The 57,671-nt window shown below is 33.9% G+C and carries 54 protein-coding genes, 1 pseudogene and 1 riboswitch (2 of these 56 only partly in view); of the genes and pseudogenes, 39 read left to right on the top strand and 16 right to left on the bottom strand.

Annotated features, from left to right (window positions below; genetic code table 11):
• Positions 1–1,399, bottom strand: partial view of a DNA mismatch repair protein MutS gene (gene mutS / locus DKK70_RS11165; RefSeq protein WP_110434063.1) — the 5' portion only. Its footprint begins 1,181 nt before the window's first position; only the first 1,399 of its 2,580 coding nucleotides appear in the window; it begins with the start codon at positions 1,397–1,399; the stop codon falls past the left edge of the window.
• A gap of 1,102 nt (positions 1,400–2,501) precedes the next feature.
• Here mutS and DKK70_RS11160 point away from each other — a divergent pair.
• The gene (locus tag DKK70_RS11160) at positions 2,502–3,632 is read left to right on the top strand and encodes a DUF3800 domain-containing protein (RefSeq protein WP_181415991.1); all 1,131 of its coding nucleotides are present in this window, start codon (positions 2,502–2,504) and stop codon (positions 3,630–3,632) included.
• A gap of 51 nt (positions 3,633–3,683) precedes the next feature.
• On the opposite strand, the gene DKK70_RS11155 is transcribed toward DKK70_RS11160, so the two are convergent.
• Positions 3,684–4,406, bottom strand: a complete 723-nt coding sequence (locus DKK70_RS11155; RefSeq protein ID WP_110434061.1) for an outer membrane protein — start codon at positions 4,404–4,406, stop codon at positions 3,684–3,686.
• Between the two features lie 173 nt (positions 4,407–4,579).
• Here DKK70_RS11155 and DKK70_RS11150 point away from each other — a divergent pair, with 173 nt between their 5' ends.
• Complete coding sequence (locus tag DKK70_RS11150) at positions 4,580–4,966, top strand: helix-turn-helix domain-containing protein (protein ID WP_110434060.1); 387 nt, start codon at positions 4,580–4,582, stop codon at positions 4,964–4,966.
• Between the two features lie 15 nt (positions 4,967–4,981).
• Here DKK70_RS11150 and DKK70_RS11145 read toward each other — a convergent pair whose 3' ends face one another.
• On the bottom strand, positions 4,982–5,356 hold the full coding sequence (locus DKK70_RS11145) for a hypothetical protein (RefSeq protein ID WP_110434059.1): 375 nt from the start codon (positions 5,354–5,356) through the stop codon (positions 4,982–4,984).
• Positions 5,357–5,590: 234 nt separating this feature from the next.
• Between DKK70_RS11145 and DKK70_RS16830 the strand changes: the two genes are divergently transcribed.
• The 9 genes and pseudogenes from DKK70_RS16830 (at position 5,591) to gapA (ending at position 15,014) form a co-directional block, all read left to right on the top strand.
• Positions 5,591–5,893 (top strand): hypothetical protein, encoded by a 303-nt coding sequence (locus DKK70_RS16830; RefSeq protein WP_110434058.1) that lies wholly within the window; start codon positions 5,591–5,593, stop codon positions 5,891–5,893.
• A 424-nt stretch (positions 5,894–6,317) separates the two neighbouring features.
• A pseudogene (locus tag DKK70_RS17650) lies at positions 6,318–6,568 on the top strand (JAB domain-containing protein).
• A gap of 541 nt (positions 6,569–7,109) precedes the next feature.
• Positions 7,110–7,310, top strand: coding sequence for a helix-turn-helix transcriptional regulator (locus DKK70_RS17645; RefSeq protein ID WP_110434054.1), 201 nt, complete (start codon positions 7,110–7,112; stop codon positions 7,308–7,310).
• A gap of 293 nt (positions 7,311–7,603) precedes the next feature.
• Positions 7,604–9,070, top strand: coding sequence for a hypothetical protein (locus tag DKK70_RS11115; protein WP_146210872.1), 1,467 nt, complete (start codon positions 7,604–7,606; stop codon positions 9,068–9,070).
• A gap of 172 nt (positions 9,071–9,242) precedes the next feature.
• Positions 9,243–10,289, top strand: a complete 1,047-nt coding sequence (locus DKK70_RS11110) for an ABC-three component system protein (RefSeq protein ID WP_110434052.1) — start codon at positions 9,243–9,245, stop codon at positions 10,287–10,289.
• Positions 10,277–10,774 (top strand): ABC-three component system middle component 2, encoded by a 498-nt coding sequence (locus tag DKK70_RS11105; RefSeq protein ID WP_110434051.1) that lies wholly within the window; start codon positions 10,277–10,279, stop codon positions 10,772–10,774. The genes DKK70_RS11110 and DKK70_RS11105 overlap by 13 nt, the downstream gene beginning before the upstream one ends.
• Positions 10,771–12,555: a hypothetical protein gene (locus DKK70_RS11100; protein WP_110434050.1), complete on the top strand. Its 1,785-nt coding sequence runs from the start codon at positions 10,771–10,773 to the stop codon at positions 12,553–12,555. The genes DKK70_RS11105 and DKK70_RS11100 overlap by 4 nt, the downstream gene beginning before the upstream one ends.
• Before the next feature lie 153 nt (positions 12,556–12,708).
• Entirely contained in the window at positions 12,709–13,281 is a 573-nt protein-coding gene (locus DKK70_RS11095) for a DUF6037 family protein (protein ID WP_110434049.1), read from the top strand.
• A 734-nt stretch (positions 13,282–14,015) separates the two neighbouring features.
• Positions 14,016–15,014 carry a glyceraldehyde-3-phosphate dehydrogenase gene (gene gapA / locus DKK70_RS11090; protein ID WP_110434048.1) on the top strand — a complete coding sequence of 333 codons (999 nt, stop codon included), beginning with the start codon at positions 14,016–14,018 and terminating at the stop codon, positions 15,012–15,014.
• A gap of 134 nt (positions 15,015–15,148) precedes the next feature.
• Here the strand turns inward: gapA and cspE are convergent, their stop codons facing one another.
• From cspE to yjgA, 3 genes are all read right to left on the bottom strand, one after another.
• Positions 15,149–15,358 (bottom strand): transcription antiterminator/RNA stability regulator CspE, encoded by a 210-nt coding sequence (gene cspE / locus DKK70_RS11085; RefSeq protein ID WP_025315032.1) that lies wholly within the window; start codon positions 15,356–15,358, stop codon positions 15,149–15,151.
• Between the two features lie 389 nt (positions 15,359–15,747).
• Entirely contained in the window at positions 15,748–16,278 is a 531-nt protein-coding gene (gene ppa / locus DKK70_RS11080) for an inorganic diphosphatase (protein WP_110434047.1), read from the bottom strand.
• 69 nt (positions 16,279–16,347) lie between these two features.
• On the bottom strand, positions 16,348–16,884 hold the full coding sequence (gene yjgA, locus DKK70_RS11075) for a ribosome biogenesis factor YjgA (protein ID WP_110434046.1): 537 nt from the start codon (positions 16,882–16,884) through the stop codon (positions 16,348–16,350).
• Between the two features lie 77 nt (positions 16,885–16,961).
• On the opposite strand from yjgA, the gene pmbA reads away from it, so the two are divergent.
• From pmbA to recG, 6 genes are all read left to right on the top strand, one after another.
• Positions 16,962–18,314 (top strand): metalloprotease PmbA, encoded by a 1,353-nt coding sequence (gene pmbA / locus DKK70_RS11070; RefSeq protein WP_110434045.1) that lies wholly within the window; start codon positions 16,962–16,964, stop codon positions 18,312–18,314.
• A gap of 6 nt (positions 18,315–18,320) precedes the next feature.
• On the top strand, positions 18,321–20,057 hold the full coding sequence (locus DKK70_RS11065) for a SulP family inorganic anion transporter (RefSeq protein WP_219999766.1): 1,737 nt from the start codon (positions 18,321–18,323) through the stop codon (positions 20,055–20,057).
• A gap of 37 nt (positions 20,058–20,094) precedes the next feature.
• The gene (locus DKK70_RS11060) at positions 20,095–21,315 is read left to right on the top strand and encodes a CinA family nicotinamide mononucleotide deamidase-related protein (protein ID WP_110434044.1); all 1,221 of its coding nucleotides are present in this window, start codon (positions 20,095–20,097) and stop codon (positions 21,313–21,315) included.
• Between the two features lie 146 nt (positions 21,316–21,461).
• Positions 21,462–21,752 carry a DNA-directed RNA polymerase subunit omega gene (gene rpoZ / locus DKK70_RS11055; protein WP_110423832.1) on the top strand — a complete coding sequence of 97 codons (291 nt, stop codon included), beginning with the start codon at positions 21,462–21,464 and terminating at the stop codon, positions 21,750–21,752.
• A 19-nt stretch (positions 21,753–21,771) separates the two neighbouring features.
• Positions 21,772–23,880 (top strand): bifunctional GTP diphosphokinase/guanosine-3',5'-bis pyrophosphate 3'-pyrophosphohydrolase, encoded by a 2,109-nt coding sequence (gene spoT, locus DKK70_RS11050; protein ID WP_110434043.1) that lies wholly within the window; start codon positions 21,772–21,774, stop codon positions 23,878–23,880.
• A gap of 5 nt (positions 23,881–23,885) precedes the next feature.
• Entirely contained in the window at positions 23,886–25,979 is a 2,094-nt protein-coding gene (gene recG, locus DKK70_RS11045; RefSeq protein ID WP_110434042.1) for an ATP-dependent DNA helicase RecG, read from the top strand.
• A 108-nt stretch (positions 25,980–26,087) separates the two neighbouring features.
• On the opposite strand, the gene ulaG is transcribed toward recG, so the two are convergent.
• Positions 26,088–27,155 (bottom strand): L-ascorbate 6-phosphate lactonase, encoded by a 1,068-nt coding sequence (ulaG, locus tag DKK70_RS11040; RefSeq protein WP_034901431.1) that lies wholly within the window; start codon positions 27,153–27,155, stop codon positions 26,088–26,090.
• 26 nt (positions 27,156–27,181) lie between these two features.
• Positions 27,182–27,943 (bottom strand): HTH-type transcriptional regulator UlaR, encoded by a 762-nt coding sequence (gene ulaR, locus DKK70_RS11035; RefSeq protein WP_110434041.1) that lies wholly within the window; start codon positions 27,941–27,943, stop codon positions 27,182–27,184.
• 436 nt (positions 27,944–28,379) lie between these two features.
• On the opposite strand from ulaR, the gene DKK70_RS11030 reads away from it, so the two are divergent.
• The 12 genes from DKK70_RS11030 (at position 28,380) to uvrD (ending at position 41,016) form a co-directional block, all read left to right on the top strand.
• Positions 28,380–30,143, top strand: a complete 1,764-nt coding sequence (locus tag DKK70_RS11030) for a PTS ascorbate-specific subunit IIBC (protein WP_110434040.1) — start codon at positions 28,380–28,382, stop codon at positions 30,141–30,143.
• A gap of 25 nt (positions 30,144–30,168) precedes the next feature.
• Entirely contained in the window at positions 30,169–30,642 is a 474-nt protein-coding gene (locus DKK70_RS11025) for a PTS sugar transporter subunit IIA (RefSeq protein ID WP_110434039.1), read from the top strand.
• Positions 30,643–30,645: 3 nt separating this feature from the next.
• Entirely contained in the window at positions 30,646–31,344 is a 699-nt protein-coding gene (locus tag DKK70_RS11020; protein ID WP_110434038.1) for an L-ribulose-5-phosphate 4-epimerase, read from the top strand.
• A gap of 14 nt (positions 31,345–31,358) precedes the next feature.
• Entirely contained in the window at positions 31,359–32,003 is a 645-nt protein-coding gene (locus DKK70_RS11015) for a 3-keto-L-gulonate-6-phosphate decarboxylase UlaD (protein ID WP_110423825.1), read from the top strand.
• A 69-nt stretch (positions 32,004–32,072) separates the two neighbouring features.
• Complete coding sequence (locus DKK70_RS11010; protein WP_110434037.1) at positions 32,073–32,960, top strand: L-ribulose-5-phosphate 3-epimerase; 888 nt, start codon at positions 32,073–32,075, stop codon at positions 32,958–32,960.
• 858 nt (positions 32,961–33,818) lie between these two features.
• Positions 33,819–33,959, top strand: a complete 141-nt coding sequence (gene lptM / locus DKK70_RS11005) for an LPS translocon maturation chaperone LptM (protein WP_110434036.1) — start codon at positions 33,819–33,821, stop codon at positions 33,957–33,959.
• A gap of 12 nt (positions 33,960–33,971) precedes the next feature.
• On the top strand, positions 33,972–35,225 hold the full coding sequence (gene lysA, locus DKK70_RS11000; protein ID WP_110434035.1) for a diaminopimelate decarboxylase: 1,254 nt from the start codon (positions 33,972–33,974) through the stop codon (positions 35,223–35,225).
• A gap of 114 nt (positions 35,226–35,339) precedes the next feature.
• Entirely contained in the window at positions 35,340–36,164 is an 825-nt protein-coding gene (dapF, locus tag DKK70_RS10995; protein ID WP_110434034.1) for a diaminopimelate epimerase, read from the top strand.
• A gap of 61 nt (positions 36,165–36,225) precedes the next feature.
• Positions 36,226–36,960, top strand: coding sequence for a DUF484 family protein (locus DKK70_RS10990; RefSeq protein WP_110434033.1), 735 nt, complete (start codon positions 36,226–36,228; stop codon positions 36,958–36,960).
• Positions 36,961–36,969: 9 nt separating this feature from the next.
• Complete coding sequence (gene xerC, locus DKK70_RS10985; protein ID WP_110434032.1) at positions 36,970–37,893, top strand: tyrosine recombinase XerC; 924 nt, start codon at positions 36,970–36,972, stop codon at positions 37,891–37,893.
• A complete protein-coding gene (gene yigB / locus DKK70_RS10980; protein WP_110434031.1) occupies positions 37,893–38,606 on the top strand; it encodes a 5-amino-6-(5-phospho-D-ribitylamino)uracil phosphatase YigB in 714 nt (237 codons plus the stop codon). The genes xerC and yigB overlap by 1 nt, the downstream gene beginning before the upstream one ends.
• A gap of 181 nt (positions 38,607–38,787) precedes the next feature.
• A complete protein-coding gene (gene uvrD, locus DKK70_RS10975; RefSeq protein ID WP_110434030.1) occupies positions 38,788–41,016 on the top strand; it encodes a DNA helicase II in 2,229 nt (742 codons plus the stop codon).
• Positions 41,017–41,074: 58 nt separating this feature from the next.
• On the opposite strand, the gene cyaY is transcribed toward uvrD, so the two are convergent.
• The 6 genes from cyaY to DKK70_RS10945 form a co-directional block, all read right to left on the bottom strand.
• Entirely contained in the window at positions 41,075–41,386 is a 312-nt protein-coding gene (cyaY, locus tag DKK70_RS10970) for an iron donor protein CyaY (protein WP_110434029.1), read from the bottom strand.
• 103 nt (positions 41,387–41,489) lie between these two features.
• Positions 41,490–42,014 (bottom strand): surface-adhesin E family protein, encoded by a 525-nt coding sequence (locus DKK70_RS10965; protein WP_110434028.1) that lies wholly within the window; start codon positions 42,012–42,014, stop codon positions 41,490–41,492.
• 25 nt (positions 42,015–42,039) lie between these two features.
• On the bottom strand, positions 42,040–42,804 hold the full coding sequence (locus tag DKK70_RS10960) for a hypothetical protein (protein WP_110434027.1): 765 nt from the start codon (positions 42,802–42,804) through the stop codon (positions 42,040–42,042).
• Between the two features lie 67 nt (positions 42,805–42,871).
• Positions 42,872–43,507: a thiamine diphosphokinase gene (locus DKK70_RS10955; RefSeq protein WP_110434026.1), complete on the bottom strand. Its 636-nt coding sequence runs from the start codon at positions 43,505–43,507 to the stop codon at positions 42,872–42,874.
• A 21-nt stretch (positions 43,508–43,528) separates the two neighbouring features.
• Positions 43,529–43,990, bottom strand: a complete 462-nt coding sequence (rimI, locus tag DKK70_RS10950; RefSeq protein ID WP_110434025.1) for a ribosomal protein S18-alanine N-acetyltransferase — start codon at positions 43,988–43,990, stop codon at positions 43,529–43,531.
• Positions 43,959–44,366 (bottom strand): DNA polymerase III subunit psi, encoded by a 408-nt coding sequence (locus DKK70_RS10945; protein WP_110434024.1) that lies wholly within the window; start codon positions 44,364–44,366, stop codon positions 43,959–43,961. Before DKK70_RS10945 ends, rimI begins: the two co-directional genes overlap by 32 nt.
• 86 nt (positions 44,367–44,452) lie before the next feature.
• On the opposite strand from DKK70_RS10945, the gene rsmC reads away from it, so the two are divergent.
• Entirely contained in the window at positions 44,453–45,493 is a 1,041-nt protein-coding gene (gene rsmC / locus DKK70_RS10940; RefSeq protein ID WP_110434023.1) for a 16S rRNA (guanine(1207)-N(2))-methyltransferase RsmC, read from the top strand.
• Between the two features lie 41 nt (positions 45,494–45,534).
• Here rsmC and hemN read toward each other — a convergent pair whose 3' ends face one another.
• Together hemN and yihI are read right to left on the bottom strand one after the other, a co-directional pair.
• Complete coding sequence (hemN, locus tag DKK70_RS10935; protein ID WP_110434122.1) at positions 45,535–46,905, bottom strand: oxygen-independent coproporphyrinogen III oxidase; 1,371 nt, start codon at positions 46,903–46,905, stop codon at positions 45,535–45,537.
• Between the two features lie 240 nt (positions 46,906–47,145).
• Positions 47,146–47,640 carry a Der GTPase-activating protein YihI gene (gene yihI / locus DKK70_RS10930; RefSeq protein ID WP_110434022.1) on the bottom strand — a complete coding sequence of 165 codons (495 nt, stop codon included), beginning with the start codon at positions 47,638–47,640 and terminating at the stop codon, positions 47,146–47,148.
• A 167-nt stretch (positions 47,641–47,807) separates the two neighbouring features.
• On the opposite strand from yihI, the gene coaA reads away from it, so the two are divergent.
• From coaA to DKK70_RS10885, 9 genes are all read left to right on the top strand, one after another.
• Positions 47,808–48,743, top strand: a complete 936-nt coding sequence (coaA, locus tag DKK70_RS10925) for a type I pantothenate kinase (RefSeq protein WP_034884000.1) — start codon at positions 47,808–47,810, stop codon at positions 48,741–48,743.
• Positions 48,744–48,759: 16 nt separating this feature from the next.
• Positions 48,760–49,215 carry a DUF1090 domain-containing protein gene (locus DKK70_RS10920; protein WP_110434021.1) on the top strand — a complete coding sequence of 152 codons (456 nt, stop codon included), beginning with the start codon at positions 48,760–48,762 and terminating at the stop codon, positions 49,213–49,215.
• A 247-nt stretch (positions 49,216–49,462) separates the two neighbouring features.
• Complete coding sequence (locus DKK70_RS10915; protein WP_110434020.1) at positions 49,463–50,548, top strand: AAA family ATPase; 1,086 nt, start codon at positions 49,463–49,465, stop codon at positions 50,546–50,548.
• A gap of 1 nt (position 50,549) precedes the next feature.
• Entirely contained in the window at positions 50,550–50,972 is a 423-nt protein-coding gene (locus tag DKK70_RS10910; RefSeq protein WP_110434019.1) for a bpX5 domain-containing protein, read from the top strand.
• Entirely contained in the window at positions 50,962–52,764 is a 1,803-nt protein-coding gene (locus tag DKK70_RS10905; protein ID WP_110434018.1) for a hypothetical protein, read from the top strand. Before DKK70_RS10910 ends, DKK70_RS10905 begins: the two co-directional genes overlap by 11 nt.
• Entirely contained in the window at positions 52,754–55,678 is a 2,925-nt protein-coding gene (locus DKK70_RS10900) for a bpX6 domain-containing protein (RefSeq protein WP_110434017.1), read from the top strand. Before DKK70_RS10905 ends, DKK70_RS10900 begins: the two co-directional genes overlap by 11 nt.
• A 149-nt stretch (positions 55,679–55,827) precedes the next feature.
• A riboswitch (PreQ1 riboswitch) is annotated at positions 55,828–55,872 on the top strand.
• Between the two features lie 2 nt (positions 55,873–55,874).
• Positions 55,875–56,348, top strand: coding sequence for a preQ(1) synthase (gene queF, locus DKK70_RS10895; protein WP_110423807.1), 474 nt, complete (start codon positions 55,875–55,877; stop codon positions 56,346–56,348).
• Between the two features lie 50 nt (positions 56,349–56,398).
• Entirely contained in the window at positions 56,399–57,055 is a 657-nt protein-coding gene (gene queC / locus DKK70_RS10890) for a 7-cyano-7-deazaguanine synthase QueC (RefSeq protein ID WP_110434016.1), read from the top strand.
• Between the two features lie 44 nt (positions 57,056–57,099).
• Positions 57,100–57,671, top strand: the 5' portion of a protein-coding gene (locus DKK70_RS10885) for a 7-cyano-7-deazaguanine/7-aminomethyl-7-deazaguanine transporter (RefSeq protein ID WP_110434015.1). Its footprint extends 100 nt past the window's final position; 572 of the gene's 672 nt are visible here — the first part of the coding sequence; its start codon is at positions 57,100–57,102; its stop codon lies beyond the right edge, outside the window.

The raw sequence follows: 57,671 nt of genomic DNA, 5'->3' as shown, positions 1-57,671 counted from the left end.
AGCCTACTTTTAGAGTATCAATTCCTAAGGTTTCACGTTCGCGAATTTCAAGTTGTTCTAAGTAGTTGGTTGCACCATCAGCTAGGTTACGCAATTCATCTAATTCAGGGTGATAATTAGTGGCAATAACACCTCCATCTCGAATAATAACCGGTGGCGCTTCGACAATCGCCCGATTTAAGAGATCGGCAATTTGATCGAATTGATTTATTTTGGCGCGTAATGCAATGAGTGATGGTGCGTTAAATTGCGCTAACTGTTGTTGGAGTTGTGGTAATAGGTTATAGGCATCACGTAACCGAGCAAAATCGCGTGGCCGAGCACTTCGTAGTGCTAATCTTGCTAAAATTCGTTCAAGATCACCAATTTGCTTTAATAGCGGTTGTAGGTCGGTAACATCATTTTGTAACTCTTTAATGGCTTGTTGTCGATTTTCTAAAATGGCCAAATTACGAATTGGCGAGTGTAACCAACGTTTAAGCATTCGACTGCCCATGGCCGTTTGGGTGTTATCTAAAATGTCGGCAACGGTATGTTCAGTTCCACCAGATAGGTTTTCGGTGATCTCTAAGTTTCTGCGAGTGGAGGCATCTAATACCACAAAATCAACTGAAGATTCTTTAACTATTGAGCGAATATGTGGCATGGCTGTGCGTTGGGTATCTTTGACATATTGCAATAAACAGCCAGCTGCACATAAGGCATAGTGGCAATCTTCCACCCCATATCCCACTAAATCATTGGTACCAAATTGTAAATTAAGTTGCTGTTTGGCGGTTTCCAGATCAAAGTCCCAAATTGGGCGTCGTCTTAATCCGTGGCGATTTTCGATTAAACACATTGATGGAAAGTCTTCAGGGTAGAGTAACTCAACTGGGCTAGTTCGCTGTAATTCAGCTTGCATTGCTTCCGGATTATCACATTCAAATACAAAAAAGCGACCTGAACTCATGTCTAAAGTGGCATAGCCAAAGTGCTGTTTTTGTTGCCATATGCAGGCAAGTAAGTTGTCTTTACGATCTTCTAATAATAATTCATCACTTACTGTGCCGGGAGTGATAATACGGACAATCTTACGCTCCACAGGCCCTTTGCTGGTTGCTGGATCGCCTATTTGTTCACAGATTGCCACTGATTCGCCTAACGAGATAAGTTTGGCTAAATAACTTTCAACTGCATGATAAGGTACCCCAGCCATCGGAATTGGCTGACCATTTGATGAACCACGTTTAGTAAGCGAAATATCTAAGAGTTGTGAAGCACGTTTGGCATCTTCATAAAACATCTCATAAAAATCACCCATACGATAAAACAATAAAATATCGGGGTTTTCAGCTTTTAACTTGAGATACTGTCGCATCATTGGTGTGTGGTTAACTAAGTTTTCATTATCATTCATGGCGATATTTCTTTTTATTGTTGATATTTCAATTGGTTAATTAATTTTGATTGTCTCACTAAGAATCATGAGATCTCATAAAAATGCAGAGATGCGCAATTATTATTGTAACCAAAAATATAATCGAACTGTTTACATTAATAATTGTATTATTATAACCGATTATTGTTTTCTAACAGAGGGCTATTTTTATGGCAGATGACGAAAAAAGGATTATTTCATCAGGCTACACTAAAGATCAGCCCCCACGGATAACTTATTAAGTTATATGAAAGAAAATAGAGGATTAAGAGTATAACACTCAAAAACAGGTAAAAAACGTTTTTTATCGATATAGACGAACAGACGGTAAATAAGTCGGAATGATAATAGGTTATTTTCCTCAAATACAATTAGCCGAAGCTAGATTGATGCTTTAAGAATTAAAACAAAAACGAGAATGAGGTTTCTGCCCTAGAAGTGAGCAAGAAGAGTAAAAAAGTAGTATGTACAATTAGAACAAGAGCAACAGAAAGTAACCAATTTTACATTTAAAAAAATGATTAATCTCTAACTAACGCAGACATTGAAGATCGTTGTACAAGTGATGGAAACTAATTTTAGGTGTATGTAAATCTAAGGGACAAGGTGTAATTAGGAGAATGTTACATGCAGATGTTGAAAAAGAATAGAAAGATGTTGTTACAACAGATATCACTAGACAAGATATTATTGATTTGATTATGTCAACTGTTGTATTGGATGCAAACGTTTAAGTGGTTAATGTATTAAGAGAGTTAAATACTGCTTATGAATATGTCATTGGCTTAGGTAAAATTGACAGTAGTTTTATCAATCCGTTGTGTTTGCAAAAATAGCCTTAATATGGAAACAGTTAAATTAATTTTAAAAGGAGGGGGAAGCGAGTATTATATGAATCAGAATTGAATGAACTCATGATTTGCATAGTTATGATAATGAATGCCGAGAATAGTTACAGAAGTGGGGTGATTATTTAAGTAGCTCAAGTTTTTTCTTTTGTATTTAAAATTTAATCTATTCAATATTGTTGTCCTTCTAAATTTAAATAACTTATTTTCTCATAATGTTACTGAGGAGTTGTATGAAAAATAAATTTTATATTGATGAAAGTGGTAATACTGGTGATTTAGTTGTATCAGAAAAAAATAGTAACTTCAGTAATCAAGAATACTTTACGTTAGCTTGTGTTAGTTTGCAGGATTCACGCATTAAACACCTTGAGGAATTCGTAGAAAATTTAAAATTAAAATACAAAATACAGGCAAAAGAATTAAAATTTTCAAAGATTAAAAGCTTATTTGGAAAAAATATTGATTTTGTTTTTGAACTGTTGAACGAAATCCAAAAGAAGAGCTATTTTATTATAGAAATTGTTGATAAAAAATATATTATATGTGCTAATATTGTAAACTGTCTTATATTTCCACCATATTTTCAAAAAGATTTAGAACAAGAAGAAATGGACTTTGTTCATAAGTACCTACCTCAATGGCTTTATGACAACATAACACTTCAATTTTTAATTAAGTTTACTAATATTGCTCGAAATCCAAGCGAAATCGGTTTAAAAGAGCTATTTGATGAGTTACTTATTTTAGCAAAAAATGTGAGAGATCCGCTCTCAGAATTTATTGTTGAAAGTATAACTGACACTATGGATATTTTTGAGAAATTTAAAAAATGTGAAAATTTAGATAGAGAAGCATATACATATTTTCTTCCGCTTCCTGATATTAGTAAAAAAGGGCAATTAATTGGCATACTTCCATATATAAGTAGTTTTTGTAATATTCATGCTAGATTAAATCATTTATTTCATCGGAATTTATCAGAGGTTGAATTTATTCATGATAATCAATCTTATTTTGATGATATAATAAAGTACTACCATGATAGTGCAGTAAATAATACTATGGATAAAAGAAAGTTTGGTTTTTCTGATTTTGTTTTTACAAATATATCTAGTTTAAAGTTTCAAGATGATAAAGCCCGAATTGGATTACAGATTGCAGATATTGTAGCTGGATTCATAAATAAAGCTATTCCTGTTCTTCTTGAACGTAAAGATGCTGCTTTAGATGAGAAAGAATATAACACTATGATTAGAATAATAACCCTTCTATATTCTAAACACAGTATTAACTTTGTTTTACCTCCGAAACATAATGAGTATTTGTTTAATTACTTTAATTTTATTTTATTCAATAATTAAAAAAGTTGTTTCTTTAAATAAATATGAAGGGCTACTCTAGCCCTTTATTAATTAAAAACTATAACGAACCCCAACCATTAAATCAGTTGTACTCAGTTTTAATTCTGATTTTGCACTGTTATCGCCGGTTGATACATTAATCTTGCCACCGTAAGTATAACGAGCTAGGATATCTGTCGACCAATTGTCAGTTATCTTATAGTTACCGCCGAAACCTGCAGCATAAGCAAAACGTGTTTTACTTTTTGAATTGGTATCAGCATCTTCATTATCACCACCGGAAACAAGTCCTGTACGTTCATATTTTAAAAATGCCGCACCTACACCTAATGATACGTATGGCGTAAAGTTAGTACCCGTATCAAAATCATAATAGGTATTAACCATGAGGGTGTTCATTCGTGTTTTGATATGTAAGTAATATTCCCCATTTATCGAGTCTCCATCATCATCTGTACCACTAAATTGGCGTGCATTAGTATCTTTATTTAAATTGCCACGCATCGTAAACATTAATTCAGTACGAATAGGTAAGTCAAAATGTGGTTTAAAATTATAACCGATACCAACACCTCCATTAACAACTACTTTGTTTTGAGAGTCAAAGCTAAAGTTGCTAGGATCAACATCATCATCAAGAAATTTGTGACTAATGCTTCCTGCGCGTAACCAGCTTCCACCTAATTGACCATTGACATAGACACCAGATGTTTCAGCATAAGTAATACCTGTTGAACCGAATAAAATAACAGCTGCAATTAACGTTTTTTTCATTTTTTCCTCATATCATATTTTGTTATAAACCTCATTAATTATAGTATAAATTAATTGACATATCAATAAAAGATATATTTGGGGTTATTTATATCTATAATTGATATTTAAACATCAAGATAATAACAGGAAAATAAGTAGTTATTAGTCACTTAATTTAGAGCTATTCAAAAATGGCAAAAACGCCAGTTTCAGATATTGATAAAAAAGTAGGTAAACGAATACAGCAGTGTAGAAAAGAGAGAGGTTTAACTGTTGTTCAATTATCTGAAAAAATAGAATTAGCCGCTCAAACCATTTCACGTTATGAAAGGGGAGAGAATAAAATCAATTTGGAACATTTGACTTTGATTGCAATAGAACTACAAACACCTATTAGTTGGTTTTTAATTGATGAAGAGCAAAGTTATACTGTTAAAATATCCAAGAAAGTAGTCGAGAAAAAAGAAACCTACATTTATTCAAATCCTGAAGATCTTGAAAGACGGTTATTACAACGTTGGCAAAATTTAACAATAGAGCAGAAACGAGCGTTAATAATTTTAATTGATACTATGTAATAAAAATAAATTTTATTATATTTTTTTTAAACCTTTTGGTGCTTTTTCCGACGTTTTTAAATGATAAGAAGAGATATATAAATAAGTTATTGGAACTCCTTTATTTGAAAAAATTTCGTATATATCAATACATGAATTAATATTATTTGTATATGAACTTCCTACTCTTTTCCATCTTATTTTTGAGCCATCAGCTAAACGTAGGCTAGATAGGTAATAATCATTTTCTAAAATACTATTAACAGGAATAGGGTTTGTAACAGACAAATCAAACTCACCAAAACCTTGTGGAATCTCATTTGTTTCACATGCTTGAGGATTTTTATTAATTAATAATTTAAATATTTGTGATAAATTTTTATCTTTTATATGTTTAACTTTTTTTTTCATAACTTTTTAGTCCTATTTAAATTTTAATTGGTTTATCAATAATTACTTAACCAATTCAGAATATTTTTATTGGTTAAATTTAATTTACAAAAAATTTTTATTGATATTGGAGTAACTAACTTTAAATAAGTGTGTTTAAAGTTATGATATTATTAAATATTTTTTCTGGTTTGTGTTTTTTGTGGTATAATAAAATAAAGTGAAAGTCAGTATTTCATTGGTAATAGACAACAAATGATATTGTCCAAACAGGGTAGTCTTGATAACTTTTGTGGCATTTATAGTATAGTGAATGAAGTCTCTTACCTATATATTAAGAAACTCGAAACTAAAAATTTATTTCTTAGGTTAATTAACCAATATCATCAAAAATACAATATTACTGATTTGATCAATTATGGTATGACTAATGTTGAAATGGATAATCTAATAATTGATGTGCTTCAACAAGGCTACTATTATCAACATTATCCTATAAGAATAACTATGCCATACCGAAATACATCAAACCTAACAACACCACAATTATTTTCTTAAATTAATCGATTTCGTAATAAATATCCAGATAAAAGAACATGTGTCATTATCGGTACTCAATACCAACCATTGGTCTGTAATACGTACCATATATAATAAGTTTATTTATTTTTCAGATAGCAGTAATTTTAATAAGATTTATCGATATAAATTCTCATTACTTAATCCACGTAAAACCTATCAAATTAGTTTAGATGATATTTATTTTTTTGAGCATACAACATGATGATACCAAGTATCAGTGAACATGATTTAATTATTATTCAAGAAGCTAAAGCTATTATTGCTAAACTTGTGCAAACAGGCAAAAAATATGTTCTCCTAAAGATGTTAAAGATTATTTTGGGTTTTTGGTTTATATAAATATGAAATGTTTTGTGTTTTGTATTTAAATCAGCAAAATCAGGTTATCAAATTTGAATAAATGTTTAGAGGTATCTTAAATGAAACGAGTGTTTATCCTAGAGAAATAGCTAAACAAACACTCATTTATAATGCTGTATCAGTTATCTTGGTACATAATCATCCAAGTGGGGAGTGTAAACCTAGTCAACAAGATATTTTACTAACAAACAAATTGAACAAATATTGGCACTTATTGATGTTAATATTTTAGATCATTTTATCGTAAGTAATCATAATTATCTTTCATTGAAAGAACATGGATATTATTAATACTACATATCATTTATCACTAATAGAATTCAGTTTTTCGATATTTTCATTTATAAAATTACTGTCTAGTGATCTTTTTAAAATATTTTCATCCCACTTTTTATTTGATTTAGTATTTAGATTTAGCTTTAGCTTATTTTCAGAATAATATATGGGGTTACTTAAATTAACAGATTTGTCATTTTGTTTAATTTCTAACTCATTCAATTTTTCTATAATTTGTGAATTAGATAGGTTTGGTATATCTTTATAAAATTGGGCAACTAGACACCGACGATAAAATCCTCTTGTAATTTTTTTCTGAGGAATTTGTCTTTGATAATTTTTTATAATATGGATAAAAATTTCACTGTAAGTTTTTATTACTTTTTTTTGACCAGGACTAATATTTCCTTACAAAAGAAACCTACTCATTTTATTAAGAAGCTTATATTGTTCATTATTTAATTCTAAAGTTACTTTAATAATCCCATCCTCTTTCTTTTTTTCGGATTTCTCTCTGTATATACATATCTCTTTTCATTTTAATATTCCTTTTTTTATGACAGTCATTTTTAAATTAAAAAAGGTATGTGAAATTACTACATTATCAAAAGCAACAATTTATAGGGAGATTAAACAAGGAAAATTTCCTGCACCAATTCAATTAACTGATAGAAGTGTTGGCTGGTTAATGTCTGAGATCGAAGAATGGATAAATAACAAAGCAAAAAACAGGAAAGGATATCATTTACTTAATTAATTCAACATTGATTAATATTAAGGCATCATTTGTTACTCAATTCATTTGAACTTATTTTCAATGAATTTTTATAACACAATAATAACCATACTATATTTATTTTCTAAAGCCAAAGGAAATCACTGTTTGTATGGTTTTCCCCCTTAATAAAGCCCTCAATTTGCTGTTTTGAAAGAATTTAACAATTATCTTTCTGCCATATTAAAGGCATATATCATCATCAATATATTAATAATGAGTTATATACGATGGTGGAAAAAAAGAGAGATAAATATATATACGGATACATATATATGAAAGTAAATAATCACAAAGCTTATATTGTTAAGCGTTCTATTTTAGTTACATTGGATACCTACAATAAATTTAATGAAGATGTCTATAAAATCCCTTTTATGGGTAATGATAAAAGAAAGTCACCAGCATATTATAGAGATATAAAAAGTTTTTTAATACATTTAATCTGTAATTGTTACCTTTACTCAAAAAATTCAAATAATAAACGTTATACTCGATATTCACCATTTCCTAGCAAATTAGGAAAGGAGAAATTGCCTCAGGTATTTAAGCAAAAAAAATACCTTGGTTATGATAGGGCATTGGAGTTATTAGAGAAAAGTGGAATTATTAGAATTAAAAGTTATAACCACGGAAATCATCTGTGTCGTCAGTTTGCATTATCAAAAATGCATTTGAAGAAATGGTTTGGTATATCTAAAAAGTCATATATGAATCGTGAGGAACGATTCATACATCTTAATGCATCTAAAATAGGCATTAACCGTCATATTTGGACACAAAAAAAATTGATAAATGAGATAACAAGAGGGAGAAAAAAAACAAAACATTCAATTCGCCATGTTTCACGTAATACGATGAATTATATGTCATCAGTATATAATGATATGGGGTTGTTGTTAGTTAATGTAGATAAACTTTTTTCTTTTAAACCTAGAAGTAATATCGAACAATTACATAAAACAATGCTTATTCAGCATTTAATTGATAGAGGTAGCGAGGTTATAAATGACAGCCCTCTTGTTGTTGGTTATAGCCCCGAATATAAAGTTGCCAATATAGGCACTCGCTCATTTGAAAAAGGTGGCGGATTTCAGTTTTTAAAATCAAAACTGAAATGGCATGTTTTTGAGGGCTACAATTATGACATTAAAAGTAGTCAATTAGTAATTTTAAAAAATGAGTTTAAAGAGAACAACATTAAATGTAAACGACTAAAAAAAATAACCAAGAAAAATGTTATGAATCTATTTAACGTTAGTGATAAAGTCGCAAAAATGTTGATATATTCTTTAATATTCTCAATGGGCCATGTCCGTATAACTAGAAAAAGTGAAGTTTTCAAAGGGCTATCAAAGTATTATTCTTATAAAAATACAGTAAGGTTGCTCAAAAAATGGAAAAAATACGTGAGACCTATTAAGGAATCACTTAATAAATTAGTTGATATTTATATTTCTAATGCTAAAAAAAGAGTTGATCGGGGTATTTCTATTTGCAATGCGGTTGGACATACCTATTTGATTAAAAATACTAAGGTAATGATAAAAGTGAGAGGTAAAATACTAGCACATATGATTCAAGGTATTGAAAGTCGTGCTATTTATGAAACTATTTTGAATAACCCAAATATCTGTGGTTCTATAGAACATGATGGGGTTGTATCAAGTGATCCTATTAACTGGGTTCATCCTTATTTGAAGCTTAAATTAAAGCATAGTAATAATTTTAAAATTAATTAATAGTCTATTATTTAACTGAGCAGGTAATATATACTATAAATTACCTGCAACTATTTATGTAATGTTTTTGTATTAAACAATTTATTTTTTCGATAATATGAGTAAAATAAATAAAAATTGGTTATTGTTATGATTTATCTATATATTTAAAATAATACTTTAGGAATAAATTATGGAAAGTAATAAAAAATATATACAAAAAGTAAATTCTGTAATTTATCCTCCAGCATCTTTGGTTATATTATTTGATGATAAACAGTGGGAATCATTTATTGAAGATTGTTGCCGTGTAGATATGGGGATAGGGAAAAAGTACAGTTTTGTACAGATGCTTGGCGGAGCAGGTGATGCTGGAAGAGATATTGAAGCACGTTATCAAGAAGAATTGAAAGCAAATGAGTGGGATTTATATCAAGGTAAACATTTAACGCAACCGGTTGGTGAGTCGACTTTATATCCTGAATTAGCAAAAGTAATACATCATATATCCATTGGAACTTATCCTGAGCCTAAAAATTATTATCTTTGTGCCCCTAGAAATACAACACCAAAATTGCATGATTTATTAGCAAAACCGGAAGAATTAAAAAAGAGATTTATTAATGCTTGGGAGAATGGTAAAAGTGGTATAAAAAAAAGTCATTTTCCTTTTAGTGATAAAACTAAATCAATAGCTAATTCTTTTGATTACAGAAAAATAAAAGAATTTCCTGTCAAAGATTTAATTGCCCTTCATTCTAAAGATTCAATAGCTCATGAAAAATTATTTGGTATTTCAGCTGTAAGAAGTGACAATCCAGATATTCCAGATATACCGACTACATTAGAGCAAGTATATATTAATGAATTAATGAAAGTATATTCAGAACATGGCAATCAGGTATTTGATATAAAAAACATAATGCACTATGAAAATTATAAGAATCATTTAATAGGTTGCAGAACAGAGTTTTATAGCGCTGAAGGGTTAAAACGTTTTAGCCGTGACATTTATCCTTCAGAATTTGAAAAGTTATTATGTTCTGTTCATCAAGGTATAATGAGGACATTAGCAAATCCAACCTATAATAATAGTTTTCAACGATTAGAAAATACCCTTGAAAAAGCTGCAACCCTTCAAATAACTGATAATCCTTTATCAAAACGCTTGCTGCCAGCAGATCTCCCTGGAACATGTCATCACCTTGTAAATGAAGAGAAGATTAAATGGACAAAATAGGTATAGATAAAAACACAATTGATATTTTCAATACTCCATTTGAATTAGGTATGAGAATGGTTTATTTGTTAAGCAGTATGTATCCCAGTGGAGCCGATTTACAAAAATTAGTTTTACTTGATTATGCTGTAGTTTACTCAGGTGATTTTGATGGTCCTGATAGTTTACATACTCCTGTGCCTTTTAGGGGAAATGAGCTTTATAGTCGAAGAGAACTTATTAATATAGGATTGCATTTAATGATCACTAGAAAATTAGTTATGGCTGAGTTTAATGAGTTCGGGATTATTTATTTTGCTGGTGATGAAAGTCGCTCTTTTATTGATTCTATAGGTATATCTTATGCAGAAAAATTGATTGATAGATGCTTATGGGCTACAAATAAATTTGGTCATATGAACTCTATTGAATTAACTTCATTTTTTAATGAAAACAATTTTCGTTGGGGTGCTGAGATTGAATTTAAAAGGACTGTATTAATATGACTATAAAATTAGAAAAATTAGTATCAGCAAGTAAAATTAAAAGTGATGTAACAATTATTTTCGATATAAATAGGACATTAATTCTAGGGCCTAGCGATACAGGTAAGTCTTATATTAGGGATTGTTTATGGTATTTATTAGGTGGTAATGATATCCCAAGAAATATTCCCGAGAGCAAATCATATGACACTTTATTTTTACAAATTAATTATAATAATAAAATCTATACAATAAAAAGATCGTTGAAAAACAAATCATTAACTGAATTATATCAAGCTAATATTAGTAATATAGATGAAAAAAATAGAATAAATCAAGATATTGGCTCTTTCTTGGTAGAGTGCTCTGGGGCTAAAGATAAAATCATTCTTCGTTCAAAGTCTGAAAATGGCCCAATTAACGGAAGTGATCTTAGACATTGGTTTTTACTATCTCAACCAGGAATGATTAGTAAAGATCCCACTTATGGTACCCCTACAGAGAGAACCCAGAGAAAAGCTTCATTTTATACATTTCTAACTGGACTTGATGATTCTGATATGGTTTTAGATCAAAGTGAGAAAGAGAAAACAAAAATCAGAACTTCTTTAGATTTGATTAACAAAAGACTTATCACATTAAAAGAAAACTTACCAGATGATTTCAATCAAGAAGAAGTTAATAATTCGTTAATAAAATTAGATAGAACTTTAGATGAACTTAGTCATGCTCGGAATGCAAAAACACAAGAGTTGAAAAATATTAGGATCGATTTAAGTAAGGTAATTACATTACTGAATGAAAATCAGTCTAAATTAATTTATGCCGAAGCAATGCTATCTAGATTGAAATTACTTAATCAAAAATACGAAAATGATTTAGATAGGTTAAATACGATTGATAGTAGTCTTGCCATTTTTAATAATTTAGAACCTCAAGCATGTGTTCTATGCGGTTCCATTTCGAATAAATATAATGAACAATTATCTGAACTTGATATTATTAAACAGAGAAATGCAATTGCGGTTGAATCAAAAAAAATTAAGTTGCTCAAACAAGGTTTACTTGATTCAATAAAAATTGAAGAGGAAATTGTTGAGTATCATACTAGGCAAGTAAAAGAGCTAGATGAAAGATTGATTTTTATAAGAAAACAAGAAGAAGATGTTTTATCATCTAAAGACGATGAAATTAGTTTTGATATTAAAGAATTAGCTCTAAAAAGAACAGAATACTCATTGTTATTGAATACGAATCGCGAAATTCAAAAATTAGTTAAAGAGCATGATAATTTTAAAAGTTTAATAAAAGCTAAATCACCTCCGATTAATCGTGAGTTAGGAGTAGAATTTGAGAATATAAATATACTTATTCGATCTATATTGCATTCTTGGGGATTTAGCTATATTGAAAGTATTCAATTGGATATTATGGAATGTGATATTCAAATTGATGGTCGAGATAGGTTAAGTTATGGAGCGGGCCTACGTTCAATTTTTTTAGCCGCATTAGCTATTGGATTTCTTTCCTATTCTATAGACAATTCTCATCCTAATTTAGGGTTTTTAATTATTGATTCACCATTAAAAGCATATGGAGAGGCTAAAAATAGTAGTGATGTAACAGTTCCTGTTAAGACAGTTAAAAATTCTTTCTATGAATGGTTATCTAATTGGAAAGGAAATGGACAATTGATAGTTTTAGAAAATGAACCAGTGAATGAAAACATCTATGCTCAATTAAAACCTATTCAATTTACTGGTACTTTAGGTTTAGGTAGATATGGATTTTACCCTAAATAACTGATTTGATAAGATCAAATGAAAATTGATTATGACACTAATGTTTTTTTCATTATTGTTGGATTGCATTAGTGAATTGATATTCAAATTCAAGAGCAGTTTATTATCAGGTATTAATATTCAAAAGTATTTATGAAATAGGAAAAATCTATAATGGAAATGTCTTCATTACGTCAACTTCATCAAAGTATGTTGCAGATTTCAGTTGATATGCAACAATTTCAAATAACAACTGGATTAACTAGTTTTGATTGCCTATTTTCCACAAGAGAATCTCCATTTATTTTATCCTTGACCTCAAGAGGTGATAACCCTCACTTTTTTAAGTTTGAAGTGATGAAAGGATATCAAATAAAACCATATTTTGATGGTTTTTATTATGAATTAGTGGAAGTATTGAATAATGATTTTAACACTGGAAAACTAGAACCTAAAAAATTCTTAGACCAATTAAACACTTCTTTGCCTAAAATAGCGTCAATTCGATATAGCCCTACAACAAGTGAAATTGTACGATTAAGACATGATATTATAGAAGAAAGAGAAAAACCTTATTTTGATACATGGATCTATTGGCATAGTGAAAAAAGACCAAATGGGGCGTCAAAAGAAAATCTAAAGAAAACTTTATTACTGCTTGGTAAAGATGCTCATCAACATAGTATAAACATGAAAGCTTCATCAAAATGGAGTTCAATTGATTTGGGACACAATTGGAGGAAATGATGACTTCCAAATAATGATCCACTTGTTATGTCAGAATGGCGTGACCTAGGTCGATAAGCCTGCTTTATTAGATATCTTATAGGGGTTGTTATAGATATAGTTAATTGAACTAATCAAAGAAGCGAATAAAATAATGTATTTTTCTATCTATTGGACTTGCAATACTTAATTTTTATTAGTATTACCAAAAGTATGGTTTATTTCTATTTCCTTTTAAAAACCAAAATAAATCAAATGTATTTTACTAACGCATCATTGGTGTGTGGTCAGTCAAATCTTGGTTATCTGTCATAGCGTTGTTTCTTTAGTTTAAAAAATGGTATTTAGACTTTAATCGTAAAATTTCATATTTAAGGTGGTTATCTGTATTTATAACCGTTTACAACTATCTTAAATATGAATGGTTATAGTTTGCATAGAATAATAATATATATTCATTTTTGGATCGATACGTTCTTAGCTACTTTATTGACAAGGTATTGAGCTAATAGCTCATTATTATACCCAATTATTTTTACTTAATGCAGAAGTTATTTTTTTGTTGCAGCATTAAATTAATTTTATAATTTAATACCTTGATTATAATTATTATTTTCTCTGGTTTATTTGTTTACCTAAAACTATTTCATTAATTCGTGCCTAATTACGTGTAATGATCTTGAATAAACCCCCAAAATTTGGTAGTTTACTGCAAGTTATTTTTATCATATACAACAAAAAAGAAGGTAATTGTTATGACAATCAAAGTAGGTATTAATGGTTTTGGCCGTATTGGTCGTATTGTTTTCCGTGCTGCACAAAAACGTTCTGACATTGAAATCGTTGCGATCAATGATCTATTAGACGTTGATTATATGGCTTATATGCTTAAATATGATTCAACTCACGGTCGTTTTGACGGTACTGTTGAAGTTAAAGACGGTAAATTAGTCGTTAACGGTAAAACAATCCGCGTTACTGCTGAAAGAGATCCTGCAAACTTAAAATGGAATGAAGTAGGTGTTGATGTTGTAGCTGAAGCAACTGGTTTATTCTTAACTGATGAAACTGCGCGTAAACATATCCAAGCTGGCGCTAAAAAAGTTGTATTAACTGGCCCATCTAAAGATAGCACTCCTATGTTCGTTATGGGTGTTAATGATAAAGACTATGCAGGTCAAGATATCGTTTCTAATGCATCTTGTACTACTAACTGTTTAGCACCTTTAGCTAAAGTAGTTAATGATAACTTCGGAATTGTTGAAGCGTTAATGACTACTGTTCACGCAACAACTGCAACTCAAAAAACAGTTGATGGTCCTTCTCACAAAGATTGGCGTGGTGGTCGTGGTGCTGCTCAAAACATCATCCCTTCATCAACTGGTGCGGCTAAAGCGGTAGGTAAAGTTATTCCTGAATTAAATGGTAAATTAACAGGTATGGCTTTCCGTGTTCCAACTCCAGACGTTTCTGTTGTTGACTTAACTGCTCGTTTAGCAAAACCAGCTAAATACGAAGATATCTGTAAAGCAATCAAAGCTGCTGCAGAAGGCCCAATGAAAGGCGTTCTTGGTTATACTGAAGATGACGTTGTGTCTACAGATTTCTTAGGCGAAGTTTGTACTTCTGTATTTGATGCTAAAGCGGGTATCCAATTAAGCGATAACTTTGTTAAATTAGTATCTTGGTACGATAACGAAGTTGGTTATTCAAATAAAGTATTAGACTTAATCGCAGTTGTTTCTAAAAAATAAGAATCAATTGTAATTAAAAAAAGCGACCTTGGTGTCGCTTTTTTAATTTCTGCTTGAAATTATTGTTTGTACGCATAAAAAAACGCCTATTTCGAGAAATAGGCGTTTTGCTTATATTATTTAATTAAATTTAATTAGATAACAACAACTTCAGCCGCTGCTGGTCCACGAGGGCTATCCTGGATAGCAAATTCGACTTGTTGTCCTTCAGCTAAGGTTTTAAATCCGTCACCTGAGATAGCAGAGAAGTGAACAAATACGTCTTTGCTTCCGTCGGCAGGGGTAATAAAACCAAAACCTTTACTTTCGTTGAACCATTTTACTTGGCCTGTTTTTTTATTCATTTACTAGACATCCTAACAATAATTAATAATTTGCCTTATCGGCTGTTTAGGCATCACTAAACATTATTACTTCAACTCAAAAACAAATTTAACTAGTTAAACGCTAAATTAAAAAGTTAATCGTTTCCATAAAAATGCTTATGTTGTTTGCCCATTACTATTACCTCATAATTTAAAATCGAAAGCAAGAGTTTCATTACAATTTTTTCATCTTATGATAAAGTTTTTTCTATGATTTTTTGGTAATTGATCGTTTTTTGATCTATAGCAAATTGCTTATATTATAACTACTTGAGGATATTTCGAAAGTCAAAAAAAGTGGAAAAACACGAGCCATAAAATTTTTTTTCTATGACTCGATGAAACGATTACTTTTTTGTTAAGAAATGTTATTTTTGTTTTGCACGTTCAAAAGATTCGATAATTTCTTTGCGTGCGGCTTCGGCATTATCCCAACCTTCAACTTTTACCCATTTGCCTTTTTCAAGTGCTTTATACTGTTCAAAGAAGTGTTTGATTTGAGATTTTAATAACTCAGGTAAGTCATTAACGTCCTTGATGTGATCATATTCTTTTGACAGTTTAGTATGTGGAACTGCTACTAATTTTGCATCAGAGCCGGCTTCGTCGGTCATTTTTAATACGCCAACTGGACGACAACGAATAACTGAACCTGGTTGTAATGGGTACGGAGTTGGAACTAATACGTCAACAGGATCACCATCGAGTGATAATGTGTGATTAATATAACCATAGTTACATGGGTAAAACATCGCTGTTGCCATAAAACGATCGACAAAGACAGCACCAGTATCTTTATCTACTTCATATTTGATTGGATCAGCATTCGCTGGAATTTCGATTACAACATAGATGTCGTCTGGTAATTCTTTACCTGCTGGTACGTTTAATAGTCCCATTTTTGTATCCTCTATCTTTTATTTGTTAATAGTGTTTAATAATAAATATAATGCAAACATTATAAAAACTTACTCAGTTTCGCTCAAATCTTTTAAATATTGAAAGATTTGTCTAGCAGTTTTTGGTGGTTTGTTTGCCGTGAGTTCTTTTTTTGCTAAACGCGCTAATGTACGCAATTGCTGTCTATCTGCGGAAGGAAATAGCTCCATAATTGATTCTGCATCACCAGTTTCGATAAGTTCATCGCGTAATTTTTCTAATCGATGAAATAGCGCGACCTGCTGATTATGGCGGTTTTTAAGTTTATCTAAAGCTAATGTAATCGGTTCGATATCACGACTTCGAAGTAACTTGCCAATGTATTGGATCTGTCTTCGATAACCCTCTTTTTTTATTTTTTGCGCTAATTCAATCGCATAAAGTAAATCTTCATCAAGGGGAATTTTGGCAATTTCATTTTTGCTTAAGTTGACAAGTTCGACACCTAACTTTTTAAGTGCTTCAGCATCTCGTTTGATTTCACTTTTACTAACGTAAATAATCTCTTCATCTTCAAGGTCTATATTGAAGTCAGGTTCTAAATTTGGCTCTTGATTGCTATTCATGCTATTTCTTTTGTTAACTAAAATTGAATTCTGGCATATTATAACGTATCACTAGCAGAATTGTAGAAAATAATAGAATGAGTGTAGAACAAATTAAAAAAGACGCGATGAGCCAAAAGCAGCATTTGTCAGCGATTGTCGCTGATGCGATTAAACAGGCGCAAGCTCGAGTTGATGCTGTTGAGGTGTCGATCAATCAATCGACTGGTATTAGTGTCAGTACCCGAGAAGGTGACACAGAAAATGTTGAGTTTAATAGTGATGGTGCATTAGGCATTACAGTGTATCAAAATCAGCGTAAAGGTAGTGCATCAACCAGTGATTTGTCGCCACAGGCGATTAGTCAAACGGTGGATATGGCAATTAACATTATGCAGTATACCTCAGCGGATCCTTATTCTGGCTTGGGCGACCCTGATTTGATGGCTTTTGATGCACCAGATTTAGATCTGTTTTATCCAAGTGATTTGAATGTTGATAATGCTATTGAGCAAGCAAAACAGGCAGAACATAATGCACTTACTCACTCTTCTTTGATAAGCTGTGATGGTGGTTATTATAGCAGCCGTTATGGTGTTTATGTTTATGGTAATAGTTTAGGAATGTTACAAGGTTATTGTGCGAGTTCGCATTCACTTTCTTGTTCTGTTATTGCTCAGCAAGATGGACAAATGGAGCGTAATTATGAATATACGTCATCTCGCGATGTCAGCCAACTAAAGTCATCTGCTTGGGTTGGTAAGCATGCTGCTGAAAAGGCGGTAGCCCATTTAGGAGCGAGGCAAATTCCGACAATGCAAGTTCCGGTTCTTTTTTGTGCTGATGTTGCTGTGGGGTTGATGCGGCACTTAGTTGGTGCAATCAGTGGTGGTGCTATCTATCGAAAATCCTCTTTTTTATTAGACAGTGTCGGTAAAGCGATTTTTCCCGCTTGGCTGACAATTTTAGAAGATCCTCACATTTTAACAGGGATAGGGTCGTCACCATTTGATAGTGAAGGCACCCAAACATTTAAGCGCAATATTATTGATCAAGGTGTTTTACAAACTTATTTGTTAAGTAATTATTCAGCAAGAAAATTGGGGTTGAAATCAACTGGACATGCAGGTGGCATTCATAATTGGTTAGTTTCACCAAGTCAATCTGATGCTGATTTTGCTGCAATGCTCAAAAAATTAGATAAAGGTGTTGTCATTACCTCGTTAATGGGACAAGGTGTTAATAATGTAACCGGTGATTATTCGCGTGGTGCTACAGGTTTTTGGGTAGAAAATGGTAAAATCCAATATCCAATCAATGAAATTACTGTTGCGGGTAATCTTAAAGATATGTATCAAAATATTGTAGCAATAGGTAATGATATTGAGACCAGAAGTAGTATTCAAACTGGCTCAATATTAATTGAAAATATGAGTATAGCAGGGAAATAGGCAAACATGGGAAAGTTTACCAATAGCGCGTTATTCCAAAAAGTGATTCTTTGGATGCCGGGGTTAATGAGTTTATTACGCTATAAGCGTGAATATCTTAGTTTTGATATTAAAGCGGGATTATCAGTGGCAGCAGTCTCTTTGCCAGTATCTATCGCCTATGCGGAGCTTACTGGTGTCGGGGCGATTGCTGGATTATATTCAACAATTTTACCACTTATTGTTTATGCGCTTTTTGGTTCTTCTAAACAACTCATTGTCGGCCCCGACACGGCAACTTGTGCGGTGGTGGCGGCTGTGGTGTTTCCTTTGGCAGCAAATGATCCTATATTGCGTTGGCAATTAGTGATACTGTTAACTATTATGATAGGTATTTGGTGTCTTATCGCTGGTAAACTTCATTTAGGTGCCTTGGCAGATCTCTTAAGTCAACCAATTTTGATTGGTCTGCTTAATGGGATTTCTATTACCATTATGGTTGATCAGTTAGCTAAAACCTTTGGCTTTAGCTATGACTATTCTTATTTAATTGAGCGTATCGTCTATTTACCGTTTAAAATAACGGAAATCCACTTATTAACTACCTTAGTGTCTTTTTTTACATTAGTGATTTTAGTGGTTTTAAAAAAATTCAAACCGCGTTACCCTGCGCCACTTTTTGCTGTAATTATTATGACTTTTCTCTCTTGGCTATTTAATTTTGAACATTACAATGTTCGAATTATTGGTAGTGTAAGCAGTAATTTTATTCCTGCTGAGTCATGGATAGATTTTGATAAAGGTTTGATGCGAAATTTAGTGGTACCTTCACTTAATATAGCCGTGATCTGCTTTGTTAGTATGATGATAACGGTACGTAGTTTTGCTTCTAAAAATAATTATGAAACTAATGCTGATGTCGAATTTAAAGCGTTAGGTATGGCCAATATCGTAGCTGGCTTATCACAAGGTTTTGTAGTAAGTGGTACTTCTTCGCGTACTGCGGTGAATGATGCCAATGGAGGCAAAACCCAATTGGTGTCAATTATCGCCGCGGTTTTGATTGGCTTTGTGGTAATGTTCTTTTTGTCACCGCTACAGTATATTCCAACTTGCGTATTAGGTGTCATTTTAATTTATTCTTCTCTATCCCTTATTAATTTACAAACTATTGTTCGATTTTTTAAATTTGATCGTGATGCATTTTATCTAAGCTTAACGACGCTTATTTCTGTTTTAGTCATTGGTATCATACCGGGTATGGCGTTGGCGGTGCTATTAGGTCTATTTTTGTTTTTACGACGAGTGTTTAGACCAAATGATCAGTTATTAGGTGTTGATGAAAGTGGACGAATTCATTCTATTGGGCCTGATGTCTATCCGTTAAGTAATACGATTATTTATCGTTTCAATTCACCATTAACTTATTTCAATATTGCCTATTTTAAACGTAGAATTATCGGTTATATTGATGAATCTTCTGAACCAATTAATTATGTTATTGTTGATGCCATACCTTGTTTTACCTATAAAGATGTCAGTGTATTAACCGGTATTGATGAGTTGGTTAAATCATTAAAAGTTAGAAATGTGGTGCTAATTTTATCAGGTCGACGCAAAACTTTGAAAAATTGGTTTAAACAGATGAATCTAAAATTAGATAGTGATTATATTGAGTTCGCTTACGATCTTTATTTTGCGGTGCGATTAGTACAAAGTAAAGAGCATATGGACAGCAAAACCGACGAAGATGTTGATAATTAGAACATTAATCATCATATTAAATTAGCTAAGGATAATTATGAATCAGATAAAAAAGCGCATCAAAATTGAAATGCTTAGTACTGGTGATGAAGTTTTATACGGTCAAATTGTCGATACTAATGCCGCTTGGTTATCAGATTTTTTATTTGAAGAAGGGATCACTATTACTTCGCGCCATACGGTAGGCGATGATTTGTTGACCTTGGTTGAAACTTTGCAAGAGCGTAGCTTACACAATGATATTTTAATTGTGAATGGCGGATTAGGACCAACCAGTGATGATCTTAGTGCCCAAGCCGCAGCTCAGGCGAATAATGAATCGTTGATTTTACACGAAGAGTGGCTTAAGACGCTTGAACGCTACTTCCTTAATCGTGGTAGAGTGATGCCTGCAACCAATATTAAACAAGCTATGTTACCTCAGAGTGCAACGTTAATTGATAATCCTATTGGCACCGCTTGCGGTTTTAAAATGCAGTTAAATGATTGTCTTTTATTTTTTACCCCAGGTGTGCCGTCTGAATTTAAAGCTATGGTTAGAAATTCGATCCTACCGGAAATTAAAGCTAACTATCCAATCACCGAAAGTAAACTTTGTTATCGTTTAACCACCATGGGGCGAACTGAAAGTGATTTAGGGCAGGCAATCGAAACAACCGTTAAACTTCCTGATTCTATCACTGTTGGCTATCGTGCAGCTATGCCCATTATCGAGTTAAAATTAACTGGACCAGAAAGTAAAAAGAGTGAAATGGATAACATCTGGCAGAAGATAAAAGCCATTGTTGCTGATAATTTACTTTATGAAGGGGTCGTAATTAATCAAGGTGAATCGGGCTTAGCTCAGGTGGTATCAAAGTTATTAAATAAAAGCAAGCAATCTATTGTCGTTATTGAACAGCAATCCGCAGGTATGGTGAGTTACCAATTGCTAGAAGCTAATGCGCCTGTTGTAAAGTCAGAAGTAGTCCCTTTTGTGATGGAAGAGCCGATTGATTACTTCTCACAAATATTGCAAAATCAGAGAGCTGATATTGCACTCGGCATAGTAAATTTTCAGGAGAAGAATACTGAATTTACTTTGATTATTGCCACCATCAAGCAAGTTTTACACTTTAAGTTAAAATATATTGGACGATCGCAAAGTAGTAAAATTCAACAACAAATTTTGACAGCGATTGCCTTGGATGGTTTGCGTCGTTATTTATTAAATCTGCCTATTGTTGGCCCTAATGTTTGGTTGGAACAGGTTGCATAGATTTATCAACTATTTTTTACTTTGCAAATAATTTAAATTAGGTTTTTCACTAATTAGTAATATTACTATGGACAATTCCCTACAAAATTAAGTAGAATAATTGATCTTTCAATTGAAGCATTTAAGTTAAAAAATTAGAGGTAAAAATGGCTCGTGTAACTGTCCAAGATGCAGTAGAAAAAATTGGTAATCGCTTTGATCTCGTTTTAGTTGCAGCAAGACGCGCTCGTCAACTACAAGTTGAAAACAAAACACCACTAATTCCAGAAGAACACGATAAAGAAACTGTAGTGGCTTTACGCGAAATTGAGAATGGGCTTGTAAATAAACAAATCCTTGATACAGCTGAGTTCCAAGCTCGTCAAGATGAAGAATCTGAAGTGCGTAACGCTCTTCATGAAACGGTACTTTTAGAAAACACTCCTTCATACGAATAAACATTGCTGAGAATTGTCCATGCAATATTTTGAAAGCTTAAAAGAGGTTGTTGCATCTTATCTTCCAGCGAAACAAGTTGAATTTATTCAAGATGCCTATTTCTTTGCCAAGCAAGCACATGATGGACAATTCCGTTCCAGCGGTGAACCTTATATTACTCATCCGGTTGCGGTAGCAACCATTTTAGCCGAAATGCGGTTAGATTATGAAACCGTTATCGCGGCACTGTTACATGACACCATCGAAGATACTCCAGTCACCTTTCAAGACATCACCCAAAAATTTGGTAAACATGTCGCTGTTTTAGTTGAAGGTGTCTCAAAACTTGATAAGTTAAAATTTAGAAATCGACAAGAAGCCCAAGCTGAAAATTTTCGTAAAATGGTTTTAGCCATGACCGAAGATGTGCGCGTAATTTTAATTAAGTTAGCTGATAGAACGCATAATATGCGTACTCTTGGTGCATTGCGGCCGGATAAACGTCGTCGGATAGCCAAAGAAACCTTAGAAATTTATGCGCCTTTGGCTCATCGGTTGGGTATTCATCATATTAAAACTGAGCTTGAAATACTTGCTTTTACTGCTATGCACCCTAATCGAGCTAAAGTTCTTGAAAAAGTGGTAAAAATTGCTCAAGGAACTAGAAAAGAGCTGGTTCAGCAAATTTTATCAGAAATTAGAGGGCGTTTAAGCGAAGCGAATATTCATGCGCAAGTTGAAGCACTTGAAAAGAATATCTATGCAATCTACCAAAAGATGCAACTTCGTGAGCAACATTTCCATTCAATTATGGATATTTACGTTTTCCGCATTGTTGTTGATGATGTCGATGCTTGCTATCGTACGCTTGGTTTAGTCCATAATCTATATAAACCAAGACTTAATCGCTTCAAAGATTATATTGCTATTCCCAAAGCCAATGGTTACCAATCATTACATTCGTCATTAATTGGCCCACATGGTACACCGGTCGAAGTGCAAATAAGAACCGAAGATATGGAACAAATGGCGGAAATGGGGGTTGCGGCACATTGGATTTATAATGAGAATGATGAGTTAAATAACACTACCGCGCAAATTAAAGCTCAACGTTGGATGCAAAGTTTATTAGAACTTCAGCAGAGTGTCGGTAATTCATTTGAATTTATTGAAAATGTTAAGTCGGATCTATTTCCTAAAGAGATATATGTCTTTACACCAAAAGGTCGAATTGTCCAATTACCGGAAGGGTCAACTGCAGTTGATTTAGCATATGCCGTCCACTCTGATATTGGTTTCCAATGTATTGGTGCGGTAGTTGATCGTAAACCTTATCCGCTTTCTCAACCGTTGAGCAATGGGCAAACGGTTGAAATTATTACCTCCCCTGAAAGTCGTCCTAATGCAAGTTGGTTAAATTTTGTGGTGAGTGCCAAAGCCAGATCGCGTATTCGCCAAGCATTAAAAACCTTGAAACGAGAAGATGCTATATTGTTAGGGTGTAAATTGCTTAATTTGGCTTTAATAAAAACCAGTGGAATTGATTCGCTAACTGATAATCAAAAAGAGCGTATCGTTGAGTTGACTCAACTAAGCTCGTTTGATGATGTTTTAGCCGAAATAGGACTTGGCAATATTATGAGCTATTTTATTGTCAAAGGTCTTGAACATAAAACACTTTTATCAAACGAATCTGAGGCCAATAAAACATTAGTTATAACCGGAAGTGAAGGGGTATTGGTAACTTTTTCAAGATGTTGCCATCCTATTCCTAATGATCCGATTATCGGTCATGTCAGTCCGGAAAAAGGTTTGACGGTCCACCATGAGTCTTGTCGTAACATCAGTGGTTATCAAAATAATCCCGAAAAATACATTCCACTTAAATGGGCCCCTGATATTGAGCAGTTTTTTGTGGCGGAAATCTGGGTAGATATTGTTAATAATCAAGGTTCTTTGGGGCATGTTCTTTCTATCATTAATGATGAGAAAGCCCATATCCAGTGGTTGAATACCGAAGAAAAAGATAGACAAATATACACTATTATTTTGCAGATTGAAGTTAAAAATACCCAACAACTTAATGATTTAATCCGAAAATTGTCACTCCAACAAGATGTAGTGAGTGTGACACGCAATATTAATTAGTTATTATGGCTGATCGTTTGCTAAACCACATACCGCTTGCAAAATTAGCGGGCATTGGGCCTAGTTTAGAAAGTAAATTCTCTCAACTGGGTATTAAATCTGTTCAAGATCTGTTATTACATTTTCCGCTTCGTTATGAAGACCGTTCTACATCTTCCGCTATTGGTGAGGTGGCAATTGGCGAAACAACCACTATTCAAGGTTGTATCATTAAAAGTGAAATTATCATTACCAAACGTAAAATGTTGTTGTGTCATATTCAGGATGATTCAGGTATCGCAATTTTACGTTTTCTTCATTTCAATATGGGGATGAAGTCTTCCCTAGCCCCTGGTAAATGGGTGAGTGCTTACGGTGAGATAAAAAGCGGCAGTCATTATCCGGAAATTATTCATCCACAATTTAAAATTCAAAGCCAAAAAGAAGCGCATAGCGCTTTTGCTGATGCCAATGAAGAGCGATTTACGCCAATTTATTCTACTACCCATGGATTAACTCAAAATGTCATTCGTAAGGCAATACAATCGGCATTAATATTGTTAAAACGCAATCCACCCGATGAAATTTTACCGACTACATTGAGTTCTAGATATTTGCCTGTCATTGAATCATTAGACATTGTTCATAATCCTTCATTGACCACCGATGTCGAGCAGTTAATTGCTGGCGAGCATCTGGCAATAAAACGTTTTATTTTAGAAGAGTTGCTTGCTTATCATTTAAGTATGTTGCTGATTAAATTTGATAATCAAAGACAACATTCTTACCCAATGCATATTACTCAACATTATATTCGGCCTTTTCTTGCGGCACTACCATTTGAACCGACCAAAGCGCAAAAAAGAGTGGTGCAGGATATTTATCAAGATATGGCAAAATCAGTGCCAATGATGCGATTAGTCCAAGGTGATGTAGGGTCGGGTAAAACCTTAGTTGCCGCGTTAGCCGCTTTAAATGCTATTGAAAATAAGCAACAAGTCGTCTTAATGGCGCCAACTGAAATATTAGCCGAACAACATTTTCATAATTTTTGCCAATGGTTTGAGCCACTAGGGATTAAGGTTGAGCTACTCACTGGTCGTTTAACCGCTAAAAATAAACAACTACGCTATAATGATATCGAATTGGGTGAAATTTCAATGTTAATCGGTACTCATGCGGTGTTTGTAGATAAAGTTAAGTTTAACCATTTAGGCTTAGTCATTATTGATGAACAGCATCGGTTCGGGGTAAATCAACGATTAAGTCTTTGGGAAAAAGGTGCTAAAGATGAATGTCATCCGCATCAATTAATCATGACGGCAACGCCAATTCCAAGAACCTTGGCAATGACGGTTTATGCTGATTTAGATGTATCAATTATTGATGAATTACCTCCCGGACGAACCCCAGTAACAACTATCGTTATACCTAATTCACGTCGCGATGAGATTATTGAAAAAGTGAATAATGCTTGTCTTAATAATCGTCAGGTTTATTGGGTTTGTACGTTAGTTGAAGAGTCCGAAACACTTGATGCCCAAGCTGCTGAAATGTTGGTTGAAGAGTTGCGACTGTTATTGCCTCATCTAAAGATCGCTTTAGTTCATGGCAAAATGAAATCGGACGAAAAACAAACCGTCATGAAAGCGTTTAAATCAGGTGAAACACAACTTTTAGTTGCAACAACCGTTATTGAAGTCGGGGTTGATGTGCCAAACGCAAGTTTGATGATTATTGAGAATGCTGAACGATTAGGGCTTTCGCAATTACATCAATTACGAGGACGAGTTGGTCGGGGAAGTGCAATTTCATATTGCGTCTTAATGTATCAAGCGCCACTGAGTAAAGTTGCACAACAAAGGATGAAAGTGATGCGCGAGAGTAGTGATGGTTTTGTTATCGCGCAAAAAGACCTTGAAATTAGAGGAAGTGGCGAAATTCTAGGTACCAGACAAATGGGGGTCGCCAATTTTAAAGTGGTTGATTTAATCCGTGATCAACATTTAATTAGCGATGTTCAACAAGCCTCATATTATATTCAACAAGATTATCCAGAGTCTGCGCAACAACTTATTGAATGTTGGTTGCCAGAAAGACAGAAATATATAAATGCCTAGCTGTATAACTAATTGTTTAGTTTGGCTTAAGATCAAATAACGGCTTGCACAACCAACAAAAAACGGACTTTGAGATTATTCAAAGTCCGTTTGTTTTATCGTTTTACTTTATAAGAATGAACGGTATGGCAGTTCAGGTTCATCGGTAAAGATATCTCTAAATCCACGATAGTGTTGATAGTGCATTTTGTTTTTATCGGTTGGATAAGTATATTTACCACCAACTTGCCAGAAGAATGGCGTAAATTGATACTCCAGACGATCCTTTTTCATTTGCCAAAGGACTTCAATTTCACGCGGGTCACTTTGGAAATTCGCCCATATATCGTGGTGGAATGGAATTACTACTTTAGTATTTAACGATTCTGCCGCCCGTAAAATGTCTGATGAAGTCATTTTATCGGTTACGCCGCGCGGGTTCTCGCCATAAGATAACAAAGCAACATCAATTTTATGATCATTACCATGCTTGGCATAATAATTAGAGTAGTGAGAATCGCCAGAATGATAAAGTGATCCGCCAGAAGTTTCGAATAAATAGTTAACCGCACGATCATCCATTCCATCTAATATGGATTTATCGGTGGATGAAACACCTTTCGGTAAAGTAACTAATGAAGTTCTATCAAAAGAGTCTAAAACGCGAATGGTAATATCACCAACTTGGATAGTTTCACCTACTTTAGCAACAATACAGCGATCTTCAGGAACGCCCCAACTTTTCCATAATTCAACACAAGCTTTAGGGCCAATAAATTTGACTTTTGGTGAGCAGTTTTGAATGACTGCCGCCGCAACATTGACATCAATATGATCAGCATGATCATGGGTTGCCATTACAGCATCAATCTCTTTGATTGCAAAAGGATCTAGAACAAATGGACTGGTTCTAAGATTTGGTTGTAGTTCACGAACACCACCCATTCGCATCATTTGATGTTGTTTGTTCATTAATGGATTGGCGTGAGTTTTTTTACCTGTACCACACCAGAAATCGACAGAGATATTAGTATTACCTGCTGATTTTAACCAAATCCCGGTACAAGCAAGCCACCACATGGTAAACGTATTAGGTTTGACCTCTGTTGTTTCTATTTCTTCATTAAGCCACGTTCCCCATTCAGGAAAGGTATTCAATATCCAAGATTCTCTGGTAATTTCGTTTACTTTACTCATACTTTGTTCCTTTTACAATTTAATTATTAAACTAAAATCACTTCTGTGCCTTGTTCCTTTATGCTTTCAATTACTTCCTTATTTGCCTGTTTGCCTGTTATTAAAATATCAATTTTAGTAATCGGGCAAAAAAGCATGCCAGAATTTGCTTTGGTATTTATCTTTGAACTATCAACAACAACGACTAATTTCTCTATTTTTTCAAGTATTTGTTGTTCTGCTACCGCACCTAATATTTCATTTTTATACAGTCCATTAGGCGTTAAAGTTTTACCACTGGTAAACATCCATTTACCTGCATAAGAATCAGTTATGTTAGCTATTGGGTTGAGAATAATATTTTGTGTTTTGTTATATAACCCTCCCATAATGATGACGTTTTCATGATCATGTTCAATCAAGTAGCACGCTAATGGAAAATAGTTGGTAATGATTGAAACATTCTTACCACACAGTTCACGACCTAACAAAAATGCTGTAGAACCACAATTAATTACGATATTTTCATCACTTCCACATAATTTGGCTGCTCTAATCGCGATACGTGCTTTTTCATGATAATGATCGGTATTGTTATTGCCTATCGGCGCCCAAATGGGTTTTGCAACTTCAATCCGCATAATTCCATTGCGAACTTTTTTTACTCTTCCATCCTGATCGAGCTTGGTAATATCTCGACGAGCCGTGGCTGGTGATATTGAAAAATAGGAGACTAATTCGGTGACTCTTACCATTCCTCGATCATTAACCATCGCTACAATTTCATTATGCCGTGATATTTCGTTCATTATTGCCTCTTATTAAGTAAACATGATTTTTTATGATTGAAAATGATATTAATTTTCGTTTGGTTATTTGTCAATCGTTTAAATCAATAATCTTAACTTGTCACTACAATGTATTGATAATAATAGTTATATTTTTAATTTTTACTTGCGGTTTTTTATCAAAATGTGACAGAAATCACATTTGTTTAGATAATAGTGTAAGAAAAGTGATCTTGATCAAAATAATCACAAACAATCATTGAGTGATTATTTATGATTGTGGAATATAGCATTAGTTATTCATTTCTCCGATTTGGATAACGCTAAATGAGCAAAAGTTCCATCAATTCGTTTTGCGAGATGAGTAATTATACAAATGACATTAAGTGGGGTTGATGTCTCCATGCTTATAGCATTAATGCTATCTAAAGTTGTCAACAATCAATGAGAGGGACATATGGAAGTAATTTATAACATATTTTATATCTTTTATAGTCAAGTTATGACGAAGGCACCATTATTACTGGGCCTAGTTACCTTGCTAGGTTATTGTCTTTTAAAAAAAGATATCACCACGATTTTAAAAGGCACGATTAAAACCATTGTTGGTTTTATGCTGTTACAAGTTGGCTCAGGTGTTTTAGTTTCAACATTTAAACCTGTTATTGCTAAACTTTCCGAATATCATGGTATAACCGGATCGATTATCGATACTTATGCCTCAATGGTGGCTGTCGAAAAGGGGATGGGTGAACAATATTCATGGGTTGGTTATGCAGTATTGCTTGCATTAGCGATTAATATTTTACTGGTCATCTTTAGACGTTTCACCGGAATTAGAACCATCATGTTGACCGGTCATATCATGTTCCAACAAGTTGGTTTAATTACTCTTTTCTACTTCCTATTTGGTTATGGCATGTGGGAAACCATCACCTACTCAGCAATAATTACGGCATTATATTGGGGAATTTTTTCAAATATGATGTTTAAACCGACTGAAGCGGTAACTGGTGGCGCAGGTTTTTCAATTGGTCACCAACAGCAGCTAGGTTCATGGATTGCGGTGAAATTAGCACCAAAATTGGGCGATAAAGATGATTCAGTAGATAATTTAAAATTACCAAAATGGTTACATATTTTCCACGATAGTATTGCTGCCACAACGATTGTGATGACGTTCTTTTTTGGTATCATCCTTCTTTCATTTGGTTTGGATAATTTACAAACAATGGCGGGGTCGACCCACTGGACTATCTACATTTTCGAAACCGGGCTTAAATTTGCCGTAGCTATCCAAGTTATTGTTGGTGGTGTAAGAATGTTTGTGGCGGAGTTATCTGAAGCATTTAAGGGAATTTCTGAAAAATTAATACCAAATGCGGTGTTGGCTATCGATTGTGCGGCTATCTATGCTTTTTCACCTAACGCTATGGTATTTGGTTTTATTTGGGGGGCATTAGGTCAATTTTTAGCAATAGCCTTATTACTGGTATTTAAATCGCCAATCATGATTATTCCTGGTTTTATTCCTATGTTTTTCTCTAATGCCACTATCGGCGTATTTGCCAATCATTATGGTGGATGGAAAGCGGTAATGAAACTCTGTTTCATTATGGGAATGGTTGAGGTTCTAGGCTCTGCTTGGGTAATTAATATCTTCGCCCAAAATGGTACACCAATTGATTCTTGGATGGGAATGGCTGATTGGGCAATTTTATTCCCACCGATTTTACAAGGTTTATCCTTCTCTCATCTATTTATCTATGTCTTGATTGCGTTATCTCTGGTCTATATGTTCTTTGCGGCTAAATCACTACGAGCCGAAGAAGCCTTACAAAAACAACAACCGACCAATGATATTCATGATGATGTTAATGAAGCAGTAGTTGAAAAAATGGAGGAAGTGGCAATTAGTGAAGGTCAACCGATTCGTATTCTTGCTGTTTGTGGTAGTGGTCAGGGATCATCAATGATGATGAAGATGAAAATTGCCAATTATTTAGATAAAAAAGGTATCGCAAATGTCATGGATTCATGCGCAGTCACGGATTACAAATCAAAACTACCTAATGTCGACATTATCGTTGCTTCTAAACATTTGATTCATGAAATCGAGGTTAATGAAGGACAACATGCGTTAGGTGTCCAAAACATGTTAAATCCTCAAACTTTCGGCGATGAACTTATTGAGCTTATCAATAAAGTGAATGGTAAATAGGCAGAATATTTAAAGGAGTCCAACAATGGCTTTCAAAGAATCATTAATTGAAAATAACTCTATTTTACTTAAAGCAGAAGCTACAAATTGGCAAGACGCGGTTAAGTTAGGAACAGATATGCTAGTTGCGTCTAAAGCGATTGAGCCTCGTTATTATGATGCCATCATTCAATGCGTTAAAACCATGGGGCCTTATATCATTATTGCCCCTAATCTGGCCATGCCACATGCGCGACCAGAAGATGGCGTGAACCGTACGGCTTTTGCATTAGTAACTTTGAAAAAACCTGTTTATTTTGAGGGAGAGACTGATCCTGTAGATGTACTAGTTACTCTTGCCGGCAGTACTTCTGATCAGCATATGGAAGGATTAATGGAAGTGACACAAATTTTAGATGATGAAAATAGTGAGACTGGTGTTGATCTGGATAAATTAAGACGTTGTAACAGCAAAAAAGATGTTTATGCGGTTATCGATCGCGCGCTAAATGGAGGCTAAATAATGTTTCAAGCATTAAAAGAACGCGTACTACAGGCTAATTTATTGCTACCACAATATAATTTAGTCACCTTTACATGGGGAAATGTATCAGAAGTGGATCGTGCCAAGGGGGTCATTGCCATCAAACCATCTGGGGTTGAGTACAGTGATATGACCATAGATGATATTGTTGTGGTTTCATTAACCGGCGAAATTGTCGAAGGCAAACTAAATCCCTCTAGTGATACTGCAACTCATCTCGAACTCTATAAAGCCTTTGCAAATATTGGCGGAATTGTGCATACCCATTCTCGCTATGCAACCGTTTGGGCACAGGCAGAATTGGATATTCCTGCATTAGGTACCACTCATGCTGACTATTTTTATGGCGATGTACCTTGTACCCGCCGACTAACTGATAGTGAAATTGCCACAGATTACGAAAAAAATACCGGATTAGTTATTATCGAGGAATTTAAACAGCGCGGTATTGATCCTATGGCGATGCCTGGGGTTATTGTCTCTGGTCATGCGCCATTTTGTTGGGGTAAAAATGCCTTAAATGCGGTACACAATGCTGTGGTACTTGAAGAAGTCGCAATGATGGCAATTTCAACTCGACAACTTAATCAAACCATCAAAATTCAACAAACATTATCCGATAAGCACTATTTTCGCAAACATGGTGCTAATGCTTATTATGGCCAAAAATCAAATTAGATAAGGAAACCAACATGACAACACCAAAATTACAAATTGCTTTAGATCAAACAGAACTAACCTCAGCATTGGAGGTGGCAAAAAATGTTTCAGGATTTGTTGATATTATCGAAGTTGGCACTATTCTCGCCTTTGGTGCTGGAATAGAAAGCGTTAAAAATCTAAGAAAATTATATCCTAATCATATATTAGTCTGTGATTTAAAAACCACTGATGGTGGAGCGATATTAGCTAAAATGGCTTTTTCAGCTGGGGCTAACTGGTTAACGGTTTCAGCTGCCGCACATATAGCTACCATTGAAGCGTGTAAAAAAGTGGCAGACGAATTTAATGGCGAGATTCAGATCGAATTATATGGTCATTGGACACTCGAAGATGCCAAAGCATGGCGAAAATTAGGGATTAAACAGGCTATTTATCATCGTTCTCGTGATGCTGAGCTAGCCGGCGTAGGTTGGGGAGAAGCAGATCTTGTTAAAATGCGTCAACTTTCGGATTTAGGCCTTGAGCTATCTATTACCGGTGGGATTGTACCAGAAGATATTCACTTGTTTGCGGGTATTAAAACTAAGGCTTTCATTGCTGGTCGCGCATTAGCCAATGAAAATGGTAATAAAACGGCGCAAGCATTAAGAGAGCAGATCGCTAAATATTGGTAATTTAACTGATGCAGTCGGGAATACGACTGCATTTTTTTATGTTTAAACAACTGTTATTAGGTTTTAAATATGTCGAAATTTGCAATCGATCCAACCAAATTGACTAATCATATTGGTATTTATGAAAAAGCCTTACCTAATGATCTTACTTGGCAAGAAAAACTAGACCAAGCAAAATCACTCGGATTTAATTTTATCGAGATTTCAATTGATGAATCAGATGAACGCCGGGCAAGACTTGATTGGTCAGATGACGAAATTTATCAATTAAAACGTTTATGTGAACAATCTGGTCTACCATTACATTCAATGTGTTTAAGTGCTCATCGTAAATATCCTTTTGGTTCTGCTGATGAAACTATTCGTCAACAAGCAAAAATCATTATGAACAAAGCGCTCATTCTTGCCTATAAATTAGGTATCAGAGTAATTCAATTGGCAGGCTATGATGTTTATTATGAACCAGCCAATTTACAAACTCACCAGCGCTTTATTTCGGGTATGCAATGGTCGGCAAAACAAGCGGAAAAATTAGGGATAATGCTTGCTGTCGAAATTATGGATACTAATTATCTAAATTCGCTTAGCAAGTTTGAAATTCTCAAAAAAGAGGTGAGTTCACCTTACTTTATGGCCTATCCCGATGTGGGTAATATTTCCGGTTGGAATTATGATGTTAGTACTGAGCTTATGTTAAGTCGTGAACATATAGTGCAAATACATTTAAAAGATACTTATAAAGTTAACGGCAATTATGCAGGTCAATTTAGAGATTTAACGATTGGTGAAGGTGAAGTGGACTTTCTTTCCATCTTTAAAACCCTAAAAAGGATGGATTATACCGCACCATTAGTTATCGAAATGTGGGCTAAAGATGATAAATGGCAAGAAAATATTATCACTGCCAAAAAACGCCTACAAGCAATCGCCAAACAGGCAGATTTTCCTCTATTTTGAATACCTCATTTGCAATGATAATTTAAAACAGTGCTCCATAAAATTTTAACGTGGGGCATTGATTAGGTTAGGCTGTGGCGATTATCAGACTTAACTAGATGGTGAAGACGCGGTATAGACGCCGCAATTTTTTAACAAAAATTTTATTAAACCAAGTAATCATTACCAATAAAGCCTATGAATGATTGAAATATACGGTTAAAAGTTAAGAGGATCCGCATCTGGTAACTTCGGTTTAAAAAGGAGGTATGCTCTTTAATAGTTTAGCCCGGTTATATGTATGGTTAATTTTAGGTGAATAGGGGTAAGACGGTATAGATGCCTCGATATTTTTTCAAAAATTTAAATTAAACTAGGTAATAATTACTTAAAAAACCTATTAATAATTGGAATGAGCGGTAAAAATTTCAGTTAATACATCCGCTAACACTAATCAAAAAATAGTTATGTTCTTTAATAGGTTAGCACAGTCTTATATCTGGTTTAATTTTAGGTAAATAGATGCGAGGAGGTATAGATGCCTTGATATTTTTCAAAAATTTATATTAAACCTAGGGATTATTATCTAAAAAAATAATCAACCTATTGAAATATTTCGGTCCAAGGAGTGATGATATTTATCGGTTAACATGGTTTTAAAGAAGGATAGTGTAGGGTATCTATCTTTAACTTGAATTATTTCGATAATTAAAACATCATACCAGTTGATGATCAAACCACTATCACTATTATGATTAAATTATTGGTCGTAATTTTCTCGGATTTACTGTAGAAAACTTAATGATTTGCTCTTTGCACGAATATGGCTATCGTGTAATATAGAGCGCATTATAAATTTGATTAAATTGTGAATATTGTATGAAATTCTTTTTAAAACTTATTGCTACTTTTTTAGTTGTTTTCACTCTAGTCGGCTGTGGTTTAAAGGGACCACTCTATTATCCTGCTGATGAGTCAGCTGCCGCTGTTCAATCTAACGATATAAGTAAAATCGCTTAAAGGAATCATTTAATGGAATTGTTACACTATCACAATGGCCAGTTATTGGCTGATAACGTCGCTATTTCTGAACTAGCTAACCAATATGGTACGCCGTTATACGTCTATTCTGCAAACCATATCACTCAGCAATTTCGTGCTTATCAAGATTCGCTTAAAGATAAGCAACATCTAATTTGTTATTCCGTTAAGACCAACAGTAACTTATCGGTTCTCAACTTATTAGCCAAACTTGGTGCAGGTTTTGATATTGTTTCGCAAGGTGAGTTAGAAAGAGTATTAAAAGCCGGTGGTGATCCTAAAAAGATTGTTTTTTCAGGTGTGGCAAAATCCATTGTCGAAATCAAAAGAGCGCTTGAGGTTGGCATTAAATGTTTTAACGTTGAATCCGAATCAGAATTATATCGCATTAACCAAATTGCTCAACAGTTGGGTAAAATCGCTGCAATTTCATTACGAATTAATCCAGATGTGGATGCAAAAACCCATCCCTATATCTCAACTGGATTGCGGGAAAATAAATTTGGTATAAGTTATCAATTAGCTTTAGACGTTTATCGTAAAGCCGCTTGTTTAAGTCATATTAAAATAGCTGGAATTGATTGTCATATTGGCTCTCAGTTAACAGAACTATCACCATTTCTTGACGCTACCGATAGAATTTTAGCTTTAGTTGATAAGCTTAAAGCAGAAAATATTCATCTTGAACATATTGATTTAGGTGGCGGATTGGGTGTTTGTTATGATAACGAAACACCTCCTTCCGCATCATTACTTACTGCAGAATTAATGGCAAAATTAACCAATTATGCTGATCTTGAAATTATTTTTGAACCGGGTAGGTCAATTATCGCCAATGCAGGTATATTAATTACTAAAGTTGAATACACCAAACATCAAGATGGTAACCATTTTGCTATTGTAGATGCCGGAATGAATGATTTAATTCGACCCGCACTCTATAAAGCTTGGATGCGAGTTTTACCGGTTAAAGAACCAACCAGTTCGGATAAAAAAGAATGCTATAATGTTGTTGGGCCTATTTGCGAATCGAGTGACGTATTAGCCTATCAACGCGAATTGTCGGTTGCACAAGATGATCTATTAGTAATTTGTAGTGCCGGTGCTTATGGCTTTAGTATGGCATCAAATTATAATAGCCATCCACGCCCAGCTGAAATCATGATCGAGGGAGGCAATAGACATAAGCTAATTCGAAAACGTGAGACGTTTGATGATTTATGGCGCGGTGAATTAGTACTATAATTTGCTTGCGAGGGCACTAACGATGTGCTGATGCGTAGGGCAAATAAAGCCCTTTTTGAATCAAATTTTAAACAATAATCAATAATAATGTTTCACACTAAAGGGTAATTAAAGATGAACTTTTCTAAAATGCATGGATTAGGTAATGATTTTATGGTTATTGATGCAGTAACGCAAAATGTTCATCTTTCAAGTGAAATGATTAAACGGATGGCAGATCGATATACTGGAATAGGATTCGATCAGTTACTGGTTGTTGAACCACCATATTCGCCAGAAAGTGATTTTCATTATCGAATATTTAATGCTGATGGTACTGAAGTTGGACAATGTGGCAATGGTGCCCGTTGTTTTGCTCGTTTTGTTCGTTTAAAAGGGTTGACGAAAAAACGGGTGTTAAAGGTGAGCACCATGAAGGGTAATATTGTGTTAACTGTTAATGATGATGAAACCGTGCGGGTTAATATGGGTAGTCCCATTTTTGAGCCGAATAAAATTCCTTTCAAAGCCATTAAAGAAGAAAAAACCTATATTATTCGCGCGCAAGAACAGACGGTTCTGTGTGGTGTGGCTTCAATGGGTAATCCACATTGTGTTTTGCAAGTAGATGATATATTGACAGCTCAAGTTGCCACATTAGGTCCTTTGTTGGAACAACATGAACGTTTTCCTGAAAAAGCCAATATTGGTTTTATGCATATTATTGATAGAAATAATATTAATTTACGAGTATTTGAACGCGGCGTGGGTGAAACACAAGCTTGTGGTACCGGTGCCTGTGCAGCTGTTGCTGTTGGAATAAAGCAAGGACTGTTAAATCAGCGAGTCAATGTTAATTTGCCTGGTGGCAAATTAGTTATCGAGTGGCAAGGCAATCAGCAACCACTTTATATGACTGGACCTGCCACACACGTATATGATGGTTATATATCAATTTAATAACTAATCAAGCAATGAGGTTTGCTACAACTAACCTCATTGAGCTCAATAAAAATAAATTATGGTCAAAAAAAAAGCAGAAACAGCCAAAAATAAGCTAAGTCATAAACAAAAAACAGTCGTTAAATTGAATGATGAAATGGTGAGTCAATATATCATTGATAATCCTGATTTCTTTATTCGCAATGCGGCGCAAATTGAGCGTATGCGTGTGCCACACCCTGTTCGTGGGATTATTTCATTACCAGAATGGCATATGGCTAGACAACGTAATAAAATTAATCAGTTAGAATCTGAAATCACCATGCTGATGGAACATGCTATTGCTAATGAACTGCTGTTTAATCAGCTAATGAAATTACAATATGAATTAATTAAAGCAAAAGATATTGATGAACTAATGACTTCTTTAAAAAATTGGGCTAAAGAGTTAGGTCTCAATGGTGCTTATTTATATCTTTTCGATGATAAATGGTTAATTAACGCTCCATCTAACTATCATCATTTGGCTTTAAGTTCTGCACAATTTGATTTTATTCGTGTCCGTCATTTACAGTATAGTCAGTTCTATTTAGGGCAGTTAAACACCAGTGAATTAGACCTTCTATTACCACACCGTGGTTATGTAGGTTCGGTTGCTTTATCCTTATTTGGTCAATTTGGTGACCTTGGGGTGTTAGTTTTTACCAGTTCAGATTCTATGCATTATCAGGCTGGACAAGGTACTTTGTTATTGGAAAAGGTAAGTGAAATACTACCTATTTTAATTGAAAAATGGATTATGCGAAAAAAGTAAGGAATTATGATGGTTGAAAATAATCTCAGTCACTCCTCTTTATTAGCTAAACCGATTGAACAGTTCTTAAATTATTTAAAATCGGAAAAACAACTTAGCCTTAATACACAAATTAATTATCGTCGCCAACTCTATGCTATTATCGATTTAAGCAAAGATTTGGATATCACTAATTGGCAAGATCTTGATTCATCAGCGGTACGGCTGTTAATTAGTCGTAGTCGGCAAACCGGTTTACAAGCAAGAAGTCTCTCTTTACGCTTGTCGGCACTGCGTAGTTTTTTTGATTGGATGGTGAAAAATGAATTGATTGCCGCTAATCCGGCTCGCGGTGTAGTCAATCCGAAATTAGGTCAGCATCTTCCTAAAAATATTGATATTGACGAAGTTAACCAATTACTGAATATTGAATATAATGACCCATTATCGGTACGCGATAGAGCCATGCTCGAAGTAATGTATGGTTCCGGATTACGACTGTCCGAATTAGTGAATATCAATTGCCGAGAGCTAAATTTGCGAGAAGGTGAAGTTCGGGTAATGGGGAAAGGCAATAAGGAGCGAAAATTACCTTTAGGCCGCGAGTCCATTAAATGGATTGAACATTGGCTAAGCATGCGTAATCAATTTAAACCTCATGATGATGCTCTATTTATTTCTAAATTAGGTAAACGAATTTCGCCGCGTAATGTGGAAAAGCGTTTTGCTCAATGGGGCGTCAAACAAGGTTTAAGTTCGCATGTTCATCCACATAAATTACGTCACTCGTTTGCCACGCATATGCTTGAATCGAGTGGTGATTTGCGAGCAGTACAAGAATTACTAGGTCATGCTGATTTATCCACAACTCAAGTTTATACACATTTGGATTTTTCACATTTATCGGAAGTTTATGATTCTGCTCATCCACGAGCTAAAAGAGGGAAAAAATAATGCATTTTTATCGTTCAATTGACTGCATTAAAGCGATCACTTTCGATCTTGATGATACTTTATATGACAATAGTATGATTGTCGATAAAGCTGAAGAGGAGATGTTAAAAACTTTACAAAAACATCAGCAACTAGCAAATTTAACTTTAGACTTATATTACCAAGAGAAAAATTTGATCCTTTCTTTCAATCCGGAAATCTATCATGATGTGATAGCTTGGCGGATTGAGACCATCAAATCTCTATTGAGTAAAACCAATATCCCCGTATTACAACATACTAATATTATTGATGATGCTTTAGGCTGTTTTAATATTTGGCGGCATAAGATGGTTATTCCTGAATCAACGCATATCTTATTAGCCAAACTCGCCAAAAAATATCCACTAGCCGTAATTACTAATGGCAATGTTGATGTTAATAAAATAGGTTTAGGTGACTATTTTCAATTTTCTTTACGTGGTGGGCCGGATGGTCGCTCAAAACCATTTCCTGAAATTTTTGACTTAGCCGCAAAAAAATTAGCGGTAGCCAAAAACTACATTTTACATGTTGGTGATAATTTAGAGACCGATGTAAATGGTGCCATTAATAATGGATATTTGTCATGTTGGATAAATATTTTTGGTCAAGATATCTACCATCTTACTGATGCAAGGTGTCTACCTCATGTCGAAATAACTCGATTGCCAGAATTAGATAATCTGTTATAATTGTTCAATATGTGTATAAAAAGACAGTGAAGTTAGATGTAATTACGCTTGCATTTACTCCTGTCTTTATTTTTTTAACGGATCCTCTAAAAAAATATTATAAAGAAAATGAAAATATTAAAAAGAGTTGCAACATTTAGAACTATGAGTGATTTATGTTATCGTGATGGGTTAATGCATAATGGACATTAAACAATCATTATTAAGCGATCTTAATACCGAACAACAAACTGCAGTAACCACTGATAACCAATATACTATTGTGCTTGCCGGTGCCGGAAGCGGTAAAACCCGTGTTTTAGTTCATCGAATAGCTTGGCTTTGCATTGAAAAAAATTATTCATCTGGTTCAATTTTTGCCGTTACATTTACCAACAAAGCAGCTGCTGAAATGCAAGAGCGAATAAAAGCGCTAGTTGGTGAGAGCTATTTAACCGGTATGTGGGTAGGAACTTTCCACGGCTTAACCCATCGTTTACTAAGGATGTTCGCCCAGCAAGCTAATCTTCCCGATAATTTCCAACTTATTGATACAGAAGATCAGATTCGACTTATCAAGCGAATTTTTCGCGAACTACAAGTAGATGAGAAAGAGTGGTCAGCTAAAGAGTGTGCCAATTATATCTCAGCTCAAAAAGAGAAAGGGCTGCGGGCAAAAGATTTAGTGCCAGAAGATCCAAAACAAGTTATGTGGCAAACGATCTATCGCGATTATCAAGCAATTTGCGATAAAGTAGGATATGTCGATTTTTCTGAACTAATTTTGCGAGCTTATGAATTACTCTGCAAAGATGAAAATGTTTTAAGTTATTGCCGTCATCGTTTCTCAAATGTGTTAATTGATGAATTTCAAGATACCAATAAAATTCAATATCGATTTGTGCAAAAGCTTGCGGGTAACACGGCTAATGTAATGATCGTTGGCGATGATGACCAATCTATATATAGTTGGCGTGGGGCTAATGCCGATAATCTTCAATTATTTATCAATGATTATCCTGATACTGAGATTATTCGCTTAGAGCAAAATTATCGATCTACCGGGATTATTTTAGATACGGCAAATAAATTAATTGCAAATAATAAGAATCGTTTAGGTAAAAATCTATGGACGGATAGTGGTCAGGGCGAGAAGATCACCGTATATAGGAGCTTCAATGATGCAGATGAAGCTAGATTTGTTGTTGGCCAAATCAAAAAATATCATGATGAAGGTCAGAAATATGCAAGTTGCGCTATTTTGTATCGTAATAATATTCAATCGCGAATATTTGAAGATACCTTGATGCAAAATGCTATACCTTTTCAAATTTATGGTTCGATTAGATTCTATGAAAGGCAAGAGGTTAAATTAGCCCTCGCTTATTTACGTTTATTGCATGATCATAACAATGATATGGCATTCGATGCTACCATAAATACCCCGACTCGTGGTATCGGACAAGTAACATTAGATAAAATTAGAAATTGTGCTAACCATAATGCTATCTCCTTGTGGGACGCCTGCTTAATGTTGATTGAACAAAATGCGCTGACTGATCGACAACGTAATGATGTTAATCGTTTTTTGCATTTAATGGAATCTATCTACGCCGAAGTTAAAGATCTACCTTTCTATACACAGCTTGAGAGGATCATTAAATTATCCGGTGTAATGCGAATGTATGAACAAGAGCCGGGTATTAAGGGACAAACAAGAATAGAAAATCTTGAAGAACTGGTTTCAGCGGCTGAACAATTTTATCTTTTAAATCAAAATGCGGTGATTGAAGATAATGTCACTGGTAAACCATTAACTGTTCTTGAATCATTTTTATCGGTTACTTCACTTGAAAGCCGGGATGCGGTTAGTGAGCAAGATTCTGTGCAATTGATGACGCTACACTCGGCTAAGGGTTTAGAGTTTGATAATGTCTTTATTGTGGGTTTGGAAGAGGGGATTTTTCCTGCGCAACGATCAATCCAAGAAATCGATAAAATGGAAGAGGAAAGACGATTAGCTTATGTGGGAATTACTCGTGCGCGAAAATGTTTAACCCTTTCACTGTCAGAACAAAGACGACTTTATGGCCGTGAAGAACGTAATTTACCATCCCGTTTTTTAGATGAATTACCGATTGAAAATTTAAATGAAACTTTCTACCATGGTAGTTTTTCATCATTTAGTCATCGTGGTAAATATCAGGACAAAGATGATCAATTCTATCAAGAACGTAAAAAATCCTATTCTAAGAAGATGAAAGAAGATGATGGCTATACGTTAGGTAGAAAAGTGAAACACGCCCGTTTTGGTGAAGGCTCCATTATAAATCTTGATGGCGAAGGTGAGCATAAACGAGTGCAAATTGCTTTTGTTGATGTTGGTATCAAATGGCTTGTGATAAAACTAGCCAACCTGACATTACTGTAAATAACATATACCTTAAAAAAGGCGCTAAATTGTTATCTAGCGCCTTTTCTTTAGATAGTTATTGTTCGGCTTGTTCTTGTACCGCTTGGGCAAAGATATCGCTGAATGATTGATCAGTACGATTACAGATCCATTTGTCATTGATAAAGTCAAAATGATACCCTTGCTTTCTGGTGGCTAACCAAACTTGGAATAGCGGTTCTTGGGTATTAACAATAATTTTACTGTGATTAGGAAAACTCACCGTAATGACATTACCATTAGTTTCATAATCTAAATCGATATCATGTTCATCAGCATAATCATCAAGGTATAATTCGATTTGATTAAAAAGTTGATCTGTTAAGGTATGGAATTGGGCGATATTCATATTGATCTGACTATAGTTGGGCGATTAAAGTAGGGATATTAGCATAAATAAAAAGACTCTGCCACAGCAAGGTGGCAAGAGTGTTAATAGGTGAATAAAGTGTTTATTTATTAAGTGGTAAAGAACAAGCAATTACGAGTAATTGATGCTTATCGTCCCCTTTCAGGGCTCGGTTCCAACGACTTGGAATGTTAATATGATTAATTGTTTTACCTTCTGCAAAGAAGTTTTCAACAAGATCTAGTTGCCCTTTAGCGATCTCTTTTTTTGCACAGTTAGCATAATAGTTGATCACAATTGCATGATATGGCGTTTTTACATTATCGATATTTTGTACTAATTCTGGTACATAATTGATAACTTCCCTAAAAACACGAATTCTTTGATTATATGGGTGTAATTTTATTGAATCCTTATCAAGGTAAGCATAACCAAGCTTGTTATCTTCATTACTTTTCGAAATTGGAACGAATTGTTTGCCAATTTTGGGATTACTCAGCATCAATTCAATTTGTTTAGCTTGCGCTGCTTTCTCAGCCTCTGTATAGGATGGTTTCTCTTTGTTTTCTGCGGCATGGATTGTTGCTGCAAAAGAAAAGAGCATTAAGAATAGACATAATTTTTTCATTTAAGTTTAATCTCCTTCCTTCGAGCTACTGTTTTTTAGTTGATTGTGGTTGGTTTTCGGATACTGCTTTTTTTTCTTGTTGTTCTTGTTGTTTCTTCAATTTATAGGCTTTGTTCTTTTCTTGCCGAATTTTTTCAAACTCTTCGTCAAGTGGTTTTATATCCGGACGATCTTTATAGAGAAGCTCTTTATTTAAATCGCCTTGAATAGAACAAAGCAAACTATTTTGTTTATTATCCATACTTTCTAAATAAAGGGCTTTTTCAATAGTGCCAAGTCTTGGTACTACCGAATCAATAGAGTAGGGATTGTTTTTCCATACTGGTGATTTGGCGTTGCGATCATAGATTTTTGAATTAGCAATATAGACTTTTTCATTGTATCTGGACCAATTTAACTTATCTAAGGTTTTAATAATTTCTTCTTGACTATTATCAAAAATAAAGCCCCAATAATAATATTGACCAGACAGATTGGTTGGTATGAAAATATTTTGATAGCCAGTTATCGTCAAGCCGTGATATTTAAGTGGTTTTTTGAAATTAACGCTATTTTTATCCTGTTGATAAATCGATTCAACTGGGATAAAAGTGACATTATCTTTAGTGGTTAAATCAACATATTCACTTACTGTTTGCTTATTTTCCGCTAAATGCTGAAAAAATTGATTATCACAGTTAAGAAAAGTATCAACTAAATTATCAGTAACGCTTGGTTTATTATCTTGAGCAAAAACTGTGTAAGAAACAAATGAAAAACAAATAAAAAGTGTAAATTTTTTTAAAAGCATGCTGTTGTTCCTTTAAAAAAGTACTCTTATAAAATGTAACGCTATTGTAAAGTAATGTAAGTTGAAGTCAATTCAAACTGTACTTATCTTCAATGAATACCAATAAGTTACCATTTTTAAAGGAAATTTTCACTGTGTCATCAATCGCTTTGTTACGTAAACTGGTAAACCCCCCCAAAGATAAAGTTTGATTATCTATTGGATATTTAAAGCCGCTGATAGTCAAATGCGTTACTGTTGATAATGGCATTAGTGAAATAATATGGTGCTTAACATGATGAATAATTTGATGATGAGTAGCGAAAAAAAAGTGACAATAATCATCGTAAAACACCATTTTGAACTGTTGATGATATTGCATAGCAACCGATAAATTACCTAAAAAATGGTCACTGGCACGTCCTGTTGCACCATATATGCTAAATGATGTAACTCCTTTACTATTTAAAAATAACAGCGCCTTTTCAAAATCAGGTTTAGATTGATCGGGCGTGTGAATGATTTGCGTTTTATCCGGCACGGTCATTTTCGGGTTAATACTGTCTAAATCACCAATAATAAAATCCGGCACAATTGCGGATTCAGATAGATAACTGTGATATGCGCCATCCGTGCAGGCTATATATTGATAGTTTGCTAAATCTAAATGTGTAGGAAGTTTTTTAGGTGGCTCACCATTTACAAATAATAGTGCTCTGGACATAATTACTCCCGTCAAAATAATTTATAGTGCTAAAGTATAAGCCATAATAATTGCATCTTCCCGATGACCATCGGCAGATGGATAATAGTTTTTTCTTATGGTTATTTGATTAAATCCAATTGACTGGTACAAGACAATTGCTGGAGTATTTGATCTTCTAACTTCTAACCATAGGGTTGAAATCTTATAGGGCGAGCTTATTGCCATTAACTCATCAATTAAATGATTTAATAATGCTTTAGCTAATCCTTGCTTCCGGTATTTGGGGTGGATGGCAATATTAAATAAAGTTGCTTCATCAACCACTTGTTGGCAAATACAAAAGCCTACAATTTTATTAGCAACTGTTATTTTAAAATTTAAATAGCGTTCACCTTGGTTTGAAAAAAAAGTCTCTTTAGACCAAGGAATTGGGTGACATAGCCGCTCTAATTGATAAGCTTCGGCTAAATCATTTTCGTTCAGGATGGAAATGGTTTTCATAGTTACATAGTTGTTGCCAAAGTTTGCGCTTTTGTTGCGGATCTTTGGCAAGCGAATCTAAATCGCTAGTGTTAATAGTTAAGTTATTTTGCCAAGGTTCATCAGTATTTACGTCAATAAACCAAGTCACGATTTTTACTTCATTTGCCGGTATTATTAATTGTGAAGGTGTAAGAAATAAAACTTGTTCTTCGGTTAATTCAATAGCTTTTAAAATATCATAATATATTTTTTGTGTTGGTTGCTGTTTTGCGACCACAATTAAACGAATTTTATCATCCATGTGTGTAGCAAGTTCACCTTGAAAAACGGCAGAATTGCGTAAAACATATTGGGTAATATCACATTGCTTAAGATACCAATCAATTTGTGTCATTGTCGGATTACGGTTTTATTAGGGATTAAAGAGAGTTAATTGTATAATCTTCGCATCAATTTATAAAGGTTTTTCATTGAGGCATTATGGCAACATCGATATTTACTCCTGCTAGCCAAGTACTTGAACGTCATCAATCCTTTTTTGAGGATAAAAATATTTTAATTGCAGGCGATATCCAAGATAATTATCCAGCGGTTATTGCGGCTAATTTGGTTAAGATCCACTGCTCGCAGTATCACACATTTTTAAATTTTAAACACAGCAAACGATCAGATAGTACAAATTTTTCACTCTATCCTGACGAATCTTTTTATACCGATATTAATACACTCATTTACTATTGGCCCAAAACCAAGAGCGAAGCGCAATTTCAATTATCGTTTTTATTAAACAATATGCCCAAAGAGAGTGATATTTTTATCATAGGTGAAAATCGTACTGGGGTAAAAAGTGTTGAAGGGTTATTAGCGGATTTTGGCACCATCCAAAAAATAGATAGTGCCAGACGATGTGGTTTATATCATTTCCGTGCAGATAGCCGTTTGGCTTTTGATTTAAAAGAGTGGTGGTTAAGTTATCATTTAACTATTGAAAACCAAGCTATCGAAATTAAGAGCTTGCCAGGTGTCTTTAGCCAAAAAGGTTTGGATGCAGGAAGTGAATTATTATTGAATGCATTGATGGAGCAGAGTGATATTATTAAAGGCAACGTTCTCGATGTAGGTTGTGGCTCAGGTATTTTATCGACAGTTTTAGGTAAGCTATATCAAGATCTAAACTTAACATTAACCGATGTTAATAGCGCCGCGTTAGAATCCAGTAAAGCTACTTTAGCTGACAATCACATTGCAGGAAAAGTTATTGCTAGTGATGTATTTTCAGATATCAATGACAAGTATCACTTAATTATCTCTAATCCTCCTTTTCACGATGGTAAGGAGACCAGTTACACGGCAGTAAACAAACTGATTAAAGAAGCTAAAAAGTACTTAAAATTAAATGGCTATCTTTGTATTGTGGCAAATTCATTTTTGCCTTATCAATCGATTTTGGATGAGACCTTTAAACAGGTTGACGTTATTGCGCAAACAACCAAATTTAAAGTCTATCTAGCCAGTCATTAATCATTAAAGATAATCAAATATTCATGCGTGAGTTAAACCAATTAAATCACGCGTGAAAACTGATGTTGTCGGACTAAGCGACGCATATAGATATCAAAGCACATACAAATATTGCGTATTAGCAAATGACCTTTAGGTTGAACAACGATGCTATCTTGATTAACGATTACTAGTCCATCTTGGGCTAGTGGTGCAAGTAGTTTTAAATCGTCAGCAAAATAGTCATCAAATTTAATGTGATAAAGTTGTTCAATCGGTTTTTTATCAAGATGGAAATGACAAATTAGTTGCTTAATCACATCTCTGCGTATTTTATCATCTTGGTTTAAGGTAAAGCCTTTCCATAGACCATGACCTTTTTGTTCAACCAAAGTTTGATATGATTTTAGATCTTTCTGATTTTGCGCATAACTATCACCCAGCATGCTAATTGCCGATACTCCAAGCCCCACTAAATCCGCATCGCCTTTAGTGGTGTAACCTTGAAAGTTACGATGCAGCTTATTCTGCTGTTGAGCGATAGCTAACTCATCGGTTGGTTTGGCAAAGTGATCCATGCCGATAAATTGATAACCAGCTTGGGTTAATTTTTCGATACTGGTTTGTAAGATCTTTAGTTTTTGGTTAGCATTCGGTAGATCATGGTCTTTAATTTTACGTTGAGCAGCAAAACGGCTAGGTAAGTGTGCATAATTAAACACACTTAATCTATCAGGAGAAATATCAATAACTTTATTTAATGTCTCGGTAAAACTTTCAACGGTCTGCTTAGGTAATCCATAAATTAAATCAAGACTAATCGATCGAAAATGATTTTTTCGTGCTTGGGCAATTAATGAGCGGATCAAATTCTCATCTTGCTCACGATTAATAAGGTTTTGAATTTCATGATTGAAATCTTGAATCCCCATACTTAACCGATTAAAGCCAAGTTTGGCAAGATGATCGATAGTTTGTGGGCTGATTTCTCTGGGATCAATTTCAATGGATAGCTCGGCATCTTGAGCAAAGTTAAAGTGTTGCTTTATAGAGGTAATTAATCGGCTTATTTCATCGTCAGTCAAAAAAGTAGGTGTACCGCCCCCCCAATGCATTTGAGTGACAATTCGATCTTTGAACAATTCAGCTCGTTTGGTTATTTCAATATCTAATATATCAAGATATCGGGTAACTTTATGAGTTTGCCGGGTTACCAGTTTATTACATCCGCAGAAATAACAGAGTTTGTGACAAAACGGAATATGAATATAAAGCGATAATGGCCGCTGAGGATAATAAGAAGCGGCTGAAATAAAGTCTTGCTCAGTAAACTGCTCATTAAATTCAAGTGCTGTCGGGTATGAGGTATACCTTGGGCCGGAATAGTTATACTTTTCAATTAACGCTTGATCCCAGAGTTGCGATTGAAGCATATTATTATTTTTTAATTCTACGTTTGACATTGCCACTTCCATAACGTTTTGCGGTATTAGGCTGTTTGGTCTTTAATTGCGTTTTAATTTTAAGCCGATTGATTTTTTTCAAATATAATAATGTGCAAATAAATAATCCCAAGTACAAACCTAGCATAATAAATATTGGCATGATAGATGGCTCTTTATGGTGATTTGTATAAAATTATTAATTTGGCATTGATATTGAATCAAATTAACTTACTTACGCTTAAGTAGGCCGACGATATCTTCTTTAGGCTCGTCTAACTCCTCATCATCTTCAAAATCATCATCTTCAATACCTAACTGTTTCATCAGTTGATCAATGCGATCTAGTTTATTATCGAGATAAGATTGTTGATCATCAGTTAATGTTTTGCCTTGCTCAACCAAATCAAGTAAATGATCTAGTTTAGTATCATTTTCAAGTTGTTCTAACTCTTGTTGCGGTGTTAATTTAGTTTTTTGTGGTTGATTAACTTTGTTTTTTATTGATGAATCATTGGTTTGTAGCAATGAAATTGGTTTTTTGCTGCCAATTCGTGGATCTTTAATTGTATTGGTAGATTTTTTATTTTGATTGTTATCTGGTCCATTAAAACGAGAACCACTAGGTAAACCTTTATGTTTACGTTTGCGCTTGAGTTCGCGTGACTCTTCATTAATCTCTTGACGGGTTTTTTTAGGTTTTAGTTTCGATTTATTTTTTAACATACAATCTCAATTTGATATCTGGTTATTAATGCATTAAATCTATTTTACCAGTAAGTGGTTAATATAGCTATGAGCAGAAGTTAATGCGAATTTATGATTGTAAAAAAATAGATTTAGTATAATCTGAGCCAAATAATTTTTAATTACTGAGCAATAGAGAATAAAACATGAAAAATCATTTGAGCCCTTATATGCAATTTACCCGACAAGAGTGGGCAGGCTTGCGTAATGCGGTACCGATGACTTTAACAGCCGAGGAGCTAACTTCACTACAAGGAATTAATGAAGACTTATCAATGGATGAAGTAAGTGAAATTTACTTGCCTTTATCTCGATTACTCAATTATTATATTAATAACTGTTTTAGCCGTCAGGCAGTCTTATCAAAATTTCTAGGTAAAAGCCAAAAAATACCTTATGTTATCGGTATTGCTGGTAGTGTTGCTGTAGGAAAAAGCACTACAGCCCGTGTCTTACAAGCATTATTAACTCGTTGGCCAGAACATCGCAAAGTTGCGTTAGTGACGACCGACGGTTTTTTATATCCCAATCGTTATCTTGAAGAACGTGGTATCATGAATAAGAAAGGATTTCCTCAATCTTATGATATCAAAAAATTGATTAATTTTGTTGCTGATGTAAAATCAGGGCAGTCGGAAGTTAAAGCACCGGTTTATTCACATTTAGTTTACGATATCGTTGAAGACGAACAAATCACTATCGATAGTCCAGATATTTTAATCCTTGAGGGATTAAATGTTTTACAAGGCTCCATAAATTATGCTCAAGCTAACAATCGGGTATTTGTTTCGGATTATGTCGATTTTTCTATCTATGTCGATGCGCAATTACCACTACTACATGACTGGTATGTGAATCGATTTTTAAAATTTAGAGCTGGGGCATTTAGTGATCCTAACTCTTACTTTAACCACTATTCTAAGCTTCCTGAACAAGAAGCCGTGAATATTGCTAACCGCCTTTGGCGAGAAATTAATGAATTAAATTTAATCGAAAACATCCTGCCAACACGGGAACGAGCAAGTTTAATTCTAACCAAAGGTAAAGACCATAAAGTAGATTGTGTTCAATTAAGAAAATAAACTTAGGGGAATCAATATGAAATCAGCAATAAGGTTATTAAGTAAGTTAAGCATTATCACTTTAGTTACTGCGTTTTCTGTCAACAGTTATGCAACAAGCAATGATGAATACCGAGGGTTAACTTGCGACGCTAAAAAGCAAGCAATCCAAACCAAAATTAATCAAGCTAAAACTGCCAATAATACCAATGAAGTAACCGGTCTTGAAAAAGCTCTTCAAGAAGTTAATACCAACTGTAAAGATGAAACATTAGAAGAAAAATACAAAAGAATAGTGGTTGAAAAAACTCAAAATGTCACTGACAAAACTAAAGAATTAGTTGAAAAAACCAAAGAGTATGCAAAAGATAAACTCAATGCCAATCAAGATAAAATTGATGCTTTAAAATCGAAACTTAATGATGCAGAAAAAGAGTTAACTGAAGCCAAAAATAATTTAGCTGATTATTATAACAAACTTAAAGCTAAATAATTGAGATTTTTGTTCTTATCTTATTAGATAGTTATCGATTATTAACCATAATAAGATTAAATTTTTCAAATTAATGATGGTCTCATGTAGATAAATTTCAAATCTGCATGAGACCTTTTTTATAGATTTTTTATAGATTGTAAAATATTTCTCTTTATAAAAGAGTTACAATTCTTTAAGATAATTGATTACTAAAATAATAAGTCTATAATTTATATATAAATATAAAGAAATATAAAGAAATATAATGGAAAACATCACTAAAATTCGCGAATGTATTAAAGTTGCTACCCAAGGTTTTATTGGTCGTCAGCAACTTGCTGAACTTATCATACTCGCAGCTATCGCCAAAGAACATTTATTAGTTATCGGGCCACCAGGTACAGCTAAAAGTGCTGTAGTTAGGCGTATGGCTAGAATCATGGATGGTAATTATTTTGAATATCTTTTAGGTCGTTTTACCGAACCATCAGAATTGTTTGGAACGGTGAACCTTAAAAAACTTCGAGAAGGGAGCGTTGAGACCGATACCCAAGGGATGTTACCGGAAGCTGAAATCGCATTTTTAGATGAAGTTTTTTTAGGTTCAACTGCAATTTTAAATACCTTGCTAGGTATATTAAATGAACGAAAATTTAGACGTGGACATACGCAAATAGACTGTCCATTGAAAATTTGTATTGGAGCATCAAATTCGCTTCCAGAAGACGAAGGTTTAGCGGCTTTCGCCGATCGTTTTTTAATCCGTCTTTTTATTGAACCAATTGCTGATAGTTTTATTGAAGACCTGTTAGTCGGTGGTTGGCAAGCTGAGTTTACCCATGTTGATTCAGTTCTTTCATTAAATGAACTTTCAGAAATGAGCGAACATTTAAAAAATGTTAAATTAGATCACATTATTCCTTTTTTTGCTGATGCAATCCGTTTACTCAGACAAAGTGGCATTGTTTTAACTGATAGACGAGTGGTAAAAACATTAAAACTTATTGCAGCAGCCGCTTTAGTAAATGGTCGCCTTGAAGCTCAAAAACAAGACATATGGCCTTTATTTTACGTTTTACCTACCAAAGATATGCAACAGCGTGGTCAAGAGATCTTAAAGGAATTTTTTACACTATCAAATAATTCTCAACTGTTTTACGCTACTGAATTGGCGTCGCAACAACCTAACGGCCGTTTGCAAAGGTTGGTTGAACTGGCTAGGCGTTGCCTAAATCAAGGCGATATTCAGGTAGAAAGCGTGTTACGTGAAATTGATGCCAATTACACCACTGAAACTATACCTGATGAATTAAACCAGTTAAGAACACAATTAATTAAATTGATAGCGTAATATGAACAACAAAAGTTTGATCAACTGGCATTGGCAACTCAATACTGAGTCAGTAATCCCTGTTGCTGTAGTTGCATGGTATGAAACAGTGCCACGTTTACTAATCTATCTTTTGAAAAATCAAGATAAATACGATTTACAAAAATTTAAATTTGTGAAAGGTGAAGATTTTATAATCATCATTGGTCCTGAATCTCAATTACCGTGGGTAGATGGAGTACAGTATGCAATGGTTGACAGTCAAGCTCCCCAACTTTGGTTACCGTGTCATGCTAAACCCTCAATTTCAACCTTGCTTTTAGCTAATGCTATCGCGAATAAATTTACCCATAAACATGTACTATTATGGGATCATCCTAAAATGGTTATTCCTTTAGGTGTTAGTTGGCCATTAACCAAAGAGTTTCTTGAATATGCCATATAATCAATTAACCAAACCGATTAAAACTTGGCAGTCTTGGTTATCATGGTTTGATGAAGACTTACAACCCGTTATTGCTGATTTGCTTTGGCAATTAAGCAATTCTCTTGGTCCTGTCAAGGAAAGTAAATGGTGTGACCAGATGTTATCATCAGGTTCAGGTGACATTCGCAATCGAGGAGATTACCAACACTTATTGACGACAGAATGGTTAATAGGGGAAGAAGAGCCAGATGAGTTTATCCGTCGTGCAGTTAGTAATGAGCATCTTTTCGTAACGCCAATATATGAAAAATCAAAAGCGAATGGTGTGATTATCGCTTTGTTTGATTGTGGATTATTACAATTAGGTGTTCCGCGTCTTGCCCATCTGATTTTGATGATATTATTCGATATCCGAGCTCAGCAACACAAGAGTCAATTTTATTGGGGTATCATACAATCAAGATCAAAATTAAAATTGTTTTCAGGTATTGAGGATCTAAAGCTGTTATTGAATAGCCGTACAATTACATGTATTGATGATAACCAATTAGATTATTGGCATAATTATTTACAAGAATCTGAATTTTTTTATGATGAATGTTGGTTAATTGGTAATAACATTTCACAAAGTGATTTTGCAACTCATAAAGTATCAATTAGCAGATTGATTAATCACTTTAGTAAAATAGCAGTTAATATAGTGAGTAATAAAGTAGCAAAGCGTTTTGAACTCACATTACCTAACCAAGTTATTTGCGCAAAATTATTGTCGGGACAATTCGAGTCAGGTAGTAATTACGGTGTAATTAATCAACAATTCATTGAACCTATAAATATTAACTTCAAACCTAAAATTTCAAAAAATGGAGATTATGTTTTAATGTTTAACAATGAAAACAATAATATTCATTTTATTGGAATTAGTGATGCCTTATCTCAGAGACAGAAATGCCGTATCAAATTTTATCAATTGAAGTTAAAGTCTAAGGTATTGGCAATTGATATTCAAGGTAAATACATATTCGCTTTATATCAAGAAGATCAAAAAATTTTTTTATGGGGAACTAAAGGTCCACGAAAAGCGCTATCTGAAGCTATTCAAATCAATACAAACCACACTTTGTCTCATTTTTTATCGATATCTAGACAATCGATGTATGGATATGATGTAACGAATATTTTATATATTGACGATCAAAAAGTACTTTATTCAATATTTTGCGTACCAAAAAATAGCGAGGAAATTAAACAAGTTGAGAAAATTGCTCAAAACGTTATTGCATTGTTTAAATTAAGTGATAGACATGCATGTTATATTTATCATAATCAAGATCAGTTTTGGATAGAAAGTGATCATTTGTATCATTTACCATATTGTTTAAAAATAAAATCAATTCATGATAATCTACAGTATTTCATTTCCGCCGAAAACTTATGGTTGACAGGTTTTGGTCGACTAGCCATTGGATTCGAGCAACAATGGCAAGTATTTGATAATGAAAATAGTTATGTTGAAGTAAAAACGCCTTTAAACTGGCAGGTTTTTGGGCTTTTTCATGATTATCATGAAGATAAAATTAATTTTCTAATAATCAATCATGATAAAAAACAAGTGGCAACATTTGATTATCTCAATAATAACATTGATATCTGTTTGAGTTCATCAAATAAAATTGTCAATTATAGTTATAACTCATTAGCTCAATGCTTCACAATTATCACTGATATCGGTGAATTAATTTTGTATTCCTTTTTGACGCGATCAATAAGATTAAAATTATATCAAGATGATTTACACAATGAACAATAACACCTATTTTATTGGCTATCCAACGCTGAAAGGCGTACAAAAGGTATTTGGAATATGGTTTCCTAAGCAATGGTTTGATCGTGAGCAGCGTCGAGGTTTGTTGATAAAATCGTGGTTTATAGGATGTTCAATTTATCGATTTGAACAAGGTGACTTACTCAAGTTTGCAACCCCAAAAACGCTCAATTGTAATAATTTAGATGGTTGGCCATTAGTTTTAGAAAATGGAATCCTCACCTCAACACAATTTGTAAAAAAACCAGATGCTGAAATCATGAATTATGATTTGGTTATTGTAATGGGGAACGATATCAATTGTTATCGTTATGAAGATGCGGATAATATCGATCCTGCCGATTGGATTGATCTAACAGAATATCAATTAAGCGAGACGGACAGTTATAATATTAATATTGTTTATGATGAGTTATCTGAAGATATTGAAGAGAGTAAATCCATCGAACAAATATTGGCAGGAAAAATACCTCGCCCTAATCGGCGAATGTTGGCGTTCGTTAATAGCCAACATAATGGTATTCAACAGGAAAAAGATAAACAATATAATAAATACCATCAAGAACCATCAATAACAAAAAGGAATTTGATCTTACCCATTTTTATTCTATTAATCTTGCTGATGGCAATATTGATTTATTTTAATTTTAAATTATTTTCACTTGAAACACGACTTAGTCAAAATTTATCTAAAATTTGCTCTTTTATCCTTTTGACCTCATTTTATGTCGTGACTATTTTGCTAGGTATAAAAATTATAAAATTTCTATACAATCTCCCATCTAAGGTTAAACAAGCTAATTTTCCTCCCAACATTGTAGCAAAAAATTTTTCTTATAATATTAAAGCGGGTGATTTACAAGCAACTCCTAACCTTAATTACTCAACGCTACCATCGCGTGCTAATCGAAAAAAATCGGTATTAAGTCAGTGGCGTCATTACGCAACATTATTTGCCTTAGTTTCGAAATTGAGCCATTTAGTTGCTTTTCGACAAGGTAAATATATTGACACAATGATTAAAAAACTTGAGAAGGGTGATTTGATGGATGCTTTGCGTTATGCTATTCCGATCAATGGTGATCAACCTCCAATAGGACAATCATTTGGTGTACCCAAGCCGCGTGAAAAATTGTCATTAAATGAATCGGTTTATGGAAATTCGCTCGCTATTAATCTTGACCAACAATTGAAAAACTATTTGCAACAGTTATATCGACAAAGTGCTACTAAGTTAATCCAACAAAAAAAAATTGAAGCAGCGGTTTATGTTTTAGTTGAATTACTCAATAATTTAAAAGAAGGAATAGAATGTCTAGAACAGCATAAAATGTACAAACAGGCTATGGAGTTAGCTATTGCTAGGAATGCAAATACTGCGTGGATAGTTAAACTATGCTGTTTAGCTAATGATTGGCATACAGCAATAATGATAGCAAGACGAGATCATGCATTTGCTAGTGCGATTATAATGCTTGAAAAAGAGCAACGTGAAATTGCAAATAAGTTAAGAGTAGAGTGGGCAAAAACCTTAGCGGAAAAAGCAGAGTGGTTAGCAGCGATTGAAGCTATTTGGCCACTAACAGAATATCGCTATCTAGCTGAACAGTGGCTTTGTAACGTTGATAAATTTAATGCCAAAGCGATCGTAAAACGCTTTATTCTAATGCCAGATTCCATTAATAAACTTGAAGAATGCTTAATGGAAATCAAAACTAATGTTAGTTATTATCAAACAAGACTGGAAATAGCTTATGAAATTCTAGAACAACAAATATATATTGATAAATTGCGCGGTTTGTTGCAGATAATGATCAATCATATTCTTGTTGATGCGATCACTTATCCTAATAAATTTACTAAATCTGATATAGCAGCATTAATTAAACTAACTCAAGATAAAGCGTTGCAGGTGGATCTGCCGTTATCAAGTTTAAACCGTGTTAAACAAAAATCGTTATTAGAGACGAGTAATGTTATACGATATCATTGTCCCGATAAGGGGCAGAAAGCAATTTTTGCTATGATACCGTTAACCAATAATAACTTTTTATTAGCATTAGGTGAACTAGGCATTATTCAAGTTAATAAGCAAGGTAAGCAACTAGCCCATTTTATGATAGTTGCTGATAGCTTTGTAGTATCTGCAAACCGATTACAGGTTTTAGCATTGATTAAACGAGATAATTATTATCGTATTCATAAACTTGATTTGAGTACCGGTAGCATCGTCGATCTTGGGGTGATCAAATTTGATTTATGTTGCTGGGAGTTTGATGGCATCAATTGGACTATTATTAAAGATAATTGTTTAGAAATTATTGATATAAGTGATAAGTTATCTGTGGTTTGGCGTGTGGATTTTTCCCCGAATAGTGTCAAACAAATAGCCATGAATATTAATTACAAAACTATTTTGACGCTCAGTAATGAAAATAAATATGAAGCTTTTTGTTATAGTTTGCCGGAACATTGTTTAATAAAACGAATTGATATAAATGAAGAAAATAATAAAATATTTATCTCTCATGATTCTGACATAATGAAAATGGAATATAATCGATTCAATCAGCAGTTGCGATTTAGATTTAGTGACATTCGTTATTGCTCCGAATTTCCATTAAAAATAGTCCAAAAACAATTCGATAACCTACTTATCTACTCAACCGGTCGACTTATGGAACTTATGGCACTTATCATTCAAAGAATAGATGAATCGGGTTATGATATTCATCTCTTTTATCCTTTTAATAAGAAAATATGCATGACAATTGAGTGGAATGCATCGACCAAGGTGTCGTGTTCGTATATTGGTGATGAATATTGTTTTTTTGATGATCAGGGTAGAGCATTGCATGTCAATGTTACGGAAAATAAGGTAACGTCGTTTTCGGTATAGAATTAAATTAAACATGTCATTTTTAGTTAAAATGCGCGATTTTTTTAATAAATTAATTCTAGCATTGCGCTACCAATAAACACTTAAACTAGCGCGTTTTTAATCAATATTCTAGACTTTTAGCCCTAAAAAGAGTAAGGTGTGCGCCTTATTACGTGGTTCGTGAACCTCCCACGCTAAAAAACTAAGGAAAATTATGAGTAACCTAACACTACTTGGCGATCAATCCGTTCGCTATCCAACTGACTATTGTCCAGAAATTTTAGAAACATTCGATAATAAACATCCCGGCAATGATTATTTTGTCAAATTCAACTGTCCGGAATTTACCAGTCTTTGTCCAATTACTGGCCAACCCGATTTTGCTACTATTTATATTTCGTATGTGCCAAATATAAAAATGGTAGAAAGTAAATCACTTAAGCTATATCTATTCAGTTTCCGTAATCATGGTGATTATCATGAAGATTGCATCAACATCATTATGAAAGATCTAATTAAGTTAATGGATCCTAAATATATAGAAGTGTGGGGCAAATTCACGCCACGCGGTGGGATCTCAATCGATCCATATGCCAATTATGGTAAAGCTGGCACCAATTGGCAGCAAATAGCGATGAATCGTTTAGCTAATCACGATCTTTATCCTGAAAAAATTGATAATCGTTAATCTCTTCAACGCAACAGTATTACGAAATAGTTAAATTGGAATAAAGAAACATGCAAAATCGTAAAGCACTAGTGATATTTTCTGGTGGGCAAGACTCTACCACCTGTTTACTGCAAGCCATTGCTGATTATGGACGCGAAAATGTGGAAACCATTAGCTTTCAATATGGGCAACGGCATGTTATTGAACTTGAAAAAGCTAAATGGATTGCTGAAGATCTTGGCGTTAAACAAACGGTGATCGATACTTCGGTGATTAAACAGACCACTAATAATGCTTTGATTGATGACTCGCAAGAAATCAAAGCAGCCAAAGATGGGGATTACCCGAATACTTTTGTTGACGGTCGTAATATGCTGTTCTTACTTCTAGCAGGTTGTTATGCCAAGCAACAAGGTATACCTAATATTATTATTGGTGTCTGTGAAACGGATTTTAGTGGCTATCCTGATTGTCGAGATATCTTTATCAAATCAATGAATGTATCGATGAATCTGGCTATGGATTACAACTTTAATCTAATCACGCCACTGATGTATCTAACCAAAGCTCAAACATGGGAAATGGCTGATAAACTTGGCTATTTGGCTTATGTCCGAAAGCATACGCATACTTGTTATTATGGTGTAGATGGTGGATGTGGCCAATGTCCTAGCTGTATTCTTCGCGAAAAAGGTTTAAACGAATACCTTAATCATTCAAATTAATTGTAACACTGGGTTCACTTACCCCATTAAAAAAGGAAAAATTTATGTATCTGAACACTAATTCAGAACAAACTAGCCAATTTACTCACGCACAACAAATGAAAGCCCTTGGTTGGCTTTCGTTTTTTCATATTTTGGTTATTGCTTCAAGCAATTATCTGGTACAAATCCCTTTTGATATTTTTGGTTTCCATACCACGTGGGGAGCGTTTACCTTTCCATTTATCTTTTTGACTACTGATTTAACTATTCGGGTCTTTGGCGCGAGTTTAGCGAGAAAGATTATTTTTGTGGTGATGATTCCCGCTTTACTATTTTCTTATTCTATCTCAGTACTGTTTTTTGAAAGCCACTGGATGGGATTTTCCGCGTTAGCCGTGTTTAATAGCTTTGTTTTTCGCATTGCTTTAGCGAGTTTTGCCGCTTACTTAGTAGGTCAATTGATGGATATTACCGTGTTTAATTATTTACGTAAAAATAGAGCATGGTGGGTAGCGCCTTCAGCATCGGCAATATTAGGTAATGGTATTGATACCATCGTCTTTTTTGCGATCGCCTTTTATAAAACAAATGATGAGTTTATGGCTACGCATTGGGTCGAAATCGCCACTATCGA

It is taken from the genome of Gilliamella apicola, from assembly GCF_003202655.1.
GTDB classification, from domain to species: Bacteria; Pseudomonadota; Gammaproteobacteria; order Enterobacterales; family Orbaceae; genus Gilliamella; species Gilliamella apicola_R.
This window is presented reverse-complemented; position numbering and strand designations above follow the sequence as displayed.

Coding starts and splice junctions, on each gene's coding strand:
- DKK70_RS11160 (WP_181415991.1), top strand. CDS start 2,502: ATGAAAAATAAATTTTATATTGATGAAAGTGGTAATACTGGTGATTTA.
- DKK70_RS11155 (WP_110434061.1), bottom strand. CDS start 4,406: ATGAAAAAAACGTTAATTGCAGCTGTTATTTTATTCGGTTCAACAGGT.
- DKK70_RS11150 (WP_110434060.1), top strand. CDS start 4,580: ATGGCAAAAACGCCAGTTTCAGATATTGATAAAAAAGTAGGTAAACGA.
- DKK70_RS11145 (WP_110434059.1), bottom strand. CDS start 5,356: ATGAAAAAAAAAGTTAAACATATAAAAGATAAAAATTTATCACAAATA.
- DKK70_RS16830 (WP_110434058.1), top strand. CDS start 5,591: ATGATATTGTCCAAACAGGGTAGTCTTGATAACTTTTGTGGCATTTAT.
- DKK70_RS17645 (WP_110434054.1), top strand. CDS start 7,110: ATGACAGTCATTTTTAAATTAAAAAAGGTATGTGAAATTACTACATTA.
- DKK70_RS11115 (WP_146210872.1), top strand. CDS start 7,604: ATGAAAGTAAATAATCACAAAGCTTATATTGTTAAGCGTTCTATTTTA.
- DKK70_RS11110 (WP_110434052.1), top strand. CDS start 9,243: ATGGAAAGTAATAAAAAATATATACAAAAAGTAAATTCTGTAATTTAT.
- DKK70_RS11105 (WP_110434051.1), top strand. CDS start 10,277: ATGGACAAAATAGGTATAGATAAAAACACAATTGATATTTTCAATACT.
- DKK70_RS11100 (WP_110434050.1), top strand. CDS start 10,771: ATGACTATAAAATTAGAAAAATTAGTATCAGCAAGTAAAATTAAAAGT.
- DKK70_RS11095 (WP_110434049.1), top strand. CDS start 12,709: ATGGAAATGTCTTCATTACGTCAACTTCATCAAAGTATGTTGCAGATT.
- gapA (WP_110434048.1), top strand. CDS start 14,016: ATGACAATCAAAGTAGGTATTAATGGTTTTGGCCGTATTGGTCGTATT.
- cspE (WP_025315032.1), bottom strand. CDS start 15,358: ATGAATAAAAAAACAGGCCAAGTAAAATGGTTCAACGAAAGTAAAGGT.
- ppa (WP_110434047.1), bottom strand. CDS start 16,278: ATGGGACTATTAAACGTACCAGCAGGTAAAGAATTACCAGACGACATC.
- yjgA (WP_110434046.1), bottom strand. CDS start 16,884: ATGAATAGCAATCAAGAGCCAAATTTAGAACCTGACTTCAATATAGAC.
- pmbA (WP_110434045.1), top strand. CDS start 16,962: ATGAGTGTAGAACAAATTAAAAAAGACGCGATGAGCCAAAAGCAGCAT.
- DKK70_RS11065 (WP_219999766.1), top strand. CDS start 18,321: ATGGGAAAGTTTACCAATAGCGCGTTATTCCAAAAAGTGATTCTTTGG.
- DKK70_RS11060 (WP_110434044.1), top strand. CDS start 20,095: ATGAATCAGATAAAAAAGCGCATCAAAATTGAAATGCTTAGTACTGGT.
- rpoZ (WP_110423832.1), top strand. CDS start 21,462: ATGGCTCGTGTAACTGTCCAAGATGCAGTAGAAAAAATTGGTAATCGC.
- spoT (WP_110434043.1), top strand. CDS start 21,772: ATGCAATATTTTGAAAGCTTAAAAGAGGTTGTTGCATCTTATCTTCCA.
- recG (WP_110434042.1), top strand. CDS start 23,886: ATGGCTGATCGTTTGCTAAACCACATACCGCTTGCAAAATTAGCGGGC.
- ulaG (WP_034901431.1), bottom strand. CDS start 27,155: ATGAGTAAAGTAAACGAAATTACCAGAGAATCTTGGATATTGAATACC.
- ulaR (WP_110434041.1), bottom strand. CDS start 27,943: ATGAACGAAATATCACGGCATAATGAAATTGTAGCGATGGTTAATGAT.
- DKK70_RS11030 (WP_110434040.1), top strand. CDS start 28,380: ATGGAAGTAATTTATAACATATTTTATATCTTTTATAGTCAAGTTATG.
- DKK70_RS11025 (WP_110434039.1), top strand. CDS start 30,169: ATGGCTTTCAAAGAATCATTAATTGAAAATAACTCTATTTTACTTAAA.
- DKK70_RS11020 (WP_110434038.1), top strand. CDS start 30,646: ATGTTTCAAGCATTAAAAGAACGCGTACTACAGGCTAATTTATTGCTA.
- DKK70_RS11015 (WP_110423825.1), top strand. CDS start 31,359: ATGACAACACCAAAATTACAAATTGCTTTAGATCAAACAGAACTAACC.
- DKK70_RS11010 (WP_110434037.1), top strand. CDS start 32,073: ATGTCGAAATTTGCAATCGATCCAACCAAATTGACTAATCATATTGGT.
- lptM (WP_110434036.1), top strand. CDS start 33,819: ATGAAATTCTTTTTAAAACTTATTGCTACTTTTTTAGTTGTTTTCACT.
- lysA (WP_110434035.1), top strand. CDS start 33,972: ATGGAATTGTTACACTATCACAATGGCCAGTTATTGGCTGATAACGTC.
- dapF (WP_110434034.1), top strand. CDS start 35,340: ATGAACTTTTCTAAAATGCATGGATTAGGTAATGATTTTATGGTTATT.
- DKK70_RS10990 (WP_110434033.1), top strand. CDS start 36,226: ATGGTCAAAAAAAAAGCAGAAACAGCCAAAAATAAGCTAAGTCATAAA.
- xerC (WP_110434032.1), top strand. CDS start 36,970: ATGGTTGAAAATAATCTCAGTCACTCCTCTTTATTAGCTAAACCGATT.
- yigB (WP_110434031.1), top strand. CDS start 37,893: ATGCATTTTTATCGTTCAATTGACTGCATTAAAGCGATCACTTTCGAT.
- uvrD (WP_110434030.1), top strand. CDS start 38,788: ATGGACATTAAACAATCATTATTAAGCGATCTTAATACCGAACAACAA.
- cyaY (WP_110434029.1), bottom strand. CDS start 41,386: ATGAATATCGCCCAATTCCATACCTTAACAGATCAACTTTTTAATCAA.
- DKK70_RS10965 (WP_110434028.1), bottom strand. CDS start 42,014: ATGAAAAAATTATGTCTATTCTTAATGCTCTTTTCTTTTGCAGCAACA.
- DKK70_RS10960 (WP_110434027.1), bottom strand. CDS start 42,804: ATGCTTTTAAAAAAATTTACACTTTTTATTTGTTTTTCATTTGTTTCT.
- DKK70_RS10955 (WP_110434026.1), bottom strand. CDS start 43,507: ATGTCCAGAGCACTATTATTTGTAAATGGTGAGCCACCTAAAAAACTT.
- rimI (WP_110434025.1), bottom strand. CDS start 43,990: ATGAAAACCATTTCCATCCTGAACGAAAATGATTTAGCCGAAGCTTAT.
- DKK70_RS10945 (WP_110434024.1), bottom strand. CDS start 44,366: ATGACACAAATTGATTGGTATCTTAAGCAATGTGATATTACCCAATAT.
- rsmC (WP_110434023.1), top strand. CDS start 44,453: ATGGCAACATCGATATTTACTCCTGCTAGCCAAGTACTTGAACGTCAT.
- hemN (WP_110434122.1), bottom strand. CDS start 46,905: ATGCTTCAATCGCAACTCTGGGATCAAGCGTTAATTGAAAAGTATAAC.
- yihI (WP_110434022.1), bottom strand. CDS start 47,640: ATGTTAAAAAATAAATCGAAACTAAAACCTAAAAAAACCCGTCAAGAG.
- coaA (WP_034884000.1), top strand. CDS start 47,808: ATGAAAAATCATTTGAGCCCTTATATGCAATTTACCCGACAAGAGTGG.
- DKK70_RS10920 (WP_110434021.1), top strand. CDS start 48,760: ATGAAATCAGCAATAAGGTTATTAAGTAAGTTAAGCATTATCACTTTA.
- DKK70_RS10915 (WP_110434020.1), top strand. CDS start 49,463: ATGGAAAACATCACTAAAATTCGCGAATGTATTAAAGTTGCTACCCAA.
- DKK70_RS10910 (WP_110434019.1), top strand. CDS start 50,550: ATGAACAACAAAAGTTTGATCAACTGGCATTGGCAACTCAATACTGAG.
- DKK70_RS10905 (WP_110434018.1), top strand. CDS start 50,962: ATGCCATATAATCAATTAACCAAACCGATTAAAACTTGGCAGTCTTGG.
- DKK70_RS10900 (WP_110434017.1), top strand. CDS start 52,754: ATGAACAATAACACCTATTTTATTGGCTATCCAACGCTGAAAGGCGTA.
- queF (WP_110423807.1), top strand. CDS start 55,875: ATGAGTAACCTAACACTACTTGGCGATCAATCCGTTCGCTATCCAACT.
- queC (WP_110434016.1), top strand. CDS start 56,399: ATGCAAAATCGTAAAGCACTAGTGATATTTTCTGGTGGGCAAGACTCT.